Here is a 57,671-nt window from a genome sequence, read left to right as displayed (position 1 = left end):
CCGCATCGCCGGCCCGCGGCGCCGGCCTCGTCGCGGCGAGGCCGGCCGGTCAACGTTCCGGCTGGCGGGTGAAGGCGCCCGCCGGCAGCCGGCGGTGCCATGGCCAACCCCGCGCGACGCCGGCTGGCGTCGCCGACCCTACTGGACAGCAGCATGAGCGAAGCCCACACCCAATCCTTGCGCCAGCGGCTGCGCGAATACCACCGCATCGACGAAGCGCGGGTCGTCGATGAACTCGTCGCGCTCGCCCGCTGCAGCCGCTCCGAGCAACGGGGAATCCACGCGCGGGCGGCACCGCTGGTGCAGACGGTACGCGACAGTCGTCTCAAGACCGGCGGCATCGACGCCTTCCTCGCCACCTACGACCTCTCGTCGCGCGAGGGCGTCGTCCTCATGTGTCTCGCCGAGGCGCTGCTGCGGATTCCCGACGCGGCGACCGTCGATCGACTGATCCGCGACAAGATCGGCAACACCGAATGGGAAAAGCGACTCGGCGCCTCGCACAGCACCTTCGTCAACGCTGGCACCTGGGCGCTGATGCTGACCGGCCGCATCGTCAATCTCGACAACCAGGACCGCAATCTCGGCGGCACGCTGAAGCGGCTGGTCGCGCGCGCCGGCGAACCGGTCATCCGGCAGGCGGTGATCACCGCCATGCGCATCCTCGGCCGCCAGTTCGTCATGGGGCGCAACATCCACGAAGCGATCGAGCGCGCGCACAACGCCGAGAAGGCCGGTTACCGCCATTCCTACGACATGCTGGGCGAGGCGGCGCGCAGCAGCGCCGACGCCCTGCGCTACTTCGAATCGTACAGCGACGCGATCGCCGCCATCGGCGACGCCGCCGCTGGCCGCCCGGCCTTCGAGGCGCCATCGATCTCGATCAAGCTGTCGGCACTGCACCCGCGTTACGAGGTGGCGAACGAGCAGCGGGTGCGCCACGAACTCCTGCCGGCAGTCAAGGAACTCGCGGTGCGCGCCAGGGCGCGCAACATCGGCTTCACGATCGACGCCGAGGAAGCCGATCGTCTCGAGATCTCGCTCGACCTCATCGAGGCGCTGGCGCTGGACTCCGAACTGGCCGGCTGGAACGGCCTCGGGCTGGCCGTCCAGGCCTACCAGAAACGCGCCCTGCCGCTGCTCGACTGGCTCGCCGACCTCGCCCACCGCGGCCGGCGGCGGCTGATGGTGCGCCTGTGCAAGGGAGCCTATTGGGACGCCGAGATCAAGCTGGCGCAGGAGCGCGGGCTCGTCGACTACCCGGTGTTCACGCGCAAGGTTTCGAGCGACCTCTCGTACCTCGCCTGTGCGCGCCGCCTGTTCGCCGATCCGCAGGCGTTCTACCCGGCGTTTGCGACGCACAACGCCCACACCCTGGCGGCCGTCGCCGAACTGGCGATCAGCGCCGGCGGCAGCGACGAGTGGGAGTATCAGCGCCTGCACGGCATGGGCGAGGAACTCTACGACCAGATCGTCGGCGACGACAGATGGGGACGCGCCTGCCGCGTCTACGCGCCGGTCGGCAGCCATGAGGACCTGCTCGCGTACCTGGTTCGCCGACTGCTCGAAAACGGCGCCAACTCGTCGTTCGTCAATCGCATCGCCGACGCCGATCTGCCGATCGACACGCTGATTGCCGACCCGGTCGAGAAGGCCGCCGCCCTGGCAAGCAAGCGCCAGACGCGGATTCCCCTGCCGCGCGACCTCTTCGGCGCCGAGCGCGCCAACAGCGAAGGACTGGACATGAACGACAAGACGACCCTTGATGACCTGCGGCACGCGATCGAACACAGCACGCGCGTCAGCTACGTCGCGGCGCCGCTGATCGCCGGCCGCGCGCGCGCCGGCGCCAGCCGTCCGGTACCCTCGCCGGCCGACGACCGCGACCTCGTCGGGCTGGTCATCGAGGCCAGCGTGGACGACGTCAGCCAGGCGCTGGCGACAGCGCAGGCGGCGTTCCCGGCCTGGGAGGCGACGCCGGCGGGCGCGCGCGCGGCGGCGCTGCTGCGCGCCGCCGACCTGATGCAGGGGCGCCTGCCCGAACTCGTCGCGCTGCTCGTGCGCGAAGGCGGACGCACGCAGGCCGACGCCGTCTCCGAGGTGCGCGAGGCGATCGACTTCTGCCGCTACTACGCTGCACAGGCGAAGGAGAAATTCTCCGAGCCGATCCATTTGCCGGGCCCGACCGGCGAGCGCAACAGCCTGTCGCTGCATGGCCGTGGCGTCTTCGTCTGCATCAGCCCGTGGAACTTCCCCCTCGCCATCTTCGTCGGCCAGGTCGCGGCGGCGCTCGCCGCAGGCAACTGCGTCGTCGCCAAGCCGGCGGAGCAGACGCCGCTGGTGGCGGCGCTGGCGGTCGAACTGCTGCACAGTGCCGGCATCCCCGCCGCTGCGCTCGCCTTCCTGCCCGGCGACGGACGCATCGGTGCGGCTCTGGTCGCCGGCCGCGAGTGCGCCGGCGTTGCCTTCACCGGCTCGACCGAGGTGGCACGGCTGATCGCCCGCACGCTCGCCGCGAAGGACGGCCCGCTGCTGCCGCTGATCGCCGAGACCGGCGGTCAGAACGCGCTGATCGCCGATTCCTCGGCGCTGCCGGAACAGATCGTTCGCGACGTCGTCGCCTCGGCTTTCAACTCCGCCGGCCAGCGCTGCTCGGCGCTGCGCGTGCTGTTCATCCAGGCCGACATCGCCGACCGGGTGTGCGAACTGCTCGCTGGCGCCATGCAGGAACTGCGCATCGGCAACCCGGCCGATCTGGACACCGACGTCGGGCCGGTGATCGACGAACCGGCACGGCAGGTGCTGCAGGCGCATGCCCGCTGGCTCGACAGCTTCGCGCTGCCGATCCACACCTGCAGCCTCGACGAGGAAGCCACCCGGCACGGCAGCTTCTTCGCCCCGCGCGCGTACGAGATCGACAGCCTCGGCCGCCTCGAGCGCGAGGTCTTCGGGCCGATCCTGCACGTCATCCGCTGGCGCGCCGAGGACCTAGACGCCGTCTGCGCCGCCATCGCCGACACCGGCTACGGGCTGACGCTGGGGATTCACAGCCGCATCGACGAGACCATCCAGCGCATCACCAGCCGCCTGCACGTCGGCAACACCTACGTCAACCGCAACATCATCGGCGCCGTCGTCGGCGTGCAACCCTTCGGCGGCGAGGGCCTGTCGGGAACCGGACCGAAGGCCGGCGGCCCGCACTACCTCTACCGCTTTGCCTGCGAGCGCACGCTAAGCGTCGATACCACGGCTGCCGGCGGCAATGCGGGGCTGATGGCGCTCGATGCCGGTGACGAGTGAGCGCCGGCGGACGAATGCCGGCGAACGCATCCGGCTTCGTCAGTCGGCGGCGGACGGCGACGCCAGGCGCCTGATGGCCGCGATTCGCCGCCGCTGAGACGGCGACCCGGCACCCTGGCCACCCGTGGCCGAGACAACCAGCACAGCGCGCGAGCGCCTGTGGCAAGGAGGAGGAGCAAGCTCATGGCACTGGCCTTACAACAACTGATCAACGGCCTCACCCTCGGGGCCGTCTATGGCCTGATCGCCATCGGCTACACGATGGTCTACGGCATCATCGGCATGATCAACTTCGCGCACGGCGACATCTACATGGTCAGCGCCTTCATCGCCGTGACCGTGTTCACGCTGCTCGCCGGCTTCGGCATCAGTTCGATCCCGCTCTCGCTGCTGCTCGTGCTGCTGGTCGCCGTCCTGTTCACCTCGGTCTACGGATGGACGGTCGAGCGCATCGCCTACCGCCCGCTGCGCGGCTCGACGCGGCTGGCGCCGTTGATCTCGGCGATCGGCATGTCGATCTTCCTGCAGAACATGGTGCAACTGACGCAGGGCGCGCGCGTCAAGCCGATCGCGCCGGTCCTCGTCGGCGGCATCGACCTGCTGACGATCGACGGCTTCACCGTCCGCCTCGCCTATTCGCAGATTCTCATCGTCATCGTCACCATCGCGCTGATGGCCGGCTTCACCTGGCTGATCGGCAGCACGTCGTTCGGCCGCCAGCAGCGCTCGTGCGAGCAGGACAGGACGATGACGGCGCTGCTCGGGATCAACGTCGACCGCACGATCTCGCTGACCTTCATGCTCGGCGCGGCGCTGGCCGCCGTCGCCGGCGTCATGGTGACCGTGTATTACGGCGTCGTCGATTTCTTCATCGGCTTCGTCGCCGGCATCAAGGCCTTCACCGCCGCCGTCCTCGGCGGCATCGGCTCGCTGCCGGGGGCCATGCTCGGCGGCCTGCTGATCGGCCTCATCGAAGCCTTCTGGGCCGCCTACCTGTCAGCCGAATACAAGGACGTGGCGACCTTCAGCATCCTCATCCTGGTGCTCATGTTTCGCCCTTCCGGCCTGCTCGGCCGGCCTGAAGTGGAGAAGGTCTGATGAGCGCGCTGGTCGTTGCCCGCCAGCCGACGTCGCCGGCGGAACGTCTCAAGGACGCCGCGGCAAGCGCCCTCATCGCCCTGCTGCTCGGCATTCCGATGATCGGCCTGACCACCGTCGACCACGGCGGCGCGCTGCGTGTCGCCACCCGCTGGCCGGCCCTGCTCGCCTTCGTCGCCGTCTGCTTCGCCGGCCGCCTGCTGCTGCGTTACGCGATGGACCTCCTGCGGGCGCGCCGCCTGGCGCGCGAGACGGCAGCCGAGGCCAGCGTCAGCCAGCGCCCGGCGGCGGGCGGTGCGCTGCTCACCTGGATCGGCTGGGTCGCGCTCGCGGTCGCGCTGCTGCTGCCGATCGCCTTCTCCGACAACCGCTACGTCGTCGATACGGCGACGACGGTGCTGATCTACGTCATGCTCGGCTGGGGCCTGAACGTCGTCGTCGGCCTCGCCGGGCTGCTCGACCTCGGCTACGTCGCCTTCTACGCCGTCGGCGCCTACACCTACGGCCTGCTGTCGACGCAGCTCGGCTGGGGCTTCTGGCAGTCGCTGCCGGTCGCCGGGGCGATGGCGGCGGCCTTCGGCATCATCCTCGGCTGGCCGACGCTGCGGCTGCGCGGCGACTACCTGGCAATCGTCACCCTCGGTTTCGGCGAGATCATCCGCGTCATCCTCGTCAACTGGACCGAGGTATCCGGCGGACCGAACGGCATCACCTCGATTTCGCGGCCCTCCTTCTTCGGCCTGCCGTTCAAGCCGCCCGGCGACGCGCCGACCTTCGCCTCGTTCTTCGGCCTCGAGTACTCGCCGAACCAGCGCCTCATCTTCCTCTACTACCTGATCCTCGGCCTCGCGCTGCTGACCAACGTCTTCGTCTCGCGCATGCGCCGGCTGCCGGTCGGCCGCGCCTGGGAAGCGATGCGCGAGGACGAGATCGCCTGCAAGGCGATGGGCATCAACGCGCGCAACGTCAAGCTCTCGGCCTTCGCGCTCGGCGCCATGCTCGGCGGCTTCGCCGGCGTCTTCTTCGCTGCCCGGCAGGGCTTCATCTCGCCGGAATCCTTCACCTTCAACGAATCGGCGATCATCCTCGCAATCGTCGTCCTCGGCGGCATGGGCAGCCAGCTCGGCGTCGTCCTCGCCTCGCTGGTGCTGGTGCTGCTGCCCGAACTCGGCCGCGACTTCGCCGAGTACCGCATGCTGCTCTTCGGTGCGGCGATGATCCTGATCATGATCTGGAAACCGGGGGGCATCCTCGCGCACCGCGAGCCGACGCTGCGCCATCGCCGGCCGGGAGGCGAGCGATGACACCGGCAACCGCTCCGCTGCTCAGCGTCGAACGGCTGACGATGCGCTTCGGCGGCCTGCTGGCGATCGACGACCTGTCGCTCGACGTCGGCGCGCGCCGCATCACCGGCGTCATCGGCCCCAACGGCGCCGGCAAGACGACCTTCTTCAACTGCCTGACCGGTTTCTACAAGCCGACGACCGGCAGCGTCCGTCTCAACCATCCGCGGCGCGGCAGCATGCGCCTCGAGCAACTGGCGAGCCACGAGGTGGCGCGCAAGGCGCAGGTCGTCCGCACCTTCCAGAACATCCGGCTGTTCCCGCAGATGACGGTGCTCGAGAACCTGATCGTCGCCCAGCACAACATGCTGCAGAGCGCCTCGCGCTTCTCGCTCGCCGGCCTCCTCGGCCTGCCCGGCTACCGCCGTGCCGAGCAGGCGGCGATCGACAAGGCGGTCGGCTGGCTGACGCGGCTGCACCTGATCGACAAGGCCGATACCGCCGCCGGCGCGCTGCCCTACGGCATGCAGCGGCGCATCGAGATCGCCCGCGCGCTCTGCGTCGACCCGCTGCTGCTCTGCCTCGACGAGCCGGCGGCCGGCCTCAACCCGCGCGAGTCGGCCGAGCTCAACGTCCTGCTCAAGCACCTGGCGAGCGACGAGGGCATCGCCATCCTGCTCATCGAGCACGACATGAGCGTCGTCATGAACGTCTCCGACCACATCTGCGTCCTCAACTACGGCCGCAAGATCGCCGAGGGATCGCCGGCCGAAGTGCAGCGCGACCCGAACGTGATCAAGGCCTATCTCGGCGAGGAAGATGCCGACGAGGAACTCGCCGCGGGGGTACGCCCATGATGCTCGAACTGGGGGGCGTACACGCCCACTACGGCGCCATCCACGCGCTGCACGGGGTCGATCTGTCGGTACAGGTCGGCGAAGTGGTGACGCTGATCGGCGCCAACGGCGCCGGCAAGTCGACGCTGATGATGACCATCTTCGGCCAGCCGCGCGCCTCCGGCGGGCGCATCGTCTTCGATGGCGAGGACATCACCCGCCTCGCCACGCACGACATCGCCCGCCGCGGCATCGCCCTGGTCCCCGAAGGACGACGGATTTTCCCCCGCATGACGGTGCTCGAGAACCTGCAGATGGGCGCAGTGCTCGGCGAGGAGGCGAACTTCGCCGTCGACCTGAAGCGCATGTACGTCCTCTTCCCGATTCTCGAGGAACGCTGCCAGCAGCGCGCCGGCACCCTTTCCGGCGGCGAGCAGCAGATGCTGGCGATCGCCCGCGCGCTGATGAGCCGCCCGCAACTGCTGCTGCTCGACGAGCCCTCGCTCGGTCTGGCGCCGCTCTACATCAAGAAGATCTTCCAGATCGTCCGCGAACTCAATCGCGAGCACGGCATGACGATCCTCCTCGTCGAGCAGAACGCCCACCACGCGCTGCGCGTCGCGCACCGCGGCTACGTCCTGCAGCACGGGCAGATCATCCTCGCCGGCACGGGTCGCGAACTGCTCGAGAATCCGGAGGTGCACGCGGCCTATCTCGAAGGAGGCCATGCCGCCCGAGCCACCTGAGCAGGCGGGCGCGCCGCCCCGCTGGCTGCCGTTCCTGGTTCTCGCCGTCGGCCTCCTGGCGATCTCCTTCGGCGCCATCCTGGCGCGCTTCGCACAGGCCGAGGGGCTGCCGTCGCTGGCCATCGCGACGCTCCGCCTGGGTCTGGCGGCACTGCTCATCACACCGCTCGCGCTCTGGCAGTCGACGCGCACGCTGCGCTCGTTGGGCGGGCGGCAGGCGCTGCTCACCGCGGCTGCCGGCTTCTTTCTCGCGCTGCACTTCGCGACCTGGATCAGCTCGCTCGAATACACCTCGGTGGCGAGCAGCACGGCGCTGGTGACGACCAACCTGTTGTGGATCGGCATGGCCTCGTTCCTGCTCTTCGGCGAGCGGCCCGGCCGGCTGACGAGCGTCGGCATCGTCGTCTCGCTCAGCGGCAGCCTGCTGATCTTCTGGAGCGACAGCCGCAGCAGCAACGCCGGCAGCAACCCGCTGCTCGGCAACTTCCTCGCCGTCGCCGGCAGCTGGTGCTTTTCCGCCTATCTGCTGCTCGGCCGCCGGCTGCGCGCCAACCTGCCGCTGCCCGCCTACGTCTGGCTCGCCTACGGCAGCGCCGCGCTCTTCCTCGTCCTCGCGTGCCTGGGCAGCGGCACCCCGCTTGCGGGCTACAGCTCGGCCGCGTATCTCGTCGCCGTCGGCATGGCGGTCGGCCCGCAACTGCTCGGCCACAGCTCGTACAACTGGTCGCTGAAGCACGTCTCGCCGACCTTCATCGCCGTCGTCACGCTCGGCGAGCCGGTCGGCAGCGCACTCCTCGCCTGGCTCTTCTTCGGCGAATCGTTCGCCTTCGTGCAGGGGGTCGGCTTCGTCCTCCTGCTCGCCGGCATCTACCTCGCGGCGCGCGGCGAAGGGCGCTGACGGCGGCCTGCTGCCGGCATCGCCAGTCGGCGGCGCCGGCAACACGCGCCGCCGCCAAGCACGGCCCCCCCGATCGCGCGCGCGGGGCGCTGCGCGCCCCGCAAAACGCCGCTGCGCGGCGTTTCAGAGTGGCAGTGGAACAGAGTTGACAGAGATCAGAGATCCAGTGGTCAGCGCTTCAGGATGGGGGAGACACACACCAACCGCAACCCCAGGCTGTCGTCGCGGACGCCCGGGACGTTGACGAGGCGGAAGGCGCAGCGCGCGAAGTCGCGGTGGTAGTTCCAGGAGCCGCCGCGCGCCACGCGCCGGGACGAGCCGCGTGGCGCGGTATCGTTCGGTGAGTCGTACGGGTTCAGGCACCACTCCCACACGTTGCCCGCCATGTCGAGAACGCCTTGTGGCGTCGCCCCGGCAGGATACACGCCCACCGCGGTCGCGCGACGCAACCCGCTCTCGACGGTGTTGGCACGTCCCTCCTCCCAGTCCCGTCCCCAAGGGTAGGTCCGCGTCGGATCGCCTCCGGTGGCGGCCTGTTGCCATTCCCACTCGTTCGGAAGGCGCAGCTCGTAACCCAGGCGCACGCTCGCCCAGCGGCAGTAGGCGATGGCATCGTACCACGAGACATTCACCGCCGGGCGGTTGTCGGTCCGCCGACCCTGCTCGCCGGGTGCTTTCTCGTGCCGCAGGTCCTGCCACCAGCGCTCGTCCCGATAGCCGTGCGGATCGTCGACGAAAGCCCGGTATTGCCGCCAGGTCACCGGGTAGGCGGCGATGAAGAAGCGCTCGACCGCGAACGTGGTGCCTCTGAATCCCCCAAGCTGAACGGATCCAGGCGGAATCTCGCGCCAGTCGAATTCGGGGGTCCCGTCCGACCGGATGCCGACGCCCGCTCGCGAATCACCGATTCGATCGAGCCGGTCGCCGATCTCGGCGCGCCGAGCATCATCCGTTTCCGGCCGTGCGATCTCCGCGAGCAGTCGCTCGGACTCGAGCAGCGCCTCGCTGGCGACGCGCTGCTGATCGCTGTCTCTCCGGCGCTCGTCCAGGACGCTGACCGCCTCCAGCACCAGCGCACCAAGCTCGTCAGCCGTGTGGAAAACACGCACCATGTGGCTTCCCAACAGTTCCTTGCGGAAGGCGGCAATCCGGCTGCCCTTCTCGCCCGCCCCGGTCATCGCGTCCATGACCTTGGGGTTCCACGACACGTCCTCGCGGAGCATGAAGACGAGAACCGGTTTGCCCAGTGCAAGAGCCTGCTGGTACTCGAGTTCGACGATCGATCGCTGCTCGGGATTCCCGGCGGACGACTCCGGAATGAAGCCGTAGGCCCAGGCGACGATGCAGACGAGCACGTCGCAGGCGGCTATGTCGCCGTACGCCTGTGCCAACGGCCGCTGGTCTGCAGCCACATACGCTTCCGCACCGACCACCTGATGTCCCAGCCGTTGCAACGAAGCGACGACCGCTTCCCGCTCGCGCGCGAGGTCTGCAATGGTCGCGGACAGATAGACCCGCAACGGCCGCAGCCCCTTGCGTTCTTCGACCTGCGCGCCAGAGGCGATGCGCTCAACTTCGGGGCCAAACCTCTCGAGCACGTCAGCAAGCCGCGTACAGTCGGCCTCCCAATCGGCATCGTGCAGCTCGAGTGCGTGCACGTCCGCCAGTCGCGCCAGATCGCCGGGAAGCTCGTCGGCCCGCGGCAGCGCGGCCCCACCGACGAGCACCGGAACCACCTGGATGCCACTCTGCAGGGCTTCTGCGAGCTGAATGCGTACGAAATCGCCGCCTGAGTCGATACGGCGGCGCCGATCCGATTGGCGCGAATCGAGCCAGCGTGGGCCGATCAGGGCGACCACGGCAGCCGACTCGCGGATCGCCGAGCGAATCGTCGCGAGCAGATCCGCACCCGCCTCGATGTCCGCGACGTCGGCGAAAACCCGATCGCCGAATCGCGCCCGCAACGATTCGCGCAACCGCATGGCTTGGCTGGCGGCGTCGTCGCGCCGATGGACGATGAAGATGCCGCCACGTTCCGGCGGGTTAGGCACCGCCGGCTCGACTGGCGCCTCCTCCGCTGCGGCCGGGGGCTCCGCCGTTTCGTGCGATTCGGCTGGCGAAAACGCGGGCGCTTCCCTTTCGATGCTCTCGGCAAGCACGCGGCGCGGCGACTTGAGCCGGATTCCCGCCACCTCCAACTCGCGATCGGGAATGGCGCCGAACAGGCGGATGGCCTGGTCATGATCGCCCGCCTGCAAGGCTTCGACACCTTCGGCATAGGTGAGCAGCTCACCGAAGCGCACCAGCGGCGCCGCCAGCGCCGACGCCAGACCGCCGACGCGGACACGCGCGGCGACGTCGTCGCTCGCCGTCGCGTGCGCCAGCGCGGCGGCCAGTTGGCCGGCGGCGAGCGCTGGCTCGGCGAACGCGAGCGCACTCCAGCGCTCGACGTCGATCCAGTCGGAATGCAGGCGGTCACCGACGGCACGGACGTTGCGCCGCTCGTGCTCGAGGTAATCCAGCATGAAGCGCGCGACCTGCACCGAGCGCGCGATCGATTCCTCGCGGTAGGCCGGATCCAGGCCCTGCAGGAGTTGCAGGCGCGCATTGCCGGCGAAGCAGTAGTAGCCGTTGCCGATGTCCTCGCAGAACGGCGCAAAGAGGACGTCGGCCTCGACCGCCAGATCATGGGCGCTTTCCGGCAGGAAGTTGAGCCGGATCAGATGCAGCAGCTCGGCGCGCAGCACCTGCGGCAGCGCCGCGTGCATCGCCAGGCGCAGCGCCGCCTCGCCGCGCCGGGCGGCAAACGCCATGACCAGTTCGTATGCGCGCAGCGGTCCCGGATCGGCGGCACGTTCGACCATCGCTCAGTGCCTCCCCTTGCCGCGGAGGTGATCGACCGCCAGGATCAGTCCGTCCTCGGTGAACTCGAACATGGCGATGCCGGGAATGGCGGCGATGCGCGCGGCCGAACTGCCGGCCCAGCGCGGCCGCGGCATCGGGTTCAGCCAGGCGATCGGCCACCATCCGGCGTCCCGTGCAAGCTCGGCGAATGTTCGTGTCGAGCGGATTCGTTCGCGATCGCTGCGGCCGCGGGCGGCACCCGCGTCGCCGATCACGAGCAAGGCGCAGGCCGGATGCTGTCGCGCCACGTCCCGCAGCGACTGTGGCCGCATCAGCCTGGCCGATTCGAACAGTCCTTCCGCGGGATCGTTGTCGAAATAGTGGATTGCCGCATGCCCGAGTTGCGAGCGGCCGAGCGAATCGGCGACGACCGCGCCCGTCCCACGCCATGGCGCCATGCTCGGGCTTGCGTCGAAGAGCACCAGCAGCCGGGCCAGGTTGCTTCGCTCCGCCACCAGCACCGGCTCGGTCAGCGTGCCGCAGCGGCATTTCTCGGCGATCGTCGCAGCGATGTCGAGCTGCACCTTCGGTCCGCTGCGACGCGCCAGGCGAAACCGGCGCCAGGTGACGATCATCTGTCGCAGGCCGACCGCCGGTCGGGGCGTCAGGACGTGCGGCTGCAACAGCCCGGGCGGAATCGCCGCCTGCGGCAAGCCGATCCCGCCTGCCTCGGCAGCGGCGGCGAACTCCACCACGGGCGCCGGCGCCGGCTCCTGCCGGGTCTCGCCCGCCGGCTTCGCCCGCTCAGTCCCGGCGGCGGCTGGCGGCCCGGACTCCTCGGGTTGGCGCATGTGCGTCATGGCGCGGATCGCCTCGGGCGTCGGCCGGGGCAGATCGCGGAACAGCCTCGCCAGGTGGATCCGCTCCTCGTCGCTGTGCGCCCAGAGCGTCTCGCACAGCCGATGCAGTCGCTCGCGTGTCAGCGTGCCGTGCCCGAGCCGCAACGCCGCCAGAGCATCCTCGTAGTCGCGCACCGACAACGGGAAACCGCTACGGACCAGATGCAGGAAGAGTCCTTCCAGAGGCGGGCGCATGGTCGGCGAGCGCCGTCAAGCCGGCCTGGCTTGCGGGCGCGAGAGCGATTCGTAGCCGTCGAGGTCGGCCATCGTCTTGAACAGCACGCCCCAGTGCGGCGGGCGGTTGGCGTCCTGGTTGATCGACTCCGGCGTCTCGCCGCTCCAGTGCAGGATCTGCACCCAGTCGATCAGCTCGCTGGTGCTCGGTGGCTTCTGCGTATTGCCCACCGCCAGGCGCCGCACGCGCAGGAAAGCTTCCACCGCCGCGACCAGAACGGCATCGCCCAGTTCTTCGGGCGCCAGCCCGGTGTTCATGCGCACGATGTCAAGCAATTCATCGGCCGACTCCGGAAACTTCACCCGCACATAAAGGCACCGGCGCAGGAACGGCTCCGGCAGCCGCTTCTCGCGGTTGCTGGTGATGACCACGATCGGCGGCGCGTCGCTGTTGCCCTCGATCGTCCTGCCGAAGCCTCGTTCCCGCAGGCATTGCTGCTCCTCTTCCTCCGGCAGATCGTCAATCTGGAAGGTGAAGCGGTCGAGCACGTCGAGCAGGTCGTTCGGAAAGTCGATGTCGGCCTTGTCGACCTCGTCGATCAGCACCACGCAGCGCTTCCTGCCGTTGATCGCCGCGCCCAACGGGCCCAGGCTCAGATAGGGATGGACGTGCTGCGCCCGCGTGTTCTGCGGGTTCTGCGCATCCTGCAGCCGGCGCAGCGCATTCATCCGGTAGAGCAGGTCCTGGGCACGCGAGGTGCTCTTGACCGGGATCTTGACCACCGCGCCGAGTTTCTTCTCCGCGGCGATCGAGTAGGCCAGCATCGTTTTGCCGCAGCCGGGCTCGCCTTCCACCAGGATCGGCCGCCTGAGGTCGATCGCGAGGTTGACGATCTCGGCGATCGAGTCGGATGCCAGATAGAAGTCGGTCGCCTTGCCTGTATAGCGGGGTTCGTTCATGCATCGTCTCCTTCGGACCACAGCCGCTCGCCCTGCAGACGTTCGAAGACGTGCAGCGGCGTGCCATCAAGTTCTCCGCTTTCCTCGTCGCGCAGTGCGCGGCGCATCAGTTCCTGCCGGCGTCCTGGCGGGTCGTCCGGCACTTCGAGGGCGTCGAACCAGTCGTAGAGATCGGTCTCGTCGACAGGGCCGAGCCGGGGCAGCGCAATCAGCCGGGAAAAATCGTCCGCCGACTTCGTGCCCTGCGCATCGACCACGCTGCCGTGCCAGTCGCCGGCGGCGCCCGAGTGGTCCGTGACGATCGCCACCAGCCGGTTGGCGACCTGCCGCTGGCTTCGCAACAGCTTCAACCGGGTCCAGAAGGGTTGCCAGAGGTCGCGCTGAAACGCGGCGACCCCTCCCGGGTAGTCCGCAGCGACGCGGTCGATGGCGAAGTGCAGCGGCTGATGCTTCAGTTCCTCGACGACGCCGTCCGCCAGTGCTTCGGGCGTAGCCACGCCCGTGGCGCCCGCCAGCCCCAGCGTACCGGCAACCCACGCCACCAGCGCCGGCAGGGTGCTGCTGCCGGGTGGCAGCCGGCCGATCTTTCGCTTCGGCCGATGATTCTTCAACAGGCTGCCCTGCACGTAAGTCACGAAGGCTCGCTGCCCGGCGTCCCTGTCGCCATTCACCAGGACCGCCACGGCCGGCACGTCCGGATGCGCGGCTAGGCCGCTCAATACCTTCCTGAGCGCTGCGTGCTGCGGCTCACGCCCGAGCCTTCCGAGCTGGTCGTCGCGCAGCCGGGGCTCGGCCGCGCCCTTCTCCGCATCGACCAGACCCTGGGCCGCGGCCATCGGCGTGTGGCCGCGCCAGTCCCTGCCGATGACCAGAGTGTGTTCCCTGAGGTCATGGATGTCTGCGAAGGTCCGGATCGTTCGCCATTCCGTCTGCCTGTCATCGACCTCGGCGTGAAACTTCAGAAGGCGTGCGGCATGCCGATCGCGTTCCTCCCGTTCCCTCGTAGCGAGAATCCTCAGCGCTTCCTCCTTCAGCCTGTCGTCCACCTGCGTGCCGGGTTTCGGCCTGAGCACCGCCATCTTCGGAAATGGGTCGCCCTGCCACCGATCCCGCGCCCATTCGAACTCGAGATGCGTGATCGACTGCTCCCTGCCAGGCGGGATCGATCCGTACCAGTGGCCCAGCAGCAGAATGAAGCCTGCCGATTGACACACCCGCTGCCGGCACTTCTCGAGCGTCGCGTCGTATCCGCCTATCCAGTCCTCGCTCAGGAAGCACGCGCATTCGGCCTTCCTGAGCAGCACGTCCTGCACTGCGCGACGATAGTCTTCGTAGTCGCCGATGGTCGAACTCAGGAAAATCGTCAGCGCCGCCGCAGGGGGCGGGTGGACCGGAGCGGCTGTCGGTGTGGGCATCCTCTATGGCTCCTGCGCTCGGCCTGCCCCGTCGGGGCGCACGTGATGTGGTCGAGTACCCGCAGCGATCCAGCCCAGTGCAGGCATAGACTCCTCCTTGTGGCGAAGGATAGGAGATCCGACGCGTCGTCCGCAAGCGTTTCCGCATCGACCGGTAACCCGGCCCGTGCCGCACCCGCTTCGAGTCGCCCCCGACGTTTGCTGGCGTTGCGGCCCGCACACTCACCAGGCCGCGTGGCGCCCGATTCATCGATCGACGCCCGTGTTCGGCAGCGATGCGCCCACGACCTCTGGCTTTCGCCAGACGCGGGCAAGGCATTCTGATTGCAGCGCGCCGAACATTTGTCGAGCGAGGCTTCGTCGGCGATTGCCGTCACTCGTGCTTCAAGTGGGGGAGGAACGGTACCGCGCCGAGCACGCGAGCGAGTTCGCGTTCGAGTGCGGCGTCATCCAGGTCGTCGTTCCTGATGACGGTCGCGTTCAGGTAGTGGGTCGCCAGCTCGACCAGGCATCGCTCGATGCGCTCGGCGCGTTCCGGGTCGGCAAGCATGTAGTCGTCGAGGGGATCGACGGTGCCCGATTGAATGCGGGCGACAATCCGCTGGCGGCGAGTCTCTGGAGAGACATCGAGCACCGCGACCATCGTTCCGGGCGGCCCCACCGCACGCAGGGCACGTGCCAGCTCCGGGTGACGGGCGAGGAGAGCGATCCACCCGTCGCCGTGCTGGCCCAGAAACAGCGCCAACAGCCGCAGCGCGGTATGGCTGACCACCACCAGGGGAAGCGCCGACGGCCGGAAGCGGCGCCGGTCGCGGGCCAGGAGCCAGCCGGCCACTGCGGGCAGCAGCGGGCGCAGCAGCGGGAACAGGCCGAGGAACGCGCGCTCCTGAAACCGACCCCCGCTTCCCTTGCGTTCGCTGCTGGAGCGGGCGTCGGCGGCCGGCGCAGCGAACCCGCCGGCGCGCTTCGCGACGCGATGGCCGGACGCTCGCCAGCGGCGGATCAGGAACTCAGCGACGTAATCCTTGCCGGCGGCGTCCGTGCCAAGGATCAGAACGACGGGTGGAGGCGGAGGGAGCATGGTGAACTCGTTGGGGCCGCTGCGGCGACGCGCTGGATGCGCCGTCGCCATCGCCGTCCAGCCGCTTCACGCCGCAGAGGGTCGGATGGAACGTCACTGGCTCGAAGGATAGGAGATCCCACGCCACCGCGGCAAGTGTTGCTGCCGGTTGCGCGCCCTGCGGGGCCGCGCAGGCAGTCGTGACTTGGCGACACCTTGCCCTGTGTTGCTGGTCCGCGATCCCTCGACGCCACAACAATGCCGGCGAAGTCGTCCGCGAAGGACTGCGGCTGCTCGAAGACCAGGAGAAGCTGCGCGCATTGAAGCTTGAGGCGCTGCCAGCTGAGATGCAGCGAGGCATCATCCGGCGAAGGCTGGACGCATCGCCAGCGGGCTGCCAAGCGTCGGTTTTCTTTACAGTCGAGACCCCGACAAGAAATAAATTCACTTTATAACAAGGCGCTGCAATACTGGCACGGTATATGCTTCATGACCGACATGAGCAGCACGCCAATGAGCGCTGACGGCAACCTGCCTGCCGCGTCCGACACCGGACTGTGCGGGCAGCATGCAAGACGGGGCTGGCTCTCGCAAATCGGACAACCTGACTGGAGAATTCCAATGACCAAGAAAATCAATGCTCTTCTCGGCTCGCTGCTGGCGTTGACTTCGGCCGCCGCTTTCGCGGCGCCAGCGTTCTGGACCGACTGGACGGCGGTGACGACGGCTGCGCCGGGAGCGGTCGGCACCCTCAGCGTTGGCGCCAGCACCGTCAATGTCAGCTACAGCGGCGCCTACAGTTTCGTCACGACCGGCGCCGGGACCAACTACTGGAACCCCGCGACGCCGTACACCTCGGCCGTTGTGGACAACGCACCGCCGGCATCCGACATCATCGCCCTGAACGCGGGCGGTACCAAGACCATCAGTTTCTCGCAGGCGGTGCAGGATCCGCTGATCGCCCTCGTGAGCTGGAACGGCAACACGGTTGACTTCGGCGTGCCGATCGAGATCCTGAGCTTCGGCGGCGGCTACTGGGGCAGCGGGACGCCGATCCTCAACCAGGCGGGAACCGGGTTCTTCGGCAGCGGCGAAGTACACGGCGTGATTCGCCTGCCGGGTGTGCATACCTCGATCAGCTTCACCGACACCTCGGAGAACTGGCACGGTTTCACCGTCGGCGTCGTCGGTCTTGCCGACGAACAGGCAGTGCCGGAACCGGCGTCGCTCGCCCTGATCGGTCTCGGCCTGGCCGCCCTCGGCGGCCTGCGCAAGCGCCGGACCGTCTGAGGATCCGCCCAGAACGAAGTCCCAAGCCGGCCCCCCAAAGGGGCCGGCTGCCCGATCCGGAAAGAATCGAAAGCCGGCCCCCCCAAGGGGCCGGCCGGCCGATCGCAGTATCGCCGCCCGCCACGCCGATGCGTGGCGGGCGGCGCGGCGGCGGCGAGGATTCCGCTGCCGCCCTTCCTGCTCAGCCGGCTGCCAGAACCGAACGTGCGTCGTGGTACGCATAGCCGAGGTCTTCTGCGACTTCCCGGCAGGTGACCTTGCCGAAAGCGACGTTCAGCCCGTTGCGCAGATGCTCGTCGTCCTGCAGCGCCTGCCGCCAACCGTTGTCGGCGATCTGCAGTGCAAACGGCAACGTGGCGTTGTTCAGGGCGTAGGTCGAGGTCCGCGGCACGCCGCCCGGCATGTTGGCGACACAATAATGCACGACGTTGCCGACCATGTAGGTCGGCGCCGCATGCGTCGTCGCCTTGGCCGTCTCGCAGCAGCCCCCCTGGTCGATCGCCACGTCGACGATCACCGACCCCGGTTTCATCGCCTCGACCATCTGCCGGCTGATCAGCTTCGGCGCGGCGGCACCCGGGATGAGGACGCCGCCGATGACGAGGTCGGCGCGCAGCACGTGCTGCTCGACGTTGTCGCGGTTGGAGAAGACGGTCATCACGCGCGCACCCAAGAGCCGGTCCATGCGCCGCAGGACGTCGATGTTGCGGTCGATCACCACCACCTGCGCGCCGCTGCCGACGGCGATCTGCGCCGCGTTCGAGCCGACGACGCCGCCGCCGAGAATGACGATCCGCGCCGACGGCACACCGGCAACGCCACCGAGCAGGACGCCCATCCCGCCATGCGCCTTCTCCAGGCAATAGGCGCCGGCCTGCACCGACAGCCGGCCGGCAACCTCGGACATCGGCGCCAGCAGCGGCAGACCGCCACCCGGCTGCGTCACGGTTTCGTAGGCAATGCAGACGGCACCACTCTGCACCAGGTCGGCACACTGCTCGGGATCGGGCGCCAGGTGCAGGTAGGTGTAGAGGATCTGTCCCTCGCGCAGCATGGCCCGCTCACCCGCCTGCGGCTCCTTGACCTTGACGATCATCTCGGCGGTAGCGAAGATTTCGGCGGCCGTCGCGGCGATGACCGCCCCGGCTTTCTGATAGACCTCGTCGGTGGCGCCGATGCCGCGTCCGGCACCGGTCTCGACCGTCACCCGATGACCATGCGCCACCATCTCCCGCACCGATGAAGGCGTCAGGCCGACGCGATACTCGTGGTTCTTGATCTCCTTGGGTACGCCGATGTGCATTTCTGTCTCCTCCGCAGTGGTTGATGGGGCCGCTCATGGTATGCCAATTTGCCGCCTGCGATCCCGTTTTTCCTCGCTGCCGCTGCCGCAGGTGCCGGCGGCAGTGCTGCAGCCGGCGCGTTGCCTCGGACCCGACGAAACGATTGCGCTATAGTTCGCGGCGGCGGTCAGACGGCACGCGCCCCTGGCCGAAGCGCAACAGGGGGATCAGGATGTGGTGTGAAGCGGACGGCTCCGCCGGCGGGACGGCGGCCAGTGAAAGTCTTCTCGAGGTGGGCGAGCGACTGCTGCAAAGCGGTGCCTGGCGGTGGCAGATCGCGACCGATACGCTCCAGTGCACGCGCGGCTGGCAATGCATCCACGGCTGCAGCGTGGCTCCGGCCTCGCTCGCCGAACTCGAAGCGACCGTCGTGTCGGAGGACCTGCCGGCCTTTCGTGCGCAGTTGCAGAAAGCCATCGCCAGCGGCAAGGTCGGCACGATCCGATACCGCATCGTCCGCCAGGCAGACCAGCGCGAACGCCATGTCGTCAGCCGCCTGCAACTGGTCCGCTCGCCCCTCGATGGCCTGCCGCAGCTCGTCGGCAGCATCCGCGACATCACCGACGCGGAATACGGCGATGACGGGCAACCGCAGCGCGAAGTCGCCGCAGCGGCCGTCGCGGAGCGACCACGGCAACGGCCTGGCGCGCACGACGAAGCCGAAGCCGCCGGTTCCGCGCAGAGCTCCTTCCTTGCCAGCATGAGTCACGAGATCCGGACCCCATTGACGACCATCGTCGGCCTCGTCGAACTGATGCGCCGCGACGACCTGCCGGCGAAGCAGAAGCAGCGTCTCGAACAGATGAACGAGGCGGCGCAACACCTGCTGAGCCTGATCACCGGGGTCCTCGAACTGGCGAAAATCCAGTCCGGCAAGCTGATCCTCAACGAAACGACGCTCGACCTGGCCCGAATCGTCGCCAACGTCATCGAAATGACACAGGGACAGGCGCGCAGGAAGGGGCTCCGGCTGCGCGCCGATGTGCAGCCGCTGCCGGGACCGCTGATCGGCGACCCGGGCCGCATCCGCCAGGCCATGCTCAACTACGCCAAGAGTGCGATCCGGATGACCGATCATGGCTGCATCATGCTGCACTTGCGGGCAGCAACGGAAGATCCCGGCAGTGTCCTGCTCCGCTTTGAGGCCACCGCCGGCATCGAGATTTCCACCGCGGCGGCCGGACGGTTCTTCCAGGAATGCGATGTGGCCGGCAAATCCCTGCCGGACGCCGCTGCGGGCGCCCGCCTCGGGCTCGCCATCGTCCGCCAGATAGCCGAACGAATGGGCGGCGAAGCCGGCATCGAGAACGCCGCAGGCGCCGGCAGCACATTCTGGTTCACCCTGCGGCTGCGGAGAACGACGCGCGGCCGATCCCCCGAGACGCCCGCCGTCGTGCCGGCAGAGGCTGCCGGGACTGCCGACCGCCGACGCAGCGCCAGCCGCGTACTGATCGTGGACGATCAACGGGCAAACAGCGACCTGATCCGGGCCATGCTTGAGAGCGTGGACTTGCCGGCCGATTTTGCACGCAGCGGCGAAGAAGCGGTCGCCCTCGCCGCCGCCAGCCGCTATGCGCTCATCCTGATGGACCTGCAACTGCCGCAGATCGACGGCCTCGAAGCCGCTCGCCAGATTCGCCTGCTGCCGTCGTATGCAACCGTTCCGATCATCGCACTGAGCGGCAACGTTCTGGGCGACGTCGTCGACCAGTGCCGGCGCGCAGGAATCAATGATTTCATCGGCAAACCGTTCGCGATGGACGCGCTGCTCGACGCCGTGACGCGCTGGTTGCGCTCATCGCTCGCTCCCTGACGCACCGCCACCGTCAGTTCCGCGGCCGTCGCCCATGCCGGCAACTCCTGCCGCCGGCAGCGGCAGGAAGACGACCATCTCCGTCCCGCCACCCGGCCGGTCAATGATCTGCAGGTGGCCACCATACAGATGCACCAGCGAATGCACGGCAGTCAGGCCGAGTCCCGAACGCTGACGGCCGCCGCTGAAGAAGGGTTCAAAAACCCGTTCGCGAAGCGCCGCCGCGATGCCGTGCCCGCGGTCGCTGACCGCCAGGCGAACAAAGTCGCCTGCGAAGACCTGCCGACACGAGGCACAGGTCTTCCCCTCGACGCAACCCGATCGGCGCGCCGCAAGAAGCACCGCACCCGCTCCATTCATCGCCTCGCAGGCATTGCGAACCAGATTGAACCACAGGCGGTGCAGGTGCGAACGGTCGACGCTGAGCGCCGGCAACTGATCCTCGATGTCGACCGACAGCGTCACCTGCTCGGCAAAGGTTGCGGCGCACGCTGCGACCACTTCGCCGCAGACGGCGGCAAAGGCATCCGCTTCGAGCCGCGGCGCGCGCGCGCACACCAGGGTCGATAACTGCTGCACGAGCACCTGTGCCCGCTGGCCGGCGATGCCGACTTCGTCGAGGTACGAGAGAACGCGTTCGTTGTCACCACCGGCCTGCAGGAGCGCCCTCGCCAGCCCGGCAAAGCCCTGCATCACGAGCAGCAGATTGTTGAACTCGTGCGCCAGGCCACCCGCCACCGCGCCCATGGCGAGCAGGCGCTCGATCCCTCGCGGCGCGCCCGGCAGCGGCGGCATCCGGTCGTCGGCGGCAGTCTGTGGCGCGCGCTCAGCCATGGCCGGAGCCACCCATGTCCGGCAGCCGCCGCGCGGTTACCGGCGAACGCCGGCAGAAACCGCGTTCTGCCGGCTGGTGGATGCTGCAGCCGAAAGTGGCTACAATCGCTCGCGAAGTCTTCCCGGGATTCAGCCATGCCTTCCTTCCGCACATCATGACTGCACCCAGCAAGCAGACGGTCTGCATCGTCGATGATGACGCGCAGGTTCGCCGCTTCCTCGCCGAGGTCCTCGCGAGTATCGGCCTGGTCGCCGAGCAGCACGCTTCGGGGGAGGACTTCATGCGCCGCTGGCAGCCGGGCAAGGCCGCGTGCGTACTGCTGGACATCCGCATGCCGCGCATCAGCGGACCCGAGGTCCACGACTGGCTGCGCGACCGTGAACCGGGGTTGCCGGTGATCTTCCTCACCGGCCACGCCGACGTGACGACCGCGGTACGCGCCATGCGCCTGGGTGCTTTCGATTTCATAGAAAAACCTTTCAACGTGCAGCAATTGATCGAGCGCGTGAATCAGGCCGTTCGTCTGGCCACCGACAAATCGGCCGCAGGCAGCGGCAACGACGGCTGGCAACGCGCGCTGACCCGCCGCGAACGCGAGGTGCTCCGCGGCATCATCGACGGCAAGCGCAGCAAGCTCATCGCCGCCGAACTCGGAATCAGCGAACGGACCGTCGAAAGCCACCGGGCCAGCATCATGGCCAAGGCCGGAGCCAGCAACGCCGCCCAACTGGCGGCGATGGCCGCGGGCCAGCCGCCCCTAGACTGAGCAGCGGTGCGTGCCACCGCGGCGCCGCCGGGGGTCTGCCAGGCTGGCGCCGCGACGGCACTGGCCGAAGCTTGATGACTGGCATCGAGGCTCCTCCAGCGGGCGGAACGAGGCCGCCAGTCTAGCGGAAAGAAGGGTGCGCCGCGACCGGCCGCGCGGCTCGCGCATCCGCCGCACCACGCCGGCAGCGTCCCGTTCTCCGTATTTCCCCTGACGCGCCCGTGTATCTCCGGATGGTCGCCCGACAGCGGCGCCGCTACGCTTCACCCTCATCGAACACGGCGGGCGGCGGTCCCGGCCAGCGCCGACACGCGGAGGGCACAACATGACAAAGACGATTTTCCTGGTCGACGACTCGGCGACGATCCTGCTCAGCGTTTCGAGCATCCTCGGCAAGGCCGGCTACGCCGTCGAAAAGGCAGCCAACGCCGAGGCAGCGCTGCAAAAGTTCAACGCCGGCATCAAGGTCGACCTGCTGATCACCGACCTCAACATGCCGGGAATGAACGGCATCGAGCTGATCAAGAAGGTCCGTTCGCTGGCCGCCTACCGCTTCCTGCCGATCCTGTTCCTCACCACGGAGTCGCAGCAGAGCCGCAAACAGGAGGCGAAAGCCGCCGGCGCCTCGGGCTGGATCGTCAAGCCGGCGACCGCCGACGACCTGTTGAATACCGTCAAGCTGGTCATCCGCTAGCTGCCGACAATGGCCAACTTTCCCAGCAAGCCGTATCGACAATACCGCCAGCGTACGCTGATCACCGGCGTCGCGGCGGCCCTCGTCCTCGTCGTCGTCGTTTTCCTGGCGCACGACACCTACGACGCGTTTCTCACCACCACCTTCGACCTCGGCGACCGCAGCGTCGACACCCTGATCACCCTGCTCGGCTTGCTGATCTTCATCGCCGTTCAACGCAGTGTCTCACGCGTGCTGTACAGCGATGTCAGCATGGGAATCGAAGAGGGGCTCAAGGATGAACGCCATCGCTGCCCGGCGAACAAGGTCTGTCAGCGCGTCGCGATGCCCGAACTGCGGGAGATTCCGCGCTTCAACAAGGTGCTCGTCGGGCAGTTGCGCAGCGTCGTCGAGCAGACGGAGAAAGCGGCTTACGACGTCACTTCGCGGCTGCAGACGATCGACGAGGTGGTCACCGACCTCAACCGCTTCGTTGCCGAAGCCGCGGCGGAATCGGCGGCGATGGCGCACGAGTCGGAAGCGAAGATCGGCGGCAATTGCCAACTGATCGGCAAGCTGGAAGCGTTCATCGCCCAGCGCATGGAGGATGCAGTCGAGGATCAGGAGCGCAGTGCCGAAGCCGTGCGCGAAGCCAAATCGCTGCAGACTCTGGTCGACCTGATCCGGCACATTGCCGGCCAGACCAACCTGCTGGCGCTGAATGCGGCGATCGAGGCCGCCCGTGCCGGTGAGGCCGGGCGCGGCTTCGCGGTCGTTGCCGACGAAGTCCGCAAGCTGTCGCAGGAAACCGAAACCGCGGTCAAGAAGATCAACGACGGAATCATCGCCGTCGCCGGCATCATCGAACGCCAGTTCAAGGACAAGCTCGCTCATTCGCATATCAACGAGGAGCGGGACAGCCTCGAACGCTTCGCGCAGCAGCTCGCCTCGCTCGGCGCCAGCTACGAGGGCCTGACCGCCCGCGAGCGGGCCATTCTCACGACGATCACCGAAAGCAGCGGCAAGCTTGGCGCGATGTTCATGGATACGCTGGCCAGCGTGCAGTTCCAGGACGTGACGCGGCAGCAGGTCGAACAGGTGATCGGCGGCATCGAACGTCTCGACAAGCACGCCGATGCACTCGCCGGCGTCCTCGAACGTGCCGTCGACGTTCGCCGCGAGGACGCCGTCGAGCCACTCGACAAGCAGCTCGAGCACCAGTTCTCGAACTATGTCATGGACCAGCAGCGCGCTGCACACAAGCAGGCGATGGGCCTGCCGCGCAGCCGCCCGGCCACCCGCGACCCGGCCGCGCCGCACGGCGCACCGGCCGCCCTGAAACCCGCCACGGTGACGAAGCCGTCCAACGTCGAGCTGTTCTGAACCGCCGCATCCGAGACCACGAGGAAAACCGATGACCACCACCACCGCCGCCAGCCGACTGGCCCTTGTCGACGACATGACGATCTACCAGGCGCAAGCGCAGAAGGACCAACTGCTCGCGGCGCTGGCGGCGACAGAGCATCTCGAACTCGACCTCTCCGGAGTCGGCGAAATGGACACTGCCGGCCTGCAACTGCTGCTGCTGCTCAAGCGCGAAGGTGTCCAGCAAGGCAAGCAGATGACGATCAGCGGCCACAGCCCCCGCGTCCAGCAGGTCCTCGACTTCTGCAATCTGGTCGGTGTCTTCGGTGACCCGATGGTCATCCCCGCCAACGCCTGAACACGCTGCGAACCACCCTGATGAGGAAGCAGAATGGATGAGCTGACCAGCACCTTCGTCAATGAAAGCCGCGACCAGTTGGTCGCCATGGAAGACGGGCTGCTGCGACTCGAGCAGAACCCCGACGACGCCGACAACCTGAAGGCGATCTTCCGCGCCGCGCACACCATCAAGGGCGGTTCCGGGGTCGTCGAATGCCACTTCATCGAGGCCTTCACGCACAAGGTCGAGAACGTCCTCGACAAGCTGCGCAACGGCGAAATCCCGGTCAGCGGCGAGCTGTCGACCGTGATGCTCGAATGCTGCGACCACATCGGCACCCTGCTCGACGTCCTCGCCGCCGGCCGGCCGCAACCCGACGCCGAGGTCCAGGCGCGCGGCGATGCGCTGCTGTTGACGCTGAGCAAACAGTTCCTCGACAGCCATCCCGAGACCGACGCCGGCGGCGCGCGCGACAACGAACTGCCGGTCGAGCACAACAGTGAACTCGAAGCGTCGGGCGGCGGCGTCGTCAACACCGACGCCTGGCACATCTCGATACGTTTCGGCCCGGCAGTGCTGCGAAACGGCATGGACCCGCTCGCCTTCCTGCAGTACCTGAGTTCGCTCGGCGAGATCATCGCCATCACGACGCTGGCCGATGGCATGCCCGTGGCAGCGCAGATGGACCCCGAGTGTTGCTATCTGGGCTTCGAGATCCGGTTCCAGACACGCGCTTCCAAGGTGCAGATCGAGCAGGTCTTCGAGTTCGTTCGCGAGGACTGCGCACTGCGGATCCTGCCGCCGCACTCGAAGATCAGCGAATACATCCAGTTGATCAATGAGTTGCCAGAGGACAAGATGCGCCTCGGCGAAATCCTCGTCCGCTCCGGCGCGCTGACGCAGGCTGAACTCGACGCCGGGTTGTCGCTGCAGAAGCAGGCCGCCACCGCCACCCCCGCTGGCGTCACGCCGCAGCGAACGCCGATCGGCGACATCCTGGTCGACCAGAAGGTGGTACACAAGGAACTGGTCGAGGCTGCTGCCAACCGGCAGACCGTCGTCAGCGAGAAGAAGGCCGTTGAAGCGCGCATGGTGCGGGTGCACGCCGACAAGCTCGACCAGTTGATCGATCTGGTGGGCGAGATGGTCATCGCCGGCGCCGGCGCCAACCTGCTCGCCCAGCGCAGTGGGCAGTCCGACCTGATGGAGTCGACCTCGGTCCTCCTCCGACTCGTCGAGGACATCCGCGACTCGGCGCTGCAGTTGCGCATGGTGCAGATCGGCGACACCTTCAACCGCTTCAACCGCGTCATCCGCGACAGCTCGCGCGAGATGGGCAAGAGCATCGACCTCGTCATCACCGGCGCCGAAACCGAACTCGACAAGTCGGTGGTCGAAAGACTCGGCGACCCGCTGATGCATCTGGTTCGCAATGCCATCGACCACGGCATCGAAGCGGCGGCGCTGCGCGCCGAGCGCGGCAAGCCCGAGAACGGCACGGTGCAGCTCAACGCCTATCACGACTCGGGAAGCATCGTCATCGAAGTCATCGACGACGGCGGCGGCCTGCCGCGCGACAAGATCCGTGCCAAGGCGATCGACAAGGGCCTCATCGACGCCGGTGCGACCCTCAGCGACCAGGAAATCACCAACCTGATCTTCGAAGCCGGCTTCTCGACCGCCGACCAGGTGACCAACATCTCCGGCCGTGGCGTCGGCATGGACGTCGTCCGCCGCAACATCCAGTCCTTGCGCGGCAGCGTCGAAGTCGCCACGGTCGAGGGCGAGGGCTCGACCTTCACCATCCGCCTGCCGCTGACGCTGGCCATCATCGATGGCTTCCTGACCGGCGTCGGCAAGGCCTCCTATGTGGTGCCGCTCGACTCGGTCGTCGAATGCATCGAACTCGCCGACGTTCCTGGCGAACGCAACTATCTCAACCTGCGTGGCGAGGTGCTGCCCTTCGTCCGCCTGCGCGAACTGTTCGACATCGGCGGCGAAGTTCCCGGTCGTCAGAACGTGGTCATCGTCCAGTACGCGGGACACAAGGCAGGGCTCGTCGTCGACGCGCTGCTCGGTGAGTTCCAGACCGTGATCAAGCCGCTTGGCGCGCTCTTCAAGCACCTCCGCGGCATCGGTGGTTCGACGATCCTGGGCACCGGCGAGGTCGCGCTGATCGTCGATGTCCCGGCGCTGGTCGAGCGCGCCAGCGCCCGCGAGGGCCAGCGGGTGTCGCAGCGCTCGCTGGCGACGATCGCCTGAAGGGAAGCCCACATGAAGAGCCCGCGCGCCAACAGGTATTCGTTCGAACCGCCCCGTTCCCGGCATGGACCGCCCTGACCGAAGGCCCACACCGCCCGAGCAGCACCGTTCAACCGTTTTTCGATCCACCCTCAGAGAGGTCTTCCCATGCTTTCCAATCTCAAGATCGGCATCCGCCTCAGCATCGCCTTCGCGATCGCCCTGCTCCTGTTGATCGTCGTTGCCGCCATCGGCGTCACCCGCGTCGGTGACCTGCAGACTGAAGTCACCGGACTGGTCAGGGACAAGAACGTCAAGACCAAGCTCGGCAACGACATCATCGACGACGTCAACGGGGTCGGCCGCTGGCATCGCAACATGCTGATCCTGAGGAGCGACGCAGCCACCCGCAGCGAAATGGAGAAGATCGCCGAAGCAAGAAAGAAAGTCACGGCACGCTTCGACGAACTCGACAAGTTCAGCTACGGCGACAGGGGCAAGGCCACCCTCGATGCCGCCAAGGACGCGCGCAAGGGCTTCATCACCGCCTCGCTCAAGGTCGAGGAGATTATCCGGGCACAACAATGGGACGAGGCGATCAGGTATTTCAACGAGGGCTACCGCCCGGCCTTCGACGCCTATACCAAGGCTGTCAACACCTTCATCGACTACCAGACCGAGTTGGCCGAGAAGGTCGGTGCGGACGCGGAGAACCTCGCCGCATCGACGCGCACGCTGATCGTCAGCCTGGCCGCTGCCGCCGTGCTGATCGGCAGCCTGCTCGCCTTCCTGATCACCCGCTCGATCACCGGCCCGACCAGCAGGATCGTCGCCGCCACTGGCAAGATGGCGACCGGCGACTTCGACTTCAAGCTCGACATCGACAGCCGGGACGAAATCGGCCAGCTCGCGAAAGGCGTGCAAGCGGTGCAGGCAGGCGTGCAGCGCATGATCGGCGATGCCGGAATGTTGGCCAGGGCGGCCGTCGACGGCAAGCTGGCGACGCGCGCCGACGCCACCAAGCATCAGGGCGACTTCCAGCGGGTGATCAAGGGCGTCAATGACACGCTCGACGCCGTCATCGGCCCGCTCAACGTCACCGCCCGCTATGTGGACGACATCTCCAAGGGCGTCACTCCGCCGGTCATCACCGACAACTACAACGGCGACTTCAACGTCATCAAGACCAACCTCAACAACATGGTCCGGATGATGAGCGACCTGCTCGCACAGACCGAAATCATCATCCGCGCCGCCGCCGACGGCGAACTCGGCAAGCGCGCCAACGCCGACCTCTTCGTCGGCGGCTGGAACCAGCTCGTCAAGGGCGTCAACGACACCATCAGCAACATCGTCACCCCGCTCAACGTCACCGCCAACTACGTCGACCGCATCTCCAAGGGTGACATCCCGCCGAAGATCACCGACACCTACCGCGGCGACTACAACATCATCAAGCACAACCTCAACACCTGCATCGACGCGGTCGATGCGCTGGTCGCCGACGCCAGCATGCTGGCGGCGGCGGCGGTCGCCGGCAAGCTCGCCACACGTGCCGACGCGAGCCGCCACCAGGGCGATTTCCGGAAGGTCGTCGCCGGCGTCAACGACACCCTCGACAACGTCGTCGGACCAATCAACGAGGTCCGCCGCATCATGGGAGCGATGGCCCAGGGCGACCTGACCCAGACCATCACCAGCAGCTACCAGGGCGACTTCGACGAGTTGAAGAACGCCATCAATCAGACCGTCGCCAAGTTGGTCGAGACCATCGGCGAAGTGTGCGCCGCTGCCGACAACCTCTCGAACGCTTCCGGACAGGTTTCCGCCACCGCCCAGTCACTGTCGCAATCGTCAAGCGAGCAGGCCGCGTCGGTCGAGGAAACGACCTCGAGCATGGAACAGATGAGCGCCTCGATCGTGCAGAACACCGAGAACGCCAAGATCACCGACGGCATGGCCTCGAGTGCCGCCAAGCAGGCGGCCGAGGGCGGCGACGCCGTCGGCCGCACCGTCGAGGCGATGAAGAGCATCGCCGAGAAGATCGGCATCATCGACGACATCGCCTACCAGACCAACCTGCTGGCGCTCAACGCCGCCATCGAGGCGGCGCGGGCCGGCGAACACGGCAAGGGCTTTGCCGTCGTCGCCGCCGAAGTCAGGAAGCTTGCCGAACGCTCGCAGGTCGCCGCGCAGGAGATCGGCAATGTCGCCAAGGATTCGGTGAAACTCGCCGAACGCGCCGGCTCCCTGCTGACCGAAATGGTCCCGTCGATCAGGAAGACCTCCGATCTCGTCCAGGAAATCGCTTCTGCCTCGCAGGAGCAGTCCTCCGGCGTCGGCCAGATCAACGGCGCCATGGGCCAGCTCAACCAGGCGACGCAGCAGAACGCCTCGGCCTCCGAGGAACTCGCGGCAACCGCCGAGGAGATGGGTAGCCAGGCCGAGCAGCTGCAGCAGTTGATGACCTTCTTCCAGTTGGCTGACAGCAGTCGCGCCGTGCCTGCAGTCCGCAAGCAGGCCAGTACCGCCGGTCGCCGACCGGTCGTCGTCGCCGCGCCGCGCGCCAAGGGGTCGGCACGCGTCGCCGCCGTCGCCGCGGCCGAACACGATTTCGAGCGATTCTGACCAGGAGTCCGCGATGACCCAGCTCACCCAGAGCCGCCCCGCAGGCGGTGCCGCCAACCCGGTCGCCAGGCATCAGGCAGCCGCCCTGCAGGCCCGGCAGACGGCTGCCGACGCCCCCCAGCAATACCTCACGTTCCTGCTTGGCGGCGAGATGTTCGCCGTCGGCATCCTCAACGTCAAGGAGATCATCGAGTACGGCAACCTGACCGAGATCCCGATGATGCCGCCGTTCATTCGCGGCGTCATCAACCTGCGCGGCAGTGTCGTGCCGGTGATCGATCTCGCGGCACGTTTCGGACACGCCCAGAGTCAGGTCGGCAAGCGCACCTGCATCGTCATCGTCGAGGTCACTGAGAACGACCTTCGTCACGACATCGGCATCATGGTGGACGCGGTCTCGGAAGTGCTCGAGATCCCCGGCAGCGACATCGAACCGCCACCGTCGTTCGGGGCCAGGATCCGCGCCGACTTCATCTTCGGGATGGGCAACGTCGGCGGCAAGTTCGTCATCCTGCTCAGCATCAACAGGGTATTGTCAGTCGAGGAAATCGCGCAACTGACGGCCACGGAAGCCGTCGCCGACGCGACGGCGATGCCGACAGCAAGCTGAGGGACCATTGCCGGGAAGGCCCGGCCCGGCAGTGCGTCCGACCGATGGAGAAATGGCGATGACTCTTTCCACGATGCCGATCTGGCTGCGCCTGACCCTGGCGATCTGGCTGATGCTGGCTCTCGCGCTCGGGAGCCTGATCGCCTGGGAAACCAGGGTCAATCGCCAGACGATTCTCGAGCAGGCGGAGGACTTCTCGAAAAGCATTCACGAGATGACGATGGCCGGCCTGACCGGAATGATGATCACCGGCACCGTCGGACAGCGTGAGGTCTTTCTCGACCAGATCAAGGAGCTGTCCGTCATCAAGGACCTGCAAGTGATCCGCAGCCAGGCGGTCATCAGCCAGTTCGGTGATGGCGGTCACGCCGTCCGCGAACTCGATGCGCTGGAGAGGGAGGCGCTGACCGACCGCAAGGAGATTCTGCGTATCGAGCGGGATGCCCCGAATGGCCACTATCTGCGCGTTGTCCGGCCGACGCTGGCGTCCAGGAGCTATCTCGGCAAGGACTGCACCGGCTGCCACACCGCAGAAGTCGGGACACCTCTGGGGCTGGTCAGCATGAAGATCTCGCTGAACAAGGTGGACGCTGCCGTCAGCGCCCTCATGTGGCAGGGGATCACCACGGCGGCGCTGCTGTGCTTCCTGCTGATCGCGCTCTTCGCCTTCTTCATTCGCCGCTTCGTGCTACGGGTTCTCGGTGGCGAACCCGCGCTGGCCACCGCGATCGCCAATCGGATCTCCCGAGGCGACATTTCCACCGCCATCGTGGTGCGTGCCGGAGATGCGAGCAGCCTGCTCTCGGCCATGAAGCGAATGTCCACCGCCATTCACACGCTGACTTCCGACACGATGACCCTGGCCAGTGCGGCCGTCGCCGGCAAGCTGGCGACACGCGCCGATGCGACCCGCCACCAGGGCGACTTCCGGAAGGTCGTCGAGGGCGTCAATGACACGCTCGATGCCGTGATCAGTCCGCTCAGCGTCGCAGCCACCACCGTCGAGCGGATCGCCCGGGGCGACATCCCGGCGAAGATCACCGATCCCTGCAACGGCGATTTCAACATCCTCAAGAACAACCTCAACACCTGCATCGACGCCATCAATGCTCTGGTCGCCGACGCCGCACGGCTGACCCGCGCCGCCGTGGACGGCAGGCTCGCGACGCGCGCCGACGCCGCCAGGCACCAGGGCGACTTCCGGAAGATCGTCACCGGGGTCAACGACACGCTCGACGCCGTGATCGGCCCGCTCAACGTCGCTGCCGCCACCGTCGACCGCATCGCCCGGGGCGACATCCCGGCAAAGATCACCGACCCCTACAACGGCGACTTCGACCTCCTCAAGAACAACCTCAACACCTGCATCGATGCCATCAACGCGCTCGTCGCCGACGCCGCCGTGCTGGCGGATGCCGCCGTGCAGGGCAAGCTCGCCACCCGCGCCAACGCGGCCAGGCATCAGGGCGACTTCCGGAAGATCGTCGCCGGGGTCAATGACACGCTCGACAAGGTCGTCGAGCCGATCCAGGAAGTCCGCCACATCCTGGGTGCCCTGGCCGGCGGCGACCTGTCACAGACGATCGTCACCGCTTACCGAGGCGACTTTGACGAGCTGAAGACAACCATCAACCAGACCATCGTCCGCCTGGTCGAGATCATCCGTGCAGTCCGCACCGCCGCCGACAACCTCTCGAACGCCGCCGGCCAGGTCTCGGCCACCGCGCAGGCGTTGTCGCACTCCGCGAGCGAGCAGGCCGCCTCGGTCGAGCAGACGACCTCGTCAATGGATCAGATGGCGGCTTCGATCTCGCGCAACACGGACAACGCCCGGCTCACCGACGGCATGGCAGCGTCTGCCGCCAGGCAGGCGGCAGACGGCGGCGAAGCCGTCGGCAAGACCGTCGACGACATGAAGAGCATCGCCGCCAAGGTCGGCATCATCGACGACATCGCCTACCAGACCAACCTGCTGGCGCTCAACGCCGCCATCGAGGCGGCACGCGCCGGGGAACACGGCAAGGGTTTCGCCGTCGTCGCCGCCGAAGTCCGGAAGCTCGCCGAACGCTCGCAGGTCGCCGCGCAGGAGATCGGCAACCTCGCCAGTTCGTCGGTCAGGCAGGCCGAACGCGCCGGCAGCCTGCTCGGCGAGATGGTGCCGACCATCGGCAGGACCTCCGAACGGGTGCAGGAGATCGCCCGGGCATCCGCCGAACAGTCCGCCGGCGTCGGCCAGATCAACGGCGCCATGCACCAGCTCAACCAGGCGACGCAGCAGAATGCCTCGGCCTCCGAGGAACTCGCCGCCACCGCCGAGGAACTCGGCGTGCAGGCCGCTCGGCTGCAGCAGACCATGACCTTCTTCACGCTGGCAGGCCGTCGGCGCCCGTCGGTCGGAACGGCGAGCCCGGACGGCGGAGCAGGGTCATGAACCTGCGCTCGATCCGCGTTCGCCTGTTGGCCATGACCGGTCTCCTGAGCATCGGTTTGCCGCCTTCCTGCTCAGTTCGGTCGCGACGAACTATCGCGCCATGCAGGAAAGCCGGCAGCTTCTGTCCATGACCGAGGTCGCCGTCGCCACCAGCGATCTGGTGCACGAATTGCAGAGGGAACGCGGCTTCTCCGCCGGTTTCATCGCCTCCCAGGGGCAGAAGTTCGCCGACGAACTGCTTGCTCAGCGCCGGCTCACCGACGCCCGCACCGAGGCTCTGGCGAGAATCCGGTCGGAGCGGGCCAGCGTGCTGCCCGATCAGTTCGCTCGTCGCTTCAAGGAAGCAGCCGACTTCGGCGAGGAGCTTGCCGAGCGCCGGCAACGGGTGCGTTCCCTCGTCATTTCGGGCAGTGAGTCCTTCGCCTTCTACACGCGCCTGATCGACCTCGAACTCGCCGCCGTCGCGCATGTCTCGCCGACCCTGGCGAACGCCGAAATGGTCCGCCGCTTCATCGCCTACAACGGCTTGATCCAGGCCAAGGAGTACACCGGGCCGGAACGCGCGACACTCAATGCCACGTTTTCCACCGACCTGCCGATGTCCGACACGGTCCTGCATCGACTGCTCGGCATCGTGACGAATCAGAACGCACATCTCGATACCTTCCGCATGATGTCGTCCGATGACGAGCTGATCGACGCGCTCGACGCTCTGCTCGCCACCGACTTCTCGAGAAATGCGGCGGCGATGCGCAAGATCGCACTCGATTCGGCCAGCGATGGCAACTTCGGCATTGCGCCGGGCGAGTGGGCCGCGACGATCACCAGCAAGATCGACGGCCTGAAGGCACTCGAAGACACCCTCGCCAGCCGGACCGTCGCTGCGGCCGAGAGCGCGTACGAGGATGCACGCAACGTCATGGCTCTGGACATTGCGCTCGGCTCGCTCGCCGGCATCCTGTCCGTGTCGCTCACCTGGCTGCTTGCGCGCATGCTGCGCGACGTGCATTCGCTCACCTTGACGGCGCTGAGAATTGCCGATGGCGACCTCAGCCAGACGATCACGCTGGCGCGCCGGGATGAGATCGGACTGCTGGCAAGCGCCGCCGCAGCCATCCAGAGCTCGGTTCAGCGACTCGTCGCCGATGCCAATCTGCTCGCCCGTGCCGCCGTCTCGGGCAAGCTCGCGACGCGTGCCGACGCGGCCAGCCATCCGGGCGACTTCGCGAAGGTGGTCCAGGGTGTCAACGACACGCTCGACGCCGTCATCGGTCCGCTCAACGTCACCGCCCGCTACGTCGACCGCATCGCCAAGGGCGACATCCCGCCGAAGATCAGCGACAGCTACCGCGGCGACTACGACCTCATCAAGCGCAACCTCAACACCTGCATCGACGCGGTCGATGCGCTGGTCGCCGACGCCGCCATGCTGGCAGCGGCGGCCGCTGCCAGCCAGCTCGCCACACGTGCCGAAGCGAGCCGCCACCACGGCGACTTTCGCAAGGTCGTCGCCGGCGTCAACGACACCCTCGACAGCGTCGTCGGACCAATCAACGAAGTCCGCAGCATCATGCGGGCGATGGCCGCGGGCGACCTGACGCAGACCATCACCACCAGCTACCGGGGCGACTTCGAAGAGTTGAGGAACGCCATCAACCAGACCGTCGCCAGGTTCGTCGAGACGATCGGCGAAGTGTGCGCCGCTGCCGACAACCTCTCGAACGCTTCCGGACAGGTTTCCGCCACCGCCCGGTCGCTGGCGCAGTCGTCGCGCGAGCAGGCCGCGTCGGTCGAGGAAACGACCTCGAGCATGGAACAGATGAATGCCTCGGTCGTCGAGAACACCGAGAACGCCCGCGTCACCGGCGGCATCGCCTCGACGGCCGCCCGTCAGGCGGCCGAAGGTGGCGACGCCGTCGGCCGCACGGTCGAGGCGATGCACAGTATCGCCGCCAGGATCGGCATCATCGACGACATCGCCTACCAGACCAACCTGCTGGCGCTCAACGCCGCCATCGAGGCGGCGCGCGCCGGCGAACGGGGCAAGGGCTTTGCCGTCGTCGCCGCCGAAGTGCGAAAGCTTGCCGAACGCAGCCGGATCGCCGCGCAGGAAATCGGCCACGTCGCCGGCGATTCGGTCAAGCTCGCCGAACGTGCCGGCTCGCTGCTCGGCGAGATGCTGCCATCGATCCGCAACACCTCCGACCTCGTACAGGAAATCGCCGCCACGTCGCAGGACCAGTCGGCCGGCGTCGGCCAGATCAACGGCGCAATGGGCCGGTTGAACCAGTCGACACAGCGGAACGCAGCGGCCTCCGGGGAACTCGCCGCAACAGCCGAAGAACTTGGCGGCCAGGCGGCTGAGTTGCAGGAACGGATGAGCTTCTTCCGGCTTGCCGACGGCGGCACTCCGTCGGCAAGCCGGCAGCCCCCAGGCAGCGGCCGCGCCGGCACGCGCCGCAGCGCCCGAGGGATGGCGGCTGCAGGCTGGTTGCAGCCGATCTGAGCGGCGGCCACTGACACCATCCTCGAGAACCGGACTGAACAGGCACCGATGAACACAAAGACCACCGTGAGAATCGAACGTCGACTCGCCGCCTGCATCGACCTGGGCTCGCCATGGGCGGCGGTCCTCGCGCAGGCCGGGATCGCCGTGGCCATACTCGACGCGGAGTTCACCTTCCTGCGGGTCAGCCAGGGCTACGCGGACGCCATCGGCAAGCCGCCGGATTTCTTCCCGGGTCGCCACTACTTTGCACTCTTTCCGCACGCCGCCAGCGAGGCGGTGTTTCGCGAGGTCCGCGATTCGGGCGTCGCGCAGGCGCGCGCCGCTCTGCCCGCCCGCCCGCGACCCGGACACGGCGGCGATCTCGATCGCTGGCATTGGTCTCTGACCCCGTTCGGCAGCCACGCGCGGGCTGCCACCACGCACTACCTGATACTGACGATCCGGCATCCCGCGGCACCGCTCGCCGGGGAGGTCGGCGAACCGGTCGGCGAAAGGCGCTTTCGCGGCCTGTTCGAAGCGCTGACTTCCGGCTTCGCACTGCATGAGATCGTCCTCGATGCCACCGGCCAGGCCTGCGACTACCGCTTCCTCGAGGCCAATCCAGCCTTCGAGGCGATCACCGGCCTCGACCGCTCGTGGATCATCGGCCGCTGCGCCAGCGCCGTCATGCCGCAGCTCGACCGCCGCTGGATGGAACGTTATGCGGCGGTCGCCCTCAGCGGCGACGGCGCGCAGTTCGACGACTACCGCAGCGACCTCGACCGCCAGTATCGGCTCACCGCCTACTCTCCGGAATACGGCCAGGTCGCCGTCATCTACGACGACGTGACCGCGCTCAGGCGTCCGCTGCCGGATGTTGGCGGAGCACACCGACCACGGGAGGGCGGCCGGTGAGCAACCCTCGCGATCTCGAGCGACTGGCGCGCAACGTCAATCCCGGCGCCTGGGCGATCGAAGGCGAGCGGCCGCTCGCGACACTGCTCGGCTCGTGCGTCGCCGTCTGCCTCTGGGACCCGACACTGCGGATCGGCGGCCTCAACCATTTCATGCTGCCACGCCACGAGAAATCAGCCAACCGCGACCTCGACGTGCTACTCTGCGGCAACTACTGCATGGAAGCGCTGCTGAACGGCATGATCGGCCGCGGCGCACGGAAGCAGCGCCTGCAGGGCAAGGCCTTTGGCGGTGGCAACGTCATTTCGTCACTCAGCGGCATCAGCATCGGCGAACGCAACGCCGAATTCGCGTGCGAGTGGCTGGCGCGCGAGGGCATCAGCCTGCTGGCCTCGGACCTGATGGGGCCCTGGTCACGCAAGGTCGTCCTCGACCCGCAGACCGGCGACGTCTTCTGCAAGCGCGGCCAGACCAGCCAGAGCATCGTCGAAGCCGAGAGGTCGTACGCCCGCACCCTCGTCGTGGCGCCGAAGAAGACCGACATCGAACTCTTCTGAGCAAACACATGCACCCTTCCCGACCAGCCATCACCGACCGGGAGTTCGCCCTCTTCCAGCGACTGATCCACCGGCTCGCTGGAATCAGCCTGTCCGATGCCAAGCGCGTGCTGCTCGTCGGCCGCCTCGGCCGCCGCCTCGAACATCTCGGCCTCACCAGCTACAGCGAATACTACCGGCTGCTCGCATCGGGCGACGATCCGGACGAGGTGCAGAAGATGGTCGATCTGCTGACGACCAACGAGACCTACTTCTTCCGCGAACCGCAGCACTTCGATTTTCTGCGCGACCTGGTGCGCCGGGAGACGACAACGGGCGGGCCCTTCCGGGTCTGGAGTGGCGCGAGCTCGAGCGGCGAGGAAGCGTACTCGATGGCGATGGTGCTCGCCGAGCACTGCCTGCAGCGACCGTGGGAGGTGTTCGGCTCCGACATCAGCATGAGCGTGCTGGCGAAGGCGCAGGCCGGCGTATACTCTCAGGAGCGGATCTCGGGAATCCCGCCGGTGTGCCTGCGCAAGTACTGCCTCAAGGGGGTCCGCGGACAGGAAGGCAAACTGCTGATCGACAACCAGCTCCGACAACGGGTCCGTTTCGCGCAGGTGAACCTGACCTTGCCGATCACCGGCGTCGGCCACTTCGACGTCATCTTCCTGCGCAACGTCATGATCTACTTCGATGCCGAGACGAAGCGCAAGGTGATCGGCAACATGCTGCCCTGCCTCAAGCCGGGCGGCCACTTCGTCGTCGGCCATGCGGAATCGCTGCACGGTCTCACCGACCGCCTGCGGACCGTCAGGCCGACGATCTATCGCAAGCCAGACTGATGACGGAGCAACGACCGACGGCAAGGGCAAGAACCCGGCTGCTGGTGGTCGACGACTCGGCCGTCGTTCGCCAGGCGGTGGCGCAGGCGGTCGCACGAGCGTGCGACATCGAACTCGTGGCCACGGCTGCCGATCCGCTGTTCGCCATGGAGAAGATGCGCCGGGACTGGCCGGACGTGATCATTCTCGACGTCGAGATGCCGCGCATGGACGGCCTCTCGTTCCTGCGCGCGCTGATGGCCGAACGCCCGACACCGGTGATCATCTGCTCGTCGCTGGCTACCGCTGGCAGCGAGACGCTGGCCCAGGCGCTGGCGGCCGGTGCCTTCAGCGTCATCGGCAAGCCCAGACTCGGGGTGAAAGCCTTTCTCGAGGATGCGTCGAACGACATTCTCACCGCCGTGCGCGCCGCCGCCCGCGCCAATGTAGGCCCGCTGCGCCGCGCAGCCGCCGCGACCGGATCCCTGGCCGGCGCGGCGCCGCCGCTCGCGGCGGCACAATCGCTCCACCGTGCCGACGTCATCCTGACCGCCGGCACGACGCCGGTGCTGCAGACGACCGACAAGGTCATCGCCATCGGCACGTCGACCGGCGGCACACAGGCGCTCGAGGCAATCCTGACCAGCCTGCCGAAGACCGTGCCGGGAATCGTCGTCGTCCAGCACATGCCCGAGCGCTTCACGGCGATGTTCGCCGAACGGCTCGATTCGCTGGCGGCGATCGAGGTCCGCGAAGCACGCTCGCACGACCGCGTGCTGCCGGGCAGAGCGCTGATCGCGCCGGGCGGCAGGCACATGCTGCTCAAGCGCAGCGGCGCCCAGTACCACGTCGAGGTCGTCGATGGGCCGCCGGTCAATCGTCACCGGCCGTCGGTCGATGTCCTCTTCCGCTCGGTCGCCCGCTTCGCCGGTCGCAATGCCGTAGGCGTGATCATGACCGGCATGGGCGACGACGGCGCGCGCGGCCTGAAGGAGATGCGCGATGCCGGCGCGGCGACGATCGCCCAGGACGAGGCTTCGTGCGTCGTCTTCGGCATGCCCAGGGAGGCGATCAGGCTGGGCGCCGTCGAGCAGGTGCTGCCACTGTCGCAGATCGCGACGGCGCTGGTCGCTGCCGACCGCTGATCGTCGGCGCCCCAGCCAGACAGGATCCGGGAGAAGGACTGTGGAACGTTACGAAATCCTGAAGAAGATCGCGGTGGAAATCGAGCGCGGCGAGGTCAGCTTCCCGACCAGCGCGGTCGTCGCGCTGCGGCTCAAGCGCGCGCTCGACGATCCCGGCTGTCCGCTCGACCACGCGGCGCGGCTGGTGCAGGCCGAACCGCTGCTGGCAGCCAAGGTCGTCGCCGTCGCCAACTCGACCGTCTGCAACCGCTCCGGCCGGCCGATCACCGACGTCCGCACGGCGGTCCTGCGGCTTGGCTTTCGCTATCTGCGCGCGCTGGCCAGCGCCGTCGTCAGCCGGCAACTGGCGGCGCCGGCAACGGCGAGAGATCGCGAGCTGGCCGACCGCCTGTGGCAACACACCGCCCACGTCGCCGCACTGGCGCAGGTCCTCGCCCGCCGCGTCACCCGCCTCGACCCTGAGACGGCGCTGTTTGCCGGCATCGTGCACGAAGTCGGCGCCTTCTACCTGATCTCGCGCACGCGCGACCATCCGGGCCTGCTCGACGAGGACTTTCCGGCCTGGAGCGAAAGCGGCGAGGCCGAGGTCGGACGGGCGGTGCTCAAGGCGCTGGCGGTGCCGCAGCCGATCATCGATGCCATCGAGGTCTGCTGGCAGGGCTTTCTCGCCATGCCGCCGACGACGCTGGGTGATACGCTGCTGCTCGCCGACGAGCTGGCACCGGTCGAAAGCCCGCTGCGCGACCTCGACGGCTGTCCACGCGAAGGGATGGCGGCATCGATCGACCTGCTCGTCGGCGAGGAGACGCTGCGCGACATCCTGCGCGAATCGGCAGCGGATGTCGCCTCGCTGACGGCGGCGCTGCAGTCGTGAGGCAGCCGCCGCGCCGCCGGTACCACCCCTGGCGGTCGACCGACAGTTGACTGCGGATCCGCCTTGCCGCGGTTGACATACAGATGGACGTGTGTATCTTCGGCGCATGCGTCATGCTTGGGATGAAGCCAGGCGACACGCGCACCTGAAGAAGCACGGACGGAATTTGGCCACCACGGCAAGGGTGTTCGCTGGCCCGCTGCTGCCGATCGACGATGATCGGGAGGACCATGGCGAGCAGCGCGTGGTCGGCATTGGCCTTCCGGATTTGCTGATGGTGCAGATCGTGCCTGTTGAACCCGTCGCGGCAAGCCGCGACACTCCACTGCGCAAGGCAGACAGCGATGAAACGGACCTCCCCTACCGATACGCCGGATGCTTCTGGCAACGTGCCGAGTCGCCGGCCGCGGTTCGAGAGCCTGTTGGCCGCGGCGCATCGACATCATGCTCGACGCGCCGATCGTCGAGCATGTCAAGGCGCTGGCCGGCGGACATCGCCACCAGATGATGATCAACGACAGCCTGGGCCGGGTGATCGAAAGCGGCCACCGCGAAGCCGATCGGCGACAGCTCATTCGCCAAGAGCTGGCGCGTCGCTGAGTCGCTGTTCCACCGCCCGCACCAGTTGAGAAGCCAGCCAGGAAAATGGGACCCAGCAGCCAAATCGACCCGACCGGGTCAGCCACCGCCGGCCGTGAGCTGCCGCCACAGGCCGCCGACATCGCCGCCGAACTGGCCGGTTTCCGACGCGAGATGCTGCGCTTCGCGACGCTGCATCTGCGCGACCAGGCGAGTGCCGAGGATGCGGTGCAGGAAGCCATGCTGGCTGCCCTGCAGGGAGCGGACCGCTTCGGCGAGCGTGCGCGGCTGAAGACCTGGATCTTCGCCATCCTCAGGAACAAGATCGTGGACATCATCCGCCGACGGGTGCGCGAACCCGCCTATGAAGACCCGCTGAATGAGATCGACGAGGCCGACTTCGACCCGCTGTTCCAGGGCAACGGCCACTGGCAGCGCGATACGCGGCCGTCGGACTGGGGAGATCCCGAGCGCAGCTTCGAGAACCGCAGCTTCTGGGCCGTCTTCGACGCCTGCATGAACCGGCTGCCGCCGGGGACGGCGCGCGTCTTCATGATGCGCGAGGTGCTCGGGCTCGACACCGACGAGATCTGCGCCGAGCTGTCGATGAGCAGCAACAACTGCTGGGTCGTGCTGCACCGGGCGCGCATGGGACTGCGCCTGTGCCTCGACCAGCGCTGGTTTGCCGGCAGTGGAGGGCAGGCGGCATGATGAACTGCAAGCAGGCAACCCGGCTGATGTCGGACGAGATGGACCGCGACCTCAGCGCCGGCGACCGCCTGGCGCTGCGGCTGCACACGCTGCTCTGTTCCGGCTGCGCCCGCTATCGCGAGCAGATGAGCTTCCTGCGCCAGGCGTGCCGGCAGCAAGTCACGGCCGACAAAGCGGTGGCGCCCGATGCAGCAGCAGCGCCCACCTCCCCGCCACCGTCCGCTCCACCGCCTGCCTGATCCGGCCTGAGCCTGCCTGGGCCCGGCCGCCCGTAGCCGCGGCGCCACAGAAGCCTGCGGCCGAACGCAGCAATTCCCGCATCCCGCCACCGGTCTTCGGAATCTGTACGCGCCGCACCGGCTCACGCCGGTAACTGCCGTTCGGCAATGCTTCCCGAATGCCCGGCCAGTGCGTTCTCAGGTAGGCCGCCGTCTCGGCAATCGTCCGTCCATCCACCCCATCGCTGCGATCAACTTACGGCGGGACTGTCACCCCTCAGGAAGATGTGTTCGCGACGAGCCTGGTGCCAGGCGAGTGCAGGGGCCGTCGACAGCGCACACCGAGCGCCGTCCGATCCGCTGCCTGCCTCAGCCTGGCTGGGGCTCCTTCGCCCCTGCCGCCCGCCGCCGCACCGAACAAGCCTTCAGCCGCCGACGACGCCGCCGTCCTGGCGCCGGATGACGACCGTCGCCGAGCGCGGCCGGCCGCCGGTGACCTCGCTGAACTGGTTTGCCGGCCACGCTGAACCGACCAGCGGCCCGCCGGGTTGCGAGCGACCAGCGGCGACCTCGCCCGGATGCTGGATGTTGACGAACAGGTTGCGGCCATCGGGGGTGGCGCAGAGACCGGTGATCTCGCAGCCCTTCGGGCCAGTGAGGAAGCGCCGAATCTCGCCGCTGACGACATCGGCGACGAGCATCTGATTGTTGCCCAGGCGTGCGCGGGCACCGCGCTCGAGCAGGCTGCCGGGGACATCGGTCTGGATCCACAACCGCCCTCGCCGGTCGAACAGAAGACCGTCGGGACAGGCGAAATCGTCGCCACGGATGTTGCCGCGACGCGCCGGATCGGCATCCTGCGCGTCGCCGGCGAGGACGAAGATGTCCCAGTCGAAGCTCGTCGCGGCAGCATCGCCGCCCTGCTCGCGCCAGCGGATGATGTGGCCGAACACGTTCGCCGGCCGCGGGTTGGCCGCATCCGCCGTCAGCCGTCGGCTGTTGCCGGTGAGCGTGCAATAGACCTCGCCGGTCTGCGGATGGACGGCGATCCACTCCGGGCGATCCATCTTCGTCGCGCCAACGAGATCGGCAGCCGCGCGCGTCCGGATCAGGATGTCGGCCTGATCGGCAAAGCCCGCGCCGGCGTCGAGACCGTTCTGCCCGTGCGACAGCGCCAGCCAGCGCCCGCGGCCATCGCCATCGAAGCGGGCCACGTGCAGGGTCCCGACGCTGAGCAACCGATCCCGGCCCGCCGGCCGGCCGGCGTCGTAGGGGTCACGCGAGACGTACTTGTAGAGGTACTCGAACTGCTCGTCGTCGCCCATGTACACGACGACGCGCCCGTCGCCGGAGAGGGTCACCGTCGCCCCCTCATGCTTGCAGCGACCGAGCGCGGTGTGCTTGACCGGCACGCTGGCTGGATTCCAGGGGTCGATCTCGACCACCCAGCCAAAGCGGTTGGGCTCGTTCGGCTCGCTTGCCACGTCGAAGCGGCTGTCGTGCTCGTGCCAGCGGTAACCGGCCGCCCGCTGGCGAATGCCGTAGCGCTTCTGCGCCGGCGTCGGCTGCGGCAGCCCGTTGAAGTAGGCGTCGAAGTTCTCCTCGCAGGTGAGGTAGGTGCCCCACGGCGTGGCGCCCATGGCGCAGTTGGCGAGCGTGCCGAAGACGACGTTGCCGCGCCGGTCGTCACGCGTGCACATCGCCGCCGCGCCAGCCGCCGGACCGTCGATGCGCATCGGCGTGCGAGCGGTGATGCGGCGGGCGTAGGGCGACGGCCGCACGACCCGCCAGCGCGGACCATCCGCCTGCGCCGCCAGTTCGATCTCGATGACCGACACGCCATGGGCATTCTGCGACTTCAGCGTCCTGGCGTGGCCCCGGTCGGCGGCGCCTTCCGGGTGCAGCAACCCCTCGTCGGTGTACTCGTGATTGACGCAGAGCAGGCCGCGCGTCGACGACGGGCTGCCGTCGACGGGCATGGGAAAGAAGTGCATCCCGTCGTGGTGCATGCCGGCCTGCTCGGCCTGTTCGGCAGCGCTGTTGCCCGCATCGGCACGAAACGCCGGCCCGGCCGAAACCGGATCGCCCCAGGCATACAGCAGTTGCAGCGTGCAGCCATCGGCAACGTGCAGCAGGTCGTCGGTCGACGCCGGCAGCGGCTTGAAGCCGAGTTCCGGGCGCTCCCCCGCTGCCGTCAGCGCCGCCCCCCACGAAGAGGCAAGGAAGGGCAGCGCGGCACTGCCCAGACCGATCTGCAACAGCCGGCGCCGCTTGATCGCCAGGCCGGACGCATGTCCGCAAGGCCCGGTGCACCCGCTGTCACTGTTCCGGTTGCCCGGTCGATCGTCGTTCATGTGGCCCTGCTTGCTCGCTGGCGAGGGAGGCATGATTATCGCGCACCGCAGTGGCGCCTGACCAGTCGGAGCCAGCCGGGATCCCGGTCGCGCACGCGGATTGCCGCCGCCGCTCAGTCGGCCGCGTCGATGATCGCCGTCGCCGCGGCGTGCATCCGGCGCAGGTGGTCTTCATCGATGCCGAGCAGCGGCAGGCACGCGCCGCCGAGTTTTGCCCACTCCTGCGTCCGACTCGCGCCACGCAGTTCCTGCAGGAGGTGTTCGGCAGTCTGGCTGACGGCTATCAGGCGCCGGCTGAGCGCCGGCAGTTCCGACTCGCCAGGAACGAGCGCCGCGCGGTCGTGGTGATGCCGGATCGCCTGGCAGATGTCATCGGGGAGCCACCAGTCGACCGCCATCAGAGCACCGATGACCGCGTGATCGGTCGGCTGGTCTGCCCGTTCGACAACGGTGAAGGAACGCTCGGCGTCGCCGTTGGCACGCGCCAGCGTCTGCCCGTAAGTGGGCAGCCGGCGCAGGAGAATGACGATTCCGCAATCGCGGAACAGGCCGAAGGTATAGGCCTCGGCAGCATTCAGGCCAGGCAGCTTCACTTCCTGCGCCAGCCAGCCGGAAAGCGCGGCGATGCGCGCCGACGCGTCCCAGAAGCGGACGTAGTGGCCGCTGTTGGGAAAGGCGCGGCGCAGGCTGACGCGGCAACCGCGCGGCTCGTCACCTCGAGACCAAGCAGCATCAGCGCTTCGGCGACCGAACGCACACGCGCGCGCAGACCGAATGATGGCGAACTGGCGGTCTTGATGAGGCCGGCCGCGAGCCCGACGTCGGCGCTGATCAGTTGCCCGACGCGACGCAGGCACGGGTTCTCCTGCAGCATCTCGCTGCCGATGCGGTCGATGATCAGCGGTCGCGGCGGAATGTCGATCGCCCGGAGATTGGCCTCGAGTGCCGTCTCCACCGCCACCCGGCCCGCCGAACCGGCGTCCATCAAGGGGTTCCTGCGGTCTTCATCCACCGTAACAACGCCTCCTCGGACATCGGCTTCGCGTGCAGGAACCCCTGCGTCGCGTCCACCCGTGCCGCCTCGCAGGCGGTGAGTTGCGCCGCCGTCTCGACCCCCTCGGCGACGACTACCATTCCCAGTTCACCGGCCAGACGAGTGATCGCGCTCAGGATGGCGAAGGCGCGGCGGTCGCCCGGCAGTTCCCTGATGAAGGCACGATCGAACTTCAGCTTGGTCGCCGGCAGATCCTTCAGGTTCGCGAGACTCGAATAGCCGGTACCGAAGTCATCGATCGCCAGGCCGACGCCCCCTTCGCGCGCGCCGCGCAGGTTCGCCTGCACGACCGGAGAAATGTCCATGAAGAGTGACTCGGTCAGTTCGAGTTCGATCGCGTCGGCCGGCAGCCGGCTGCAGATCAGTGCCGCATGCAGGACGCTGAGAAAGTTCGGCGAGCAAAGCTGCAGCCGCGAGACATTGATCGCCACCTTGGTCTGGCTGCCCTGCTCGCGCAGACGAGCGGCGCAGCGCGCACCCTGCAGCAGGCTCCATTCGCCGAGCCGCACGATCAGCCCGGTCCTTTCGGCCACCGCTACGACCTGCAGCGGGGAAAGCTGGCGGCCGCCGACGGCGCAGCGCATCAGCGCCTCGACCGCCTCGACGCCGCCGCCGGGACGAACGATGGGCTGATAGTGCAGTTCGAGATCGCCGGTCGCGAGCGCAGCGTGCAACACGCTCTCGATCTCCAGATCCTGCCGCGCCGCCCACGATCCGGACATCGTGCGCGGTGGCTCGGCGGCGAGGACGACGAAGCGATTGCCGCCCTGCCGCTTGGCTTCGCTCATCGCACGGTCGGCCCGCTCGAGCAGGCGCAACGGATCGTCGGCCGCCTGCCGCCAGGTGATGCCGATACTCACCGAAGGACGGAAGAGGAAGCCGCCAAGGGAGATCGGCTGATCGATGACGGCCAGCAACCGGCCGGCAATCCGCTCGGCGTCCGGCGTCTCGACCGCGGGAAGCAACACGGCGAATTCGTCGCTTCCCATCCGCAGCAGGGTGGCTCCATCGCCAACCACCGACCGCACGCGGCCGGCAATGCAGGCGATGACGGCGTCCGCCTCGGCGTAACCAAAGGACTCATTGACCTGGCGAAAACGGTCGAGGTCGAGCCAGAGGGCAGACAACGCTGCGTTCGCCAGTTCCGTCGTGGCAAACAGGCGCGCCACGACGCGCGACGCGGCGCTGCGCAACTGGAATCCGGTCGTCTCGTCGCAAGCCGCAGGCCGTGCTCCGCTGACTGCCCCTGCACGCGCCCGCTTGCTGCCGCTTCTCGTTCCCCGCCGTTTGATGATCCCGCTCCTTGCCGGCTGCAGGCGAGCGACCGTCGCTGCGTTCGCTCCATCTGCCGGTCTGGGCAAGCGTACTCGACGGCTGCCGCCGCCGCTTGACTCGGGGCGCCAATCGCATGACCATGGCGGCCGTCGTTGACAGCCATTGCACGGGACCAGAGGAGCATGGACGAATCGGGGAGCACGCTGGCAACTGTCTGGTTGATCCTGCTGCGTCTGGTCGAGGTGCACGGGATCGATCCGGAACAGTTTCGCAAGACTCTCGGCGTCGCCCCGGAAACGCTGCGCGACGTGCAGGCGCGCCTGCCGGGTCGCCTGGCTGACATCGCCCTGTCGCTCGCCGCCGCAGAGATCGGCGACGAGGCCTTCGCCCTGCGCGCCGCCGAATGCTGGCATCCGTCCAATCTCGGGACGATGGGTTACGCCTGGCTGTCGAGTCGGACGCTGCATACCGGACTGAAACGGATGGAGCGTTTCTCGCGCATTCTTGGCAGCCGCATCAGGTGCCGCTGTTCCCAGGAATGCGACGGCGTACGCCTCGGCTTCGACCACGGGCGCGGCGACGCCGCTGTCGGACCACTGCTGACCGACTTCTCGTTGTCGATCCTGATCGCCATGTGCCGGGTCAATGCCGGCCACTCGCTGAGCCCGGTGAGCGTCCAGCTGCGCCGACCCGAACCTGCCAACCCGGAACCCTGGCACGCCTTCTTTGGTTGCCCGATCGCCTTCGGCGAGCCTGCCGACGCCTTTCTGCTCGCCAGCGAGGTGGCCAACGCGCCCCTGCCCTCAGCCAACATCCCGCTCGCCAACACCTTCGACACGTTCCTCAGCGAACAATTGGCGGGTCTGTTCGCCGACGACATCGTCAGCCGCTGCAAGACGACCATCCTGCAGCACCTGACCTCGGGCATGCCGTCGGCGCCAGCAGTGGCGCACTCACTCGGCCTCAGCCAGCGCAGCCTGCAACGCAGGCTGGCCGCGCTCGGCCTGACCTTCCAGAGCGTCGTCGACGAAACCCGCCACGAACTGGCTCGACGCTATCTCGACGATCCTGGCAAGTCGATCACCGAGATCACCTTCCTCCTAGGTTTTTCCGACCAGAGCGCCTTCACCCGTGCCTTCCGGCGCTGGAGTGGCATGGCGCCGTCGAGCTACCGCGGCATTGCGGTGACGGCATGACCCTGACAGTCGACTGAATCGGGTCGGCGAGCAACGCGGCCGAGCAGTCGAGGCAAGAATGAGAGGTGCCCGATTGGGAGGTGCCTGCAGAGCGCGCGCTTCGCTGGCGCGCTGGCCGACCAGCGGGCGCCGACGATGCCACTCCTGGCGGCCGAACAGGTGCGCATCAGGACGACACGGCGCCACGCCGGCAACGCCGCCGGAATGATCCATTTTTTTGCAACAGTGTTGCATTTGGCGCCCGAAAGAGGCAAGATTCGGCCTCCGCCACAAAGCCCGGACCACAGAGCCCTCTTCGCCTCGCATGTCGCCGACCACCCGACCTTCAGCTCCGCCGCGCCCGCCGCGGCTTCCGGCCAGCAGCCCGGTGCTGTGCGCCGGCGCCGTCGTCCGCCTGGCGGCGGCGGCCGCTGCGCTGCTCCTCCTCTGGAGCGTCATCCTCTGGGCACTGGCGTGAACTTCGCCGCCGACCCGCGCGCCGCAGCGCTGCTGCGCTTCGACAACCTGACCCTGGGCTACAACCGGCATCCGGCAGTGCACCACCTGCAGGGCGAGATCGCCAACGGCAGCCTGCTCGCCATCGTCGGACCCAACGGCGCCGGCAAGTCGACGCTGCTGAAGGCGATTGCCGGCGAATTGCGACCGCTGCAGGGCAGGATCGAGCGGGGCGGCCTCGATCGCCGCCAGATCGCCTACCTGACGCAACAGGCCACCCTCGACCAGAGTTTCCCGATCGTCGTTCATGACTTCGTCGCCATGGGGCTGTGGCGCGAGATCGGCGCATTTCTCGGCCTCGGCCGCGAGCGCCGGCATCGGGTGCACGAAGCGATCGAACGCGTCGGTCTGCTCGGACTGGAGAAGCGCCCGATCGGCGCCCTGTCCGGCGGACAGTTGCAGCGCGCGCTGTTCGCCCGCCTCATGCTGCAGGACGCACCGCTGGTGCTGCTCGACGAACCATACGGCGCCATCGATGCCGCCAGCGTCCGCGACCTGGCGACGCTGGTTCGCCAATGGCACGACGAGGGGCGGACGGTGATCGCCGTCCTGCACGATCTCGCGCACGTTCGCCAGGAGTACCCGGAAGCGCTTCTGCTGGCACGCGAACTGGTGGCGCGCGGCGAGACGGCGAGCGTCCTGACCACGGCCAACCTGCAGCGTGCCCGGCGACTCGCCGAAGGACACGGCGACGGCACCGGGGCAGCCATCTGCCAGGTCGACCGGGACGCGCCATGAGCGACTTCCTGTCGAGCCTGCCGCTGTTCTCGCCCTTCGTCGAGTTCGCCTTCATGCGCCGGGCGCTCGCCGGCTGCCTCGCGCTGTCGCTCGGCGCGACGCCGATCGGCGTCTTCCTGATGCTGCGCCGCATGAGCCTGGCCGGCGACGCGATGTCGCACGCCATCCTGCCGGGTGCCGCCATCGGTTATCTGGTCGCCGGCCTGTCGCTGCCGGCAATGACTCTCGGCGGCCTCGTCGCCGGCCTCGCCGTCGCCCTGCTCGCCGGCGGCATCGCCCGCAACACGGTGATCAAGGAGGACACGAGCCTCGCCACCTTCTACCTGCTTTCTCTCTCGGCCGGCGTGCTGATCATCTCCCTGCGCGGCAGCAGCGTCGATCTGCTGCACGTTCTCTTCGGCAGCGTGCTGGCGCTGGACGATCCGGCGCTGCTGTTGCTCGGCGCCTTCGCCTCGCTGTCGATCGTCGCCCTGGCCGTCGGGCTGCGCCTGTTCGTCCTCGAGGCCTGCGACCCGTCCTTCCTGGCGCGCATCAGCCGCCTCTCGCCGCTGGCCCACTACGGCTTCATGGTCCTGCTGGTGCTCAACCTGATCGCCGGCTTTCACGCCCTCGGCACTCTGATGGCGGTCGGCATCATGATCCTGCCGGCGGCCGCCGCGCGCCTCTGGGCATGCAACGTCGGGCCGCTGCTGCTGATTGCCAGCAGCATCGCCTTTGCCGGATCGCTCGCCGGACTGCTGCTGTCGTACCACGCCGACCTGCCGGCCGGGCCGGCGATCGTCCTCACCCTTGGCACGGCCTACCTGCTGTCGCTGGCCCTCGGCCCGCTCGGGCCGCTGGCCAGCCGCTGGCGATCGGGCTGGCATTTCGAACGTTGAACATACACGGAGAAACGGGATGAACTCGAAGCTCTTCGCTGCCCTCGGATGGCTGCTGCGTGTCCTGCTGCTGTCGGGCATCGGCGGCAGCCTGCACGGCAGCGGCAACGCGGCCGAGAGGTTGCCGGTCGTCGCCAGCTTCAGCATCCTCGGCGACCTGACGCAGAAGATCGGTGGCAATCTCGTCGAGGTGCACACGCTGGTCGGTGCAGGCGCCGATGCGCACGTCTATCAGCCAACGCCGAGCGACGCGCGAACGCTGGCGCGCGCCCACCTGGTGATCGTCAACGGTCTCGGATTCGAGGGCTGGATCGACCGTCTGGTCAAGTCGTCCGGCTATCGCGGCCAGCTCGCCGTTGCCAGCAAGGGCATCAGGCCGATCCGCGGAGTCCACGAGGAAGGCGGCAAGGGCCACCGGCACGGCGACGATGTCGACCCGCATGCCTGGCAGGATGTCGCCAATGGCGGCCGCTACGTGGCGAACATCGCGCAGGCACTGGCCGCTGCCGACCCTGCCAACCGCGCCACCTACGCCGCCAACGCCGTCCGCCTGCAGGAGGAACTGGCGGCGCTCGACCGTGAGGCCCGCAGCGCCTTCGCCGCCATGCCGGCCGCGCAGCGCAAGGTGGTCACTTCGCATGACGCCTTTGCCTACTTCGGCAGCGCCTACGGCATCCGCTTCATCGCTCCTGTCGGTGTCAGCACCGATGCCGAAGCATCGGCCGGCGAGGTCGCCGCCATCATCAGGCAGATTCGCCGCGAGAAGATCCGGGCCATCTTCGTCGAGAACATCACCGACCCGCGCCTACTCGAGCGGATCAGCCGGGAATCGGGGGCGCGCATCGGCGGGACGCTGTACTCCGACTCGCTGTCACCACCCGGGACTGCGGGCGACAGCTACCTCGGCATGATGCGCCACAATATCCGCACGCTTGCCGCCGCGCTCGGCGGCTGAGCCTGCCGGCAGCGGACCGGTGCCGGCGACCGCACAGGCCGTCCCGACCCGCGCCGGTGCGGGCGCCGCCGGCGGGCGGCGAAGGCAGCGGCGGAGCGGCATGCATTCGGTAGTAAGATCCGGGTCCCCGACGACAGCCTGGATCGCCAAGCGGCCAATGAACGAGCAATCATCCCTGCGCCGGCAGGAGTTCATCGCCGGCGTGCGCGACACGCTGCCACTGCTGCTCGGCGCCCTGCCCTTCGGGCTGATCTACGGCGCCATCGCCGCGACTTCCGGACTGTCGTTCGCCGCCGCCCTGGCGATGTCGGCCTTCGTCTTCGCCGGTTCGTCGCAGTTCATCGCCGTCGGACTCGTCGCCGCGCAGACGCCGGTGGCGATCATCGTCCTGACGACACTGATCGTGAACCTGCGCCACATGCTGTACAGCGCCACCCTGCTCCCCCATCTGCGCAGCCTGCCGCAGCGCTGGCGGATTCCGCTGGCCTTCTGGTTGACCGACGAGACCTTCGCCGTCACCGTGCACCGCTTCCAGCGCGCCGACGCGTCGACCTGCAAACACTGGTACCAGCTGGGATCGTCGATCGCGATGTACCTCAACTGGCAATTGTGCTGCTTTGCCGGGCTGCTGCTCGGCAACCGCATTCCCGATGCCCGGAGCTGGGGGCTCGACGTGGCGATGCCGGTGACCTTCATCGGCATGATCATTCCCTTCGTGCGGACGCTGCCGGTGGCGATCAGTGTCCTCACCGCCGGCGCCGCCTCGCTGCTGACTCTGGCCATGCCCTACAAGCTCGGGATCCTCGTCTCCGCCTTCGCGGGCATCGCCTCCGGCCTGCTGGCGCAGCGGCTGCGGCGGGCACAAGCGGCGGTCGCCGGGCGATGAGCGCAGACGAGCTGTGGCTGATCGCCGGCATGTTCGCGGTGACCTTCGGCATCCGCTACCTGCTCTTCGGCCTCGCCGACCGGATCAGCCTCTCGGCCTGGCTGGCCGACTCGCTGCGCTTCATCCCGCCGGCGGTGCTCACCGCCATCACCGTGCCCGCCGTCCTGCTGCCCGACGGTCAATGGCAGCTCTCCGCCGCCAACCCCTACCTGATCGCCGCCCTTTGCAGCCTCGCCGCCGGCATCGTCACGCGCAACCTGCTGGCGACCATCGCCATCGGCCTGGCGGCCTTCTTCCTGCATCGCCTGTGGTTCTAGGCGGGCAGCCGATGACCCGGCGGCGCGGCCGCCGCGCGCGCTAGTTCGCCTCGCCGGCCCGCTTGCGCAGCATGTCGATGATCATCGACGCCGTCTGCTCGATCGAGCGGTGGCTGGCATCGATGATCGGCCAGCCGCGGCGGATGAACAGGCGACGAGCTTCCAGCACCTCCTTGCGCAGGGCATCGAGGTCGGCGTAGTCGCCGTTCGATTGGTCCTTCAGCGCGCTCAGGCGGGCGGCACGGATCATCGCCAGGCGTGCCGGATCGACGGTCAGGCCGACGATCAGCGGCCCGTTCGCGCGCAGCAGCCCGGCCGGCAGCGGCGCGCCCGGCACCAGCGGCACGTTCGCCGCCTTGATGCCGCGCGACGCGAGATACATGCAGGTCGGCGTCTTCGTCGCGCGCGAAACGCCGACGATGATCACGTCGGCACCGTCGAGGTCGTCGCTGTCCACGCCGTCGTCGTGCGCGAGGGTGTATTTCATCGCCTCGACGCGGCGGAAGTAATCCTCGTCGAAGACATCGCCGGAGCTGTGATGCGACAGGACGGCCGCCCCCGTGTATTCGGCGAGCTGGCCGATCAGCGGCTCGAGCGCGAACTGGAAGGGGAGCCCGAGATGCCGACAGCCCTCCTCGAGGGCTTCGCGGACATCGCTGTGGCTGATGCTGTGCAGGACGTAACCGGGGCTGGCGGCGAGCACGCCGAGGATTTCCGGCACCTGGTCGAGGCGGCGGACCATCTTCCACAACCGGCGCCTGACCTCGACCCCGGCAAGCTGGGTGACGGCGTTGCGCGCCAGCATCTCGACCAGTTCACCCGAGGCATGCGAGACGAGATGCAGCACCACAGTCCTGCTCACCGGAGTTTCCTCGCCCTGACGGCCCGAAGGCACCCGCTCAGCGATGGTAGCCACCGTCGAGGCGCAGGACGCTGCCGTTGATCATGACGTTCTTGATGACGTGCAGGACGAGCATGGCAAACTCCGCCGGATCGCCGAAGCGGTGCGGAAACGGAATCTGCCGCGCCAGCCGCGAGTCGAGGTTCTTCTCCATGTCGAACAGCGTCTGCGTCCCGAACAGCCCCGGCGCGATGCCAACGACGCGGATTCCCAACGGGCCGAGTTCGCGCGCTGCCGGCAGGATCATGCTGACGACGCCGCCCTTCGATGCCGAATACGCGGCTTCGCCGCTCTGTCCCTCGTAGGCCGAGACCGATGCCGTCGACAGGATGACGCCACGTTCGCCGTTGCTCTGCTGTGGCAGGGCCGCCATGTCGGCAGCGGCCAGGCGAATCATGTTGAAGGTCGAGATCAGGTTGACCTCGACGAGCTGGCGGAAAGCCTCGAGCGGCACCGGCCCGCCAGCCCCGAGAATGGGTTCGTTGTGGCCGCGACCGACACAATGCACCAGCACGCGTGCCGCACCGTGTGCCGCGCGCGCCTTGGCGATCGCCACCTCGGCCGACTGCGAGTCGGCAACGTCGCAGTGGATCGCCAGCGCGCCAATGTCCTTCGCGACCCGGTGCACGCCGTCGGCGTCAATGTCGATCAGCGTCACCCGCGCCCCCGCCTCGCTCAGATAGCGCGCAGTTTCGGCGCCCAGACCCGATGCCGCCCCGGTGACGACCGCGGGGCACGCCCACAAATCCATGCCAGGCCTCCTGCCATTGCCGACCGCAGCGGTCGACGTCAGCCGCATTATATCGGGCAGCCGCGGCGCATCGTCTGCCCGTCGTGGCGGACGATGCGCCGCGGCATGCCAGCGCCCCTGCGCGTGCTGACGCAATGACGCACGGCACGCCACCCGGCAGTTGCCAACCGGCGCCCCCGCCCACAATGGCGGACCGTCATCAAGTCGTCAACAAGCAGTCACACAATGCGCGCGTCGGTTTCGGGCACCCTGTCCGCGCCTGTGCACGAGGCTCGCTGCAGCGGCAGCCGGGCACGGCAGCCGTACGACCCTGCCCCGGCAAGATCGCCAGTGCAGCCGCGCCCACCTGCAGCCCGCTCGCCCTCGGCGCCGGCCGGCAGACCTGATCCATCACATCCTGCAAGGAGTCTCCCATGTCTTCATCCAGTCAGCCGGTCAGCGCCGACGTCATCGCCGCAGCCGCCCAGGAACTCAAACGCCGACGCCTGTCCGCAGCTGCCGCGACCACGCCAGCGCCCGGCAAGGGCAAGGACGGCAAGGCGGGCAAGGTCAGCAAAGGCCGCAAGGGCAAGTCGGCAACCCGCAACTGCAAACTGCAGCTGCCGCAGCGGGAATACCGGCAGTTGCGACTGCTGAAGCAGCAACTGGCCGCCGCGAACATCCGTGCCGGCAGGCAGGAACTCGTGCGCGCCGGTTTGCTGCTGCTCGTCCGTCTCGATCGCGCCGACCTCGTGCTGGCCGTGCGCGACATGGTGGCCACCGCAACGTCACCCGAGCCAACGGCCTGAAACCGGGCGGCAGCAGTTGGCGCGCCTCCCGGCCCGACGGTCACGCGACCGCTGGCGGATGCTTCGCGACGGCGCTGCAAGCGGGAGCTCGACCGTCATCAGGCTGTCACAGCGGCGCCGCACACTCTGGCCTGCGATCACAACACGCCAACAGGAGCACATGATGAATCAGCCTGCACGCCAATCGACTGCCGCCGTCATCGCCATGCTGGGCGGCCTGCTTCTCGGCCCGTCGGCCTTCGCCGCGCCACCCGTGGTCAAGGTCGACGGTTCGAGTACCGTCTTCCCGATCACCGAAGCGGTCGCCGAAGAGTTCCAGAAGGCCCGCAAGGGTGCGATCAACGTCACCGTCGGCATCTCCGGCACCGGCGGCGGCTTCAAGAAGTTCTGCCGTGGCGAGACCGACATCGCCAACGCCTCGCGGCCGATCCTGAAGAAGGAGATGGACGACTGCAGCAAGGCCGGCATCCGCTATTACGAGTTGCCGGTCGCCTACGATGCGCTGACGGTGATGGTGAACCCGCAGAACAGCTTCATCAAGAGCATGACCGTCGCCGAACTGAAGAAGATCTGGGAACCCGGCGCCCAGGGCAGGATCAACAGCTGGAAGGACGTCAACCCGGCATGGCCGGACCAGAAGCTCAAGCTCTACGGCGCCGGCGCGGACTCGGGCACCTTCGACTACTTCACCGAAGCGATCGTCGGCAAGGCCAAGTCGAGCCGCGGCGACTACACGGCCTCCGAAGACGACAACGTGCTGGTGCAGGGAATCGCCGGCGACAAGGGGGCGCTCGGCTACTTTGGCTTCGCCTATTACATAGAGAACCAGAAGAAGCTCAAGGCGGTGGCCATCGACGGTGGCAATGGACCGGTCGCGCCGACGCCGGAGAACGTCGATAACGGCAGCTATCAGCCGCTCTCGCGACCGATCTTCATCTACGTCAGCGAGAAGTCGCTCGACAAGCCCGAGATCAGGGATTTCGTCGACTTCTACATGAAGAGCGCGCGACCGCTGGTGCAGGAGGTCAAGTACATCCCGCTGCCGGCGAAAGCCTACAGCCTCAACCTGGACCACATCGCCCGCAAGAAGCTCGGCACCGTCTTCGGCGGCCAGAACGAAACCGGACTGACCATCGAGCAACTGATGAAGCGCGAGGCGCAACTCTGAGGCACGTCCGCAGCCCGGCGACCGGCCCGGCGACGGCGGCAGGGCGTTCGGGCCAGCCGCCGACAGACCGCCGCCAACAGGAATCCACATGATGAGCAGCATCCTTCCCCTGAAACACCCGCCACAGGTCCTGGCGGCGACGCCAGCCACGCTGCGGCAGGGATGGTCGTCGGCACGGCTGCGCCGCCGCCTGGCCGAACGTGCGATCGAGACCCTGCTGTTGCTGGCGGCGATGGTCTCCGTATTCACCACTGCTGCCATTGTCGCGATCCTCGTCTGGGAGTCGGTCGTCTTCTTCCGCAGCGTTCCGCTGCTCGACTTTCTCACCGACACGCAGTGGACGCCGCTCTTCGACGACGCCCACTTCGGCATCCTGGCTCTGCTCTCGGGAACGCTGACGACGACGATCGTCGCGCTGCTGGTCGCGGTGCCGCTCGGCACCATTCTCGCCATCTACCTCTCCGAGTTCGCCCCGTTTCGCGTGCGCGAGGTCGCCAAGCCCTTCCTCGAGCTGCTTGGCGGCATCCCGACGATCGTCTACGGCTACTTCGCACTGCTCTTCGTGACTCCGGTGCTGCAGAGGATCTACCCGGAGCTGCCGGGCTTCAACATGCTCTCGGCCGGACTGGTGATGGGCATCATGATCATTCCCTACGTCAGCTCGCTGTCCGAGGATGCCATGCGGGCAGTGCCGATGCACATGCGCGAAGCCTCCTACGCGATGGGCGCGACGCGGCTGCAGACAGCGCTCTTCGTCGTCACTCCGGCGGCGCTTTCGGGCCTCGCCTCTTCCTACATCCTCGGCATCTCGCGCGCCGTCGGCGAGACCATGGTCGTCGCCATCGCCGCCGGCATGCAGCCGAACTTCAGCTTCGACCCACGCGAACCGGCCGCGACGATCACCGCCTACATCGTGCAGGTGGCGCTCGGCGACCTGCCGCACGGATCGATCGGTTACCAGACGATCTTCGCCGCCGGCCTGACGCTGCTGCTGATCACCCTCGTGTTCAACATCATCGGCCACTTCCTGCGCAAACATTTCCGCGAGGCCTACTGAGCATGATTCCGAAATCGATTGGCGCTTCCGCCTCCGAATCCGGCGTCGCCGAACTGCGGCGCCTGATCGCCCGCCACAAGATGTGGGACTGGCTCTTCGGCCTGCTCGGCACCCTTGCCCTGCTGTTCGCGACCCTGGTCTTCGCCGCGCTCTTCGGCCAGATGCTGATCAACGGCGCGCCGCACCTGTCGTGGGATTTCTTCACCAGCTTTCCCTCGCGCCGCGCGGCCAGCGCCGGCATCCTCTCGGCCTGGGTGGGAACGGTCCTGGTGATGCTGGTGACGGCGCTCGTCGCCGTGCCACTCGGCATCGGTGCGGGCATCTACCTCGAGGAGTACGCGCGCAAGAACCTGCTGACCGACATCATCGAGATCAACGTCACCAACCTCGCCGGCGTGCCGTCGATCATCTACGGTCTGCTCGCTCTCGGTCTTTTCGTCTACCAGTTCGGACTCGGCCAGAGCATCGCCGCCGCCGGGCTGACGCTCGCCCTGCTGATCCTGCCGGTGGTCATCGTCGCCACGCGCGAGGCGATCCGCACCATCCCGCAGAACATCCGCGAAGGGGCCTACGCCTGCGGCTCGAGCAAATGGCAAGTGGTCTCGCACCACATCATCCCCTACTCCCTGCCGGGCATCATGACGGGGGTCATCATCGGCCTCGCCCGGGCGATCGGCGAGACGGCACCGATCATCACCATCGGCGCGCTGACCTTCATCGCCTTCCTGCCACCGTCGCCGTTCTCCAGCCCCGATCACCTGCTCTCCTTCGAGTGGCTGCTGGCACCCTTCACCGTCATGCCGATCCAGATGTTCAACTGGATCTCGCGGCCCGAGGAAGCCTTCCAGGCCAACGCCGCCGCTGCCGGACTGGTGCTGCTGCTGATGACGCTGTCGATGAACGCCCTCGCCATCTGGATTCGTCATCACTTCCGCAAGAAGATCAAATGGTGAGCCAGAGGCTTGCCACGACAGGACCATCATCGTGAATACCGAGACCTTCCCCACCGCGAAAGCCGGCGCCGAACTGAAGGCGCAGGCAAAAGCCCTGAGCTTCTATTACGGCGACTTCCAGGCGCTGAAGAACATCGACTTCCCGGTCGAGAGAAACCAGGTGACCGCGCTCATCGGCCCCTCCGGCTGCGGCAAGTCGACCTTCCTGCGCTGCTTCAACCGCATGCACGACCTCTACCCGAACATGCGCTACGAAGGCGAGATCCTGCTCTATCCCGACGGCGTCAACATCGTCGACCGGCACGTCGATCCGATCGAGGTGCGCATGCGCATCTCGATGGTCTTCCAGAAACCGAATCCCTTCCCGAAGTCGATCTACGAGAACGTCGCCTACGGCCTGCGCGTTCGCGGCGTCCGCAACCGCTCGCTGATCGACGAGAAGGTCGAGGAGGCGCTGCGCGCCGCCGCCCTCTGGGGTGAGGTCCGCGACCGCCTCGACGATCTCGCGTTCAATCTCTCCGGCGGCCAGCAGCAGCGCCTGTGCATCGCCCGCGCGCTGGCGACCGACCCCGAGATCCTGCTCTTCGACGAACCCACCTCGGCGCTCGACCCGATCGCCACGGCCAAGATCGAGGAACTGGTCAGCGAGCTCAAGGAAAAGGTCACCATCCTGATCGTCACCCACAACATGCAGCAGGCGGCGCGCGTCTCGGCCTACACGGCGTTCATGTACATCGGCGAACTGATCGAGTTCGACGACACCAAACGCATCTTCACCAACCCGTCGTCGAAACTCACCGAGGAGTACATCACCGGCCGCTTTGGCTGACGCATGAAACGGTGGCAGTACACTCAATAGCGAATTCGTTGGCAGCATGAGTTGCAATTGGGATGAACATCGCTGAAGCGGCAACGGGTCACGGGAGCGACTGCTCAGTGTCACTGGCGTCTCTAGATCTCGCTCTCCGTCTCGGCAAATCAAGTTTGCTGTCACCGTAAGTTGGCGCGCCCGCAACTCATCGGCGCGCGTCTTGTTCTTCGTCAAACCGGAAGCACCATTCCGGGATTGTCGGGCTCAGACCCTGTCCATCCAACCACCTTGACACTTGGCAGTAGACCGGCGGCGGCCGCGCTTCCCGCTGGCACCGATGGCGATGCCGAAAAAATTTACACTGCTGCGCCAGAAACTCCTTGGAGACATTCCAATTCACTGATCTAAAGAGTTATTCACGCACTGGCGCGAAAATTGCTTCCATTCGCATCACACGTAATTGCGATCGAAATCGCCTGCGGATCGTCCACCAAAAGCTTGCCCGGGCGTCCCACGCCGCCCAGCGCGATCGTCTTGTACTGCGACCCGGCGGAAAGCAGCGTGTCCTTCCCACCCCAACCATGGAGCCCTGATGATGACTGGACCCAGCACTCTCCGTTTCGGCAGCTTTCTCCTCGCCCTCCCCATCTTCGCCGTGCTCGCGCAACCGGCGCAAGCGCAATCCGTCACTCCCGGGTTCGCCGCCGACTACTCCCTGACCGATCTCGGGCCAGTGTCGGGAGTCCCGGTCTTTTATGGTGGACTGACCTTCAAAGCCGGCGATCCGGGCAAGATCCTGATTGGTGGTTTGGCCAACGAAGCGGGTGGCCTGATTTACGAAGCCAGCGTCGTTCGCGGGATCGACAGCCACATCACCGGTTTCTCCGGAACCGCTGCCGCGATCGGCACAGTCGGCACCTACAACGACGGCGGCGTGGTTTATGGCCCAGGCGGCG

50 protein-coding genes and 1 pseudogene (1 of these 51 only partly in view) are annotated in these 57,671 nt (G+C 67.6%); 39 read left to right on the top strand and 12 right to left on the bottom strand.

Going from position 1 to position 57,671, the window contains the following annotated elements; all coding sequences use genetic code 11:
• Positions 1 to 153 precede the first annotated feature (153 nt).
• The 6 genes from putA (at position 154) to HT579_07435 (ending at position 8,161) form a co-directional block, all read left to right on the top strand.
• Positions 154 to 3,300 (top strand): bifunctional proline dehydrogenase/L-glutamate gamma-semialdehyde dehydrogenase PutA, encoded by a 3,147-nt coding sequence (gene putA, locus HT579_07460; GenBank protein ID QKS28771.1) that lies wholly within the window; start codon positions 154 to 156, stop codon positions 3,298 to 3,300.
• Between the two features lie 183 nt (positions 3,301 to 3,483).
• Entirely contained in the window at positions 3,484 to 4,398 is a 915-nt protein-coding gene (locus HT579_07455; protein QKS28770.1) for a branched-chain amino acid ABC transporter permease LivH, read from the top strand.
• Complete coding sequence (gene livM / locus HT579_07450; GenBank protein ID QKS28769.1) at positions 4,398 to 5,702, top strand: high-affinity branched-chain amino acid ABC transporter permease LivM; 1,305 nt, start codon at positions 4,398 to 4,400, stop codon at positions 5,700 to 5,702. The genes HT579_07455 and livM overlap by 1 nt, the downstream gene beginning before the upstream one ends.
• Positions 5,699 to 6,538 (top strand): ATP-binding cassette domain-containing protein, encoded by an 840-nt coding sequence (locus tag HT579_07445; GenBank protein QKS28768.1) that lies wholly within the window; start codon positions 5,699 to 5,701, stop codon positions 6,536 to 6,538. The genes livM and HT579_07445 overlap by 4 nt, the downstream gene beginning before the upstream one ends.
• On the top strand, positions 6,538 to 7,263 hold the full coding sequence (locus HT579_07440) for an ABC transporter ATP-binding protein (GenBank protein QKS31552.1): 726 nt from the start codon (positions 6,538 to 6,540) through the stop codon (positions 7,261 to 7,263). The genes HT579_07445 and HT579_07440 overlap by 1 nt, the downstream gene beginning before the upstream one ends.
• Positions 7,244 to 8,161, top strand: coding sequence for a DMT family transporter (locus tag HT579_07435; protein ID QKS28767.1), 918 nt, complete (start codon positions 7,244 to 7,246; stop codon positions 8,159 to 8,161). Before HT579_07440 ends, HT579_07435 begins: the two co-directional genes overlap by 20 nt.
• A 170-nt stretch (positions 8,162 to 8,331) precedes the next feature.
• Here HT579_07435 and HT579_07430 read toward each other — a convergent pair whose 3' ends face one another.
• The 5 genes from HT579_07430 to HT579_07410 form a co-directional block, all read right to left on the bottom strand.
• Positions 8,332 to 11,025, bottom strand: a complete 2,694-nt coding sequence (locus HT579_07430) for an SUMF1/EgtB/PvdO family nonheme iron enzyme (GenBank protein QKS28766.1) — start codon at positions 11,023 to 11,025, stop codon at positions 8,332 to 8,334.
• A gap of 3 nt (positions 11,026 to 11,028) precedes the next feature.
• Positions 11,029 to 12,099 (bottom strand): hypothetical protein, encoded by a 1,071-nt coding sequence (locus HT579_07425; protein QKS28765.1) that lies wholly within the window; start codon positions 12,097 to 12,099, stop codon positions 11,029 to 11,031.
• Between the two features lie 15 nt (positions 12,100 to 12,114).
• On the bottom strand, positions 12,115 to 13,038 hold the full coding sequence (locus tag HT579_07420; GenBank protein QKS28764.1) for a MoxR family ATPase: 924 nt from the start codon (positions 13,036 to 13,038) through the stop codon (positions 12,115 to 12,117).
• Positions 13,035 to 14,453 (bottom strand): DUF4062 domain-containing protein, encoded by a 1,419-nt coding sequence (locus HT579_07415; GenBank protein QKS28763.1) that lies wholly within the window; start codon positions 14,451 to 14,453, stop codon positions 13,035 to 13,037. The genes HT579_07420 and HT579_07415 overlap by 4 nt, the downstream gene beginning before the upstream one ends.
• 373 nt (positions 14,454 to 14,826) lie before the next feature.
• Complete coding sequence (locus HT579_07410; protein QKS28762.1) at positions 14,827 to 15,534, bottom strand: hypothetical protein; 708 nt, start codon at positions 15,532 to 15,534, stop codon at positions 14,827 to 14,829.
• A gap of 179 nt (positions 15,535 to 15,713) precedes the next feature.
• On the opposite strand from HT579_07410, the gene HT579_07405 reads away from it, so the two are divergent.
• Positions 15,714 to 15,968 carry a type II toxin-antitoxin system ParD family antitoxin gene (locus HT579_07405; GenBank protein ID QKS28761.1) on the top strand — a complete coding sequence of 85 codons (255 nt, stop codon included), beginning with the start codon at positions 15,714 to 15,716 and terminating at the stop codon, positions 15,966 to 15,968.
• A 166-nt stretch (positions 15,969 to 16,134) separates the two neighbouring features.
• A complete protein-coding gene (locus HT579_07400) occupies positions 16,135 to 16,803 on the top strand; it encodes a PEP-CTERM sorting domain-containing protein (protein ID QKS28760.1) in 669 nt (222 codons plus the stop codon).
• A 181-nt stretch (positions 16,804 to 16,984) separates the two neighbouring features.
• Here HT579_07400 and ald read toward each other — a convergent pair whose 3' ends face one another.
• Positions 16,985 to 18,106 carry an alanine dehydrogenase gene (ald, locus tag HT579_07395; GenBank protein QKS28759.1) on the bottom strand — a complete coding sequence of 374 codons (1,122 nt, stop codon included), beginning with the start codon at positions 18,104 to 18,106 and terminating at the stop codon, positions 16,985 to 16,987.
• Between the two features lie 212 nt (positions 18,107 to 18,318).
• Here ald and HT579_07390 point away from each other — a divergent pair, with 212 nt between their 5' ends.
• Positions 18,319 to 19,959 (top strand): response regulator, encoded by a 1,641-nt coding sequence (locus HT579_07390; GenBank protein QKS28758.1) that lies wholly within the window; start codon positions 18,319 to 18,321, stop codon positions 19,957 to 19,959.
• Here the strand turns inward: HT579_07390 and HT579_07385 are convergent.
• The gene (locus HT579_07385; protein QKS28757.1) at positions 19,942 to 20,793 is read right to left on the bottom strand and encodes a hypothetical protein; all 852 of its coding nucleotides are present in this window, start codon (positions 20,791 to 20,793) and stop codon (positions 19,942 to 19,944) included. The genes HT579_07390 and HT579_07385 overlap by 18 nt on opposite strands.
• A 155-nt stretch (positions 20,794 to 20,948) precedes the next feature.
• On the opposite strand from HT579_07385, the gene HT579_07380 reads away from it, so the two are divergent.
• The 18 genes from HT579_07380 (at position 20,949) to HT579_07295 (ending at position 40,159) form a co-directional block, all read left to right on the top strand.
• Positions 20,949 to 21,560, top strand: a complete 612-nt coding sequence (locus HT579_07380; protein QKS31551.1) for a response regulator transcription factor — start codon at positions 20,949 to 20,951, stop codon at positions 21,558 to 21,560.
• A 325-nt stretch (positions 21,561 to 21,885) separates the two neighbouring features.
• Positions 21,886 to 22,254, top strand: a complete 369-nt coding sequence (locus HT579_07375) for a response regulator (protein ID QKS28756.1) — start codon at positions 21,886 to 21,888, stop codon at positions 22,252 to 22,254.
• A 9-nt stretch (positions 22,255 to 22,263) separates the two neighbouring features.
• Positions 22,264 to 23,616, top strand: coding sequence for a chemotaxis protein (locus HT579_07370; protein QKS28755.1), 1,353 nt, complete (start codon positions 22,264 to 22,266; stop codon positions 23,614 to 23,616).
• A gap of 31 nt (positions 23,617 to 23,647) precedes the next feature.
• Positions 23,648 to 23,956, top strand: coding sequence for an STAS domain-containing protein (locus tag HT579_07365; protein QKS28754.1), 309 nt, complete (start codon positions 23,648 to 23,650; stop codon positions 23,954 to 23,956).
• 33 nt (positions 23,957 to 23,989) lie between these two features.
• Positions 23,990 to 26,200: a chemotaxis protein CheA gene (locus HT579_07360; protein ID QKS28753.1), complete on the top strand. Its 2,211-nt coding sequence runs from the start codon at positions 23,990 to 23,992 to the stop codon at positions 26,198 to 26,200.
• Positions 26,201 to 26,347: 147 nt separating this feature from the next.
• On the top strand, positions 26,348 to 28,807 hold the full coding sequence (locus tag HT579_07355; protein ID QKS28752.1) for an MCP four helix bundle domain-containing protein: 2,460 nt from the start codon (positions 26,348 to 26,350) through the stop codon (positions 28,805 to 28,807).
• Between the two features lie 13 nt (positions 28,808 to 28,820).
• Complete coding sequence (locus HT579_07350; GenBank protein QKS28751.1) at positions 28,821 to 29,417, top strand: chemotaxis protein CheW; 597 nt, start codon at positions 28,821 to 28,823, stop codon at positions 29,415 to 29,417.
• A gap of 214 nt (positions 29,418 to 29,631) precedes the next feature.
• Positions 29,632 to 31,848, top strand: a complete 2,217-nt coding sequence (locus HT579_07345) for a methyl-accepting chemotaxis protein (GenBank protein QKS31550.1) — start codon at positions 29,632 to 29,634, stop codon at positions 31,846 to 31,848.
• Positions 31,849 to 31,975: 127 nt separating this feature from the next.
• On the top strand, positions 31,976 to 34,354 hold the full coding sequence (locus HT579_07340; protein QKS28750.1) for a nitrate- and nitrite sensing domain-containing protein: 2,379 nt from the start codon (positions 31,976 to 31,978) through the stop codon (positions 34,352 to 34,354).
• 48 nt (positions 34,355 to 34,402) lie between these two features.
• The gene (locus HT579_07335) at positions 34,403 to 35,251 is read left to right on the top strand and encodes a PAS domain-containing protein (protein QKS28749.1); all 849 of its coding nucleotides are present in this window, start codon (positions 34,403 to 34,405) and stop codon (positions 35,249 to 35,251) included.
• A complete protein-coding gene (locus tag HT579_07330; GenBank protein ID QKS28748.1) occupies positions 35,248 to 35,808 on the top strand; it encodes a chemotaxis protein CheD in 561 nt (186 codons plus the stop codon). Before HT579_07335 ends, HT579_07330 begins: the two co-directional genes overlap by 4 nt.
• A gap of 8 nt (positions 35,809 to 35,816) precedes the next feature.
• On the top strand, positions 35,817 to 36,632 hold the full coding sequence (locus HT579_07325) for a protein-glutamate O-methyltransferase CheR (protein ID QKS28747.1): 816 nt from the start codon (positions 35,817 to 35,819) through the stop codon (positions 36,630 to 36,632).
• On the top strand, positions 36,632 to 37,756 hold the full coding sequence (locus HT579_07320) for a chemotaxis response regulator protein-glutamate methylesterase (GenBank protein QKS28746.1): 1,125 nt from the start codon (positions 36,632 to 36,634) through the stop codon (positions 37,754 to 37,756). The genes HT579_07325 and HT579_07320 overlap by 1 nt, the downstream gene beginning before the upstream one ends.
• Positions 37,757 to 37,796: 40 nt before the next feature.
• Positions 37,797 to 38,630, top strand: a complete 834-nt coding sequence (locus HT579_07315) for an HDOD domain-containing protein (protein ID QKS28745.1) — start codon at positions 37,797 to 37,799, stop codon at positions 38,628 to 38,630.
• A 91-nt stretch (positions 38,631 to 38,721) separates the two neighbouring features.
• Positions 38,722 to 39,138 (top strand): BrnT family toxin, encoded by a 417-nt coding sequence (locus HT579_07310; protein ID QKS28744.1) that lies wholly within the window; start codon positions 38,722 to 38,724, stop codon positions 39,136 to 39,138.
• Positions 39,075 to 39,230 (top strand): hypothetical protein, encoded by a 156-nt coding sequence (locus HT579_07305; GenBank protein ID QKS27482.1) that lies wholly within the window; start codon positions 39,075 to 39,077, stop codon positions 39,228 to 39,230. The genes HT579_07310 and HT579_07305 overlap by 64 nt, the downstream gene beginning before the upstream one ends.
• Positions 39,231 to 39,275: 45 nt before the next feature.
• A complete protein-coding gene (locus HT579_07300; GenBank protein ID QKS28743.1) occupies positions 39,276 to 39,920 on the top strand; it encodes a sigma-70 family RNA polymerase sigma factor in 645 nt (214 codons plus the stop codon).
• Positions 39,917 to 40,159: a zf-HC2 domain-containing protein gene (locus tag HT579_07295; GenBank protein ID QKS28742.1), complete on the top strand. Its 243-nt coding sequence runs from the start codon at positions 39,917 to 39,919 to the stop codon at positions 40,157 to 40,159. Before HT579_07300 ends, HT579_07295 begins: the two co-directional genes overlap by 4 nt.
• Before the next feature lie 404 nt (positions 40,160 to 40,563).
• Here HT579_07295 and HT579_07290 read toward each other — a convergent pair whose 3' ends face one another.
• The 3 genes and pseudogenes from HT579_07290 to HT579_07280 form a co-directional block, all read right to left on the bottom strand.
• Positions 40,564 to 42,492, bottom strand: coding sequence for a PhoX family phosphatase (locus HT579_07290; GenBank protein QKS28741.1), 1,929 nt, complete (start codon positions 42,490 to 42,492; stop codon positions 40,564 to 40,566).
• Positions 42,493 to 42,605: 113 nt separating this feature from the next.
• Positions 42,606 to 43,477, bottom strand: a pseudogene (locus HT579_07285) (HDOD domain-containing protein).
• Positions 43,477 to 44,841, bottom strand: a complete 1,365-nt coding sequence (locus HT579_07280; protein ID QKS31549.1) for a bifunctional diguanylate cyclase/phosphodiesterase — start codon at positions 44,839 to 44,841, stop codon at positions 43,477 to 43,479. The pseudogene HT579_07285 and the gene HT579_07280 overlap by 1 nt, the downstream one beginning before the upstream one ends.
• A 162-nt stretch (positions 44,842 to 45,003) precedes the next feature.
• Here HT579_07280 and HT579_07275 point away from each other — a divergent pair, with 162 nt between their 5' ends.
• The 6 genes from HT579_07275 (at position 45,004) to HT579_07250 (ending at position 50,286) form a co-directional block, all read left to right on the top strand.
• Entirely contained in the window at positions 45,004 to 46,017 is a 1,014-nt protein-coding gene (locus HT579_07275) for an AraC family transcriptional regulator (GenBank protein ID QKS28740.1), read from the top strand.
• Positions 46,018 to 46,470: 453 nt separating this feature from the next.
• On the top strand, positions 46,471 to 47,250 hold the full coding sequence (locus HT579_07270) for an ABC transporter ATP-binding protein (protein QKS28739.1): 780 nt from the start codon (positions 46,471 to 46,473) through the stop codon (positions 47,248 to 47,250).
• Entirely contained in the window at positions 47,247 to 48,128 is an 882-nt protein-coding gene (locus HT579_07265) for a metal ABC transporter permease (GenBank protein ID QKS28738.1), read from the top strand. Before HT579_07270 ends, HT579_07265 begins: the two co-directional genes overlap by 4 nt.
• Before the next feature lie 19 nt (positions 48,129 to 48,147).
• The gene (locus HT579_07260) at positions 48,148 to 49,083 is read left to right on the top strand and encodes a metal ABC transporter substrate-binding protein (GenBank protein QKS28737.1); all 936 of its coding nucleotides are present in this window, start codon (positions 48,148 to 48,150) and stop codon (positions 49,081 to 49,083) included.
• A 157-nt stretch (positions 49,084 to 49,240) separates the two neighbouring features.
• Positions 49,241 to 49,969: an AzlC family ABC transporter permease gene (locus HT579_07255; GenBank protein ID QKS28736.1), complete on the top strand. Its 729-nt coding sequence runs from the start codon at positions 49,241 to 49,243 to the stop codon at positions 49,967 to 49,969.
• Entirely contained in the window at positions 49,966 to 50,286 is a 321-nt protein-coding gene (locus HT579_07250) for an AzlD domain-containing protein (protein QKS28735.1), read from the top strand. The genes HT579_07255 and HT579_07250 overlap by 4 nt, the downstream gene beginning before the upstream one ends.
• Positions 50,287 to 50,326: 40 nt before the next feature.
• Here HT579_07250 and HT579_07245 read toward each other — a convergent pair whose 3' ends face one another.
• Together HT579_07245 and HT579_07240 are read right to left on the bottom strand one after the other, a co-directional pair.
• Positions 50,327 to 51,148: a kinase/pyrophosphorylase gene (locus HT579_07245; GenBank protein ID QKS28734.1), complete on the bottom strand. Its 822-nt coding sequence runs from the start codon at positions 51,146 to 51,148 to the stop codon at positions 50,327 to 50,329.
• Positions 51,149 to 51,185: 37 nt separating this feature from the next.
• The gene (locus tag HT579_07240) at positions 51,186 to 51,938 is read right to left on the bottom strand and encodes an SDR family oxidoreductase (protein ID QKS28733.1); all 753 of its coding nucleotides are present in this window, start codon (positions 51,936 to 51,938) and stop codon (positions 51,186 to 51,188) included.
• Positions 51,939 to 52,351: 413 nt separating this feature from the next.
• On the opposite strand from HT579_07240, the gene HT579_07235 reads away from it, so the two are divergent.
• From HT579_07235 to HT579_07210, 6 genes are all read left to right on the top strand, one after another.
• The gene (locus HT579_07235) at positions 52,352 to 52,726 is read left to right on the top strand and encodes a hypothetical protein (protein ID QKS28732.1); all 375 of its coding nucleotides are present in this window, start codon (positions 52,352 to 52,354) and stop codon (positions 52,724 to 52,726) included.
• Between the two features lie 160 nt (positions 52,727 to 52,886).
• Positions 52,887 to 53,894 (top strand): PstS family phosphate ABC transporter substrate-binding protein, encoded by a 1,008-nt coding sequence (locus HT579_07230; GenBank protein QKS28731.1) that lies wholly within the window; start codon positions 52,887 to 52,889, stop codon positions 53,892 to 53,894.
• Positions 53,895 to 53,982: 88 nt separating this feature from the next.
• Positions 53,983 to 54,951: a phosphate ABC transporter permease subunit PstC gene (gene pstC, locus HT579_07225; GenBank protein QKS28730.1), complete on the top strand. Its 969-nt coding sequence runs from the start codon at positions 53,983 to 53,985 to the stop codon at positions 54,949 to 54,951.
• A 2-nt stretch (positions 54,952 to 54,953) separates the two neighbouring features.
• Positions 54,954 to 55,904, top strand: a complete 951-nt coding sequence (gene pstA, locus HT579_07220) for a phosphate ABC transporter permease PstA (protein QKS28729.1) — start codon at positions 54,954 to 54,956, stop codon at positions 55,902 to 55,904.
• 31 nt (positions 55,905 to 55,935) lie between these two features.
• Positions 55,936 to 56,733 carry a phosphate ABC transporter ATP-binding protein gene (gene pstB, locus HT579_07215; GenBank protein ID QKS28728.1) on the top strand — a complete coding sequence of 266 codons (798 nt, stop codon included), beginning with the start codon at positions 55,936 to 55,938 and terminating at the stop codon, positions 56,731 to 56,733.
• Positions 56,734 to 57,307: 574 nt separating this feature from the next.
• Positions 57,308 to 57,671 carry the 5' end (the start) of a PEP-CTERM sorting domain-containing protein gene (locus HT579_07210; protein ID QKS28727.1) on the top strand. Its footprint extends 656 nt past the window's final position, so only the first 364 of its 1,020 coding nucleotides appear in the window; the start codon lies at positions 57,308 to 57,310; the stop codon falls past the right edge of the window.

Origin of the sequence: Candidatus Accumulibacter similis (assembly GCA_013347225.1) — a bacterium.
In the GTDB taxonomy this organism is placed as follows: Bacteria; Pseudomonadota; Gammaproteobacteria; order Burkholderiales; family Rhodocyclaceae; genus Accumulibacter; species Accumulibacter similis.
The sequence above is the reverse complement of the archived record's forward strand: the minus strand, read 5'-3'. Positions and strand labels throughout refer to the sequence as shown.

Bases quoted from the DNA above. Each gene is read 5' to 3' on its own strand.
- HT579_07420 (QKS28764.1), bottom strand. From the start codon at position 13,038: ATGAACGAACCCCGCTATACAGGCAAGGCGACCGACTTCTATCTGGCA.
- HT579_07435 (QKS28767.1), top strand. From the start codon at position 7,244: ATGCCGCCCGAGCCACCTGAGCAGGCGGGCGCGCCGCCCCGCTGGCTG.
- HT579_07390 (QKS28758.1), top strand. From the start codon at position 18,319: ATGTGGTGTGAAGCGGACGGCTCCGCCGGCGGGACGGCGGCCAGTGAA.
- HT579_07445 (QKS28768.1), top strand. From the start codon at position 5,699: ATGACACCGGCAACCGCTCCGCTGCTCAGCGTCGAACGGCTGACGATG.
- HT579_07335 (QKS28749.1), top strand. From the start codon at position 34,403: ATGAACACAAAGACCACCGTGAGAATCGAACGTCGACTCGCCGCCTGC.
- HT579_07260 (QKS28737.1), top strand. From the start codon at position 48,148: ATGAACTCGAAGCTCTTCGCTGCCCTCGGATGGCTGCTGCGTGTCCTG.
- HT579_07240 (QKS28733.1), bottom strand. From the start codon at position 51,938: ATGGATTTGTGGGCGTGCCCCGCGGTCGTCACCGGGGCGGCATCGGGT.
- HT579_07400 (QKS28760.1), top strand. From the start codon at position 16,135: ATGACCAAGAAAATCAATGCTCTTCTCGGCTCGCTGCTGGCGTTGACT.
- HT579_07235 (QKS28732.1), top strand. From the start codon at position 52,352: ATGTCTTCATCCAGTCAGCCGGTCAGCGCCGACGTCATCGCCGCAGCC.
- HT579_07385 (QKS28757.1), bottom strand. From the start codon at position 20,793: ATGGCTGAGCGCGCGCCACAGACTGCCGCCGACGACCGGATGCCGCCG.
- HT579_07350 (QKS28751.1), top strand. From the start codon at position 28,821: ATGACCCAGCTCACCCAGAGCCGCCCCGCAGGCGGTGCCGCCAACCCG.
- HT579_07325 (QKS28747.1), top strand. From the start codon at position 35,817: ATGCACCCTTCCCGACCAGCCATCACCGACCGGGAGTTCGCCCTCTTC.
- HT579_07360 (QKS28753.1), top strand. From the start codon at position 23,990: ATGGATGAGCTGACCAGCACCTTCGTCAATGAAAGCCGCGACCAGTTG.
- HT579_07290 (QKS28741.1), bottom strand. From the start codon at position 42,492: ATGAACGACGATCGACCGGGCAACCGGAACAGTGACAGCGGGTGCACC.
- HT579_07455 (QKS28770.1), top strand. From the start codon at position 3,484: ATGGCACTGGCCTTACAACAACTGATCAACGGCCTCACCCTCGGGGCC.
- HT579_07300 (QKS28743.1), top strand. From the start codon at position 39,276: ATGGGACCCAGCAGCCAAATCGACCCGACCGGGTCAGCCACCGCCGGC.
- HT579_07430 (QKS28766.1), bottom strand. From the start codon at position 11,025: ATGGTCGAACGTGCCGCCGATCCGGGACCGCTGCGCGCATACGAACTG.
- HT579_07320 (QKS28746.1), top strand. From the start codon at position 36,632: ATGACGGAGCAACGACCGACGGCAAGGGCAAGAACCCGGCTGCTGGTG.
- HT579_07440 (QKS31552.1), top strand. From the start codon at position 6,538: ATGCTCGAACTGGGGGGCGTACACGCCCACTACGGCGCCATCCACGCG.
- livM (QKS28769.1), top strand. From the start codon at position 4,398: ATGAGCGCGCTGGTCGTTGCCCGCCAGCCGACGTCGCCGGCGGAACGT.
- ald (QKS28759.1), bottom strand. From the start codon at position 18,106: ATGCACATCGGCGTACCCAAGGAGATCAAGAACCACGAGTATCGCGTC.
- HT579_07265 (QKS28738.1), top strand. From the start codon at position 47,247: ATGAGCGACTTCCTGTCGAGCCTGCCGCTGTTCTCGCCCTTCGTCGAG.
- HT579_07250 (QKS28735.1), top strand. From the start codon at position 49,966: ATGAGCGCAGACGAGCTGTGGCTGATCGCCGGCATGTTCGCGGTGACC.
- HT579_07255 (QKS28736.1), top strand. From the start codon at position 49,241: ATGAACGAGCAATCATCCCTGCGCCGGCAGGAGTTCATCGCCGGCGTG.
- HT579_07275 (QKS28740.1), top strand. From the start codon at position 45,004: ATGGACGAATCGGGGAGCACGCTGGCAACTGTCTGGTTGATCCTGCTG.
- HT579_07380 (QKS31551.1), top strand. From the start codon at position 20,949: ATGACTGCACCCAGCAAGCAGACGGTCTGCATCGTCGATGATGACGCG.
- HT579_07365 (QKS28754.1), top strand. From the start codon at position 23,648: ATGACCACCACCACCGCCGCCAGCCGACTGGCCCTTGTCGACGACATG.
- HT579_07340 (QKS28750.1), top strand. From the start codon at position 31,976: ATGACCGAGGTCGCCGTCGCCACCAGCGATCTGGTGCACGAATTGCAG.
- HT579_07375 (QKS28756.1), top strand. From the start codon at position 21,886: ATGACAAAGACGATTTTCCTGGTCGACGACTCGGCGACGATCCTGCTC.
- HT579_07230 (QKS28731.1), top strand. From the start codon at position 52,887: ATGATGAATCAGCCTGCACGCCAATCGACTGCCGCCGTCATCGCCATG.
- HT579_07345 (QKS31550.1), top strand. From the start codon at position 29,632: ATGACGATGGCCGGCCTGACCGGAATGATGATCACCGGCACCGTCGGA.
- putA (QKS28771.1), top strand. From the start codon at position 154: ATGAGCGAAGCCCACACCCAATCCTTGCGCCAGCGGCTGCGCGAATAC.
- pstA (QKS28729.1), top strand. From the start codon at position 54,954: ATGATTCCGAAATCGATTGGCGCTTCCGCCTCCGAATCCGGCGTCGCC.
- pstC (QKS28730.1), top strand. From the start codon at position 53,983: ATGATGAGCAGCATCCTTCCCCTGAAACACCCGCCACAGGTCCTGGCG.
- HT579_07305 (QKS27482.1), top strand. From the start codon at position 39,075: ATGCTCGACGCGCCGATCGTCGAGCATGTCAAGGCGCTGGCCGGCGGA.
- HT579_07355 (QKS28752.1), top strand. From the start codon at position 26,348: ATGCTTTCCAATCTCAAGATCGGCATCCGCCTCAGCATCGCCTTCGCG.
- HT579_07295 (QKS28742.1), top strand. From the start codon at position 39,917: ATGATGAACTGCAAGCAGGCAACCCGGCTGATGTCGGACGAGATGGAC.
- HT579_07370 (QKS28755.1), top strand. From the start codon at position 22,264: ATGGCCAACTTTCCCAGCAAGCCGTATCGACAATACCGCCAGCGTACG.
- HT579_07415 (QKS28763.1), bottom strand. From the start codon at position 14,453: ATGCCCACACCGACAGCCGCTCCGGTCCACCCGCCCCCTGCGGCGGCG.
- HT579_07410 (QKS28762.1), bottom strand. From the start codon at position 15,534: ATGCTCCCTCCGCCTCCACCCGTCGTTCTGATCCTTGGCACGGACGCC.
- HT579_07425 (QKS28765.1), bottom strand. From the start codon at position 12,099: ATGCGCCCGCCTCTGGAAGGACTCTTCCTGCATCTGGTCCGTAGCGGT.